At 65.8% G+C, this 53714-nt stretch carries 56 protein-coding genes and 7 tRNA genes; 45 read left to right on the top strand and 18 right to left on the bottom strand.

The features are described 5' to 3' along the window. From E0702_RS12465 to E0702_RS12430, 8 genes are all read left to right on the top strand, one after another. Window positions 1-77: transfer RNA gene (locus E0702_RS12465), tRNA-Asp, on the top strand. Window positions 78-106: 29 nt separating this feature from the next. Continuing rightward, window positions 107-183: transfer RNA gene (locus E0702_RS12460), tRNA-Asp, on the top strand. Window positions 184-232: 49 nt separating this feature from the next. Then, window positions 233-309 (top strand) — tRNA-Val (locus E0702_RS12455). Window positions 310-312: 3 nt separating this feature from the next. Beyond that, window positions 313-389 (top strand) — tRNA-Asp (locus E0702_RS12450). 225 nt (window positions 390-614) lie between these two features. Next, window positions 615-2657 (top strand): NADPH-dependent 2,4-dienoyl-CoA reductase, encoded by a 2043-nt coding sequence (locus E0702_RS12445; protein ID WP_132044353.1) that lies wholly within the window; start codon window positions 615-617, stop codon window positions 2655-2657. Between the two features lie 233 nt (window positions 2658-2890). Next, window positions 2891-4813 (top strand): PrkA family serine protein kinase, encoded by a 1923-nt coding sequence (locus tag E0702_RS12440; protein WP_132044308.1) that lies wholly within the window; start codon window positions 2891-2893, stop codon window positions 4811-4813. 50 nt (window positions 4814-4863) lie between these two features. Beyond that, complete coding sequence (locus E0702_RS12435) at window positions 4864-6150, top strand: YeaH/YhbH family protein (protein WP_132044306.1); 1287 nt, start codon at window positions 4864-4866, stop codon at window positions 6148-6150. A gap of 9 nt (window positions 6151-6159) precedes the next feature. Continuing rightward, a complete protein-coding gene (locus tag E0702_RS12430; RefSeq protein WP_132044304.1) occupies window positions 6160-7719 on the top strand; it encodes a SpoVR family protein in 1560 nt (519 codons plus the stop codon). A 145-nt stretch (window positions 7720-7864) separates the two neighbouring features. On the opposite strand, the gene E0702_RS12425 is transcribed toward E0702_RS12430, so the two are convergent. Next, window positions 7865-8179, bottom strand: coding sequence for a high-potential iron-sulfur protein (locus E0702_RS12425; RefSeq protein WP_132044302.1), 315 nt, complete (start codon window positions 8177-8179; stop codon window positions 7865-7867). Between the two features lie 302 nt (window positions 8180-8481). Between E0702_RS12425 and E0702_RS12420 the strand changes: the two genes are divergently transcribed. Together E0702_RS12420 and E0702_RS12415 are read left to right on the top strand one after the other, a co-directional pair. Further along, entirely contained in the window at window positions 8482-8757 is a 276-nt protein-coding gene (locus tag E0702_RS12420; protein ID WP_132044351.1) for an Lrp/AsnC family transcriptional regulator, read from the top strand. Between the two features lie 72 nt (window positions 8758-8829). After that, window positions 8830-9687: a DNA/RNA non-specific endonuclease gene (locus tag E0702_RS12415; RefSeq protein ID WP_202597224.1), complete on the top strand. Its 858-nt coding sequence runs from the start codon at window positions 8830-8832 to the stop codon at window positions 9685-9687. Between the two features lie 88 nt (window positions 9688-9775). Here the strand turns inward: E0702_RS12415 and E0702_RS12410 are convergent. From E0702_RS12410 to E0702_RS12400, 3 genes are all read right to left on the bottom strand, one after another. Then, a tRNA-Leu gene (locus E0702_RS12410) sits at window positions 9776-9862 on the bottom strand. Window positions 9863-9900: 38 nt separating this feature from the next. Then, window positions 9901-9987: transfer RNA gene (locus E0702_RS12405), tRNA-Leu, on the bottom strand. A 33-nt stretch (window positions 9988-10020) separates the two neighbouring features. Next, window positions 10021-10107: transfer RNA gene (locus E0702_RS12400), tRNA-Leu, on the bottom strand. A 223-nt stretch (window positions 10108-10330) separates the two neighbouring features. Between E0702_RS12400 and rnr the strand changes: the two genes are divergently transcribed. From rnr to E0702_RS12355, 9 genes are all read left to right on the top strand, one after another. Beyond that, window positions 10331-12781: a ribonuclease R gene (gene rnr / locus E0702_RS12395; RefSeq protein WP_132044300.1), complete on the top strand. Its 2451-nt coding sequence runs from the start codon at window positions 10331-10333 to the stop codon at window positions 12779-12781. Between the two features lie 53 nt (window positions 12782-12834). Further along, window positions 12835-13659: a 23S rRNA (guanosine(2251)-2'-O)-methyltransferase RlmB gene (rlmB, locus tag E0702_RS12390; RefSeq protein ID WP_132044298.1), complete on the top strand. Its 825-nt coding sequence runs from the start codon at window positions 12835-12837 to the stop codon at window positions 13657-13659. A gap of 195 nt (window positions 13660-13854) precedes the next feature. Next, window positions 13855-14238: a 30S ribosomal protein S6 gene (rpsF, locus tag E0702_RS12385; protein ID WP_132044296.1), complete on the top strand. Its 384-nt coding sequence runs from the start codon at window positions 13855-13857 to the stop codon at window positions 14236-14238. Window positions 14239-14271: 33 nt separating this feature from the next. Next, a complete protein-coding gene (gene rpsR / locus E0702_RS12380) occupies window positions 14272-14499 on the top strand; it encodes a 30S ribosomal protein S18 (RefSeq protein ID WP_027960188.1) in 228 nt (75 codons plus the stop codon). 12 nt (window positions 14500-14511) lie between these two features. Next, window positions 14512-15363, top strand: coding sequence for a hypothetical protein (locus tag E0702_RS12375; protein ID WP_132044294.1), 852 nt, complete (start codon window positions 14512-14514; stop codon window positions 15361-15363). A gap of 15 nt (window positions 15364-15378) precedes the next feature. Continuing rightward, a complete protein-coding gene (rplI, locus tag E0702_RS12370; RefSeq protein WP_132044292.1) occupies window positions 15379-15825 on the top strand; it encodes a 50S ribosomal protein L9 in 447 nt (148 codons plus the stop codon). Between the two features lie 137 nt (window positions 15826-15962). Then, window positions 15963-17351, top strand: coding sequence for a replicative DNA helicase (gene dnaB / locus E0702_RS12365; protein WP_132044290.1), 1389 nt, complete (start codon window positions 15963-15965; stop codon window positions 17349-17351). A 78-nt stretch (window positions 17352-17429) separates the two neighbouring features. Beyond that, window positions 17430-17723, top strand: coding sequence for a hypothetical protein (locus E0702_RS12360; RefSeq protein WP_132044288.1), 294 nt, complete (start codon window positions 17430-17432; stop codon window positions 17721-17723). Between the two features lie 118 nt (window positions 17724-17841). Then, window positions 17842-18144, top strand: a complete 303-nt coding sequence (locus tag E0702_RS12355) for a DUF6482 family protein (RefSeq protein WP_132044286.1) — start codon at window positions 17842-17844, stop codon at window positions 18142-18144. 26 nt (window positions 18145-18170) lie between these two features. On the opposite strand, the gene E0702_RS12350 is transcribed toward E0702_RS12355, so the two are convergent. Together E0702_RS12350 and E0702_RS12345 are read right to left on the bottom strand one after the other, a co-directional pair. Then, window positions 18171-18566: a thiol-disulfide oxidoreductase DCC family protein gene (locus tag E0702_RS12350; protein WP_132044284.1), complete on the bottom strand. Its 396-nt coding sequence runs from the start codon at window positions 18564-18566 to the stop codon at window positions 18171-18173. Next, a complete protein-coding gene (locus E0702_RS12345) occupies window positions 18563-20161 on the bottom strand; it encodes a cryptochrome/photolyase family protein (protein WP_132044282.1) in 1599 nt (532 codons plus the stop codon). Before E0702_RS12345 ends, E0702_RS12350 begins: the two co-directional genes overlap by 4 nt. 121 nt (window positions 20162-20282) lie before the next feature. On the opposite strand from E0702_RS12345, the gene hemH reads away from it, so the two are divergent. After that, entirely contained in the window at window positions 20283-21371 is a 1089-nt protein-coding gene (hemH, locus tag E0702_RS12340) for a ferrochelatase (protein ID WP_240721732.1), read from the top strand. 29 nt (window positions 21372-21400) lie between these two features. Here hemH and E0702_RS12335 read toward each other — a convergent pair whose 3' ends face one another. From E0702_RS12335 to E0702_RS12310, 6 genes are read right to left on the bottom strand one after another with little or no spacing between them, the layout of a single operon-like run. Then, window positions 21401-21793, bottom strand: a complete 393-nt coding sequence (locus tag E0702_RS12335; protein ID WP_202597223.1) for a Na+/H+ antiporter subunit G — start codon at window positions 21791-21793, stop codon at window positions 21401-21403. Between the two features lie 9 nt (window positions 21794-21802). Then, complete coding sequence (locus E0702_RS12330) at window positions 21803-22072, bottom strand: K+/H+ antiporter subunit F (RefSeq protein WP_132044280.1); 270 nt, start codon at window positions 22070-22072, stop codon at window positions 21803-21805. Beyond that, window positions 22069-22563: a Na+/H+ antiporter subunit E gene (locus E0702_RS12325; RefSeq protein ID WP_132044278.1), complete on the bottom strand. Its 495-nt coding sequence runs from the start codon at window positions 22561-22563 to the stop codon at window positions 22069-22071. Before E0702_RS12325 ends, E0702_RS12330 begins: the two co-directional genes overlap by 4 nt. Continuing rightward, window positions 22560-24068 (bottom strand): monovalent cation/H+ antiporter subunit D, encoded by a 1509-nt coding sequence (locus E0702_RS12320; protein WP_132044276.1) that lies wholly within the window; start codon window positions 24066-24068, stop codon window positions 22560-22562. The genes E0702_RS12325 and E0702_RS12320 overlap by 4 nt, the downstream gene beginning before the upstream one ends. Continuing rightward, window positions 24065-24409, bottom strand: coding sequence for a Na+/H+ antiporter subunit C (locus E0702_RS12315; protein WP_132044274.1), 345 nt, complete (start codon window positions 24407-24409; stop codon window positions 24065-24067). Before E0702_RS12315 ends, E0702_RS12320 begins: the two co-directional genes overlap by 4 nt. Continuing rightward, complete coding sequence (locus E0702_RS12310) at window positions 24409-27240, bottom strand: monovalent cation/H+ antiporter subunit A (RefSeq protein WP_132044272.1); 2832 nt, start codon at window positions 27238-27240, stop codon at window positions 24409-24411. Before E0702_RS12310 ends, E0702_RS12315 begins: the two co-directional genes overlap by 1 nt. Before the next feature lie 217 nt (window positions 27241-27457). On the opposite strand from E0702_RS12310, the gene E0702_RS12305 reads away from it, so the two are divergent. From E0702_RS12305 to rloA3, 11 genes are all read left to right on the top strand, one after another. Continuing rightward, window positions 27458-29788, top strand: a complete 2331-nt coding sequence (locus E0702_RS12305; RefSeq protein ID WP_132044270.1) for a putative monovalent cation/H+ antiporter subunit A — start codon at window positions 27458-27460, stop codon at window positions 29786-29788. Continuing rightward, window positions 29781-30215: a Na+/H+ antiporter subunit B gene (locus tag E0702_RS12300; RefSeq protein ID WP_132044268.1), complete on the top strand. Its 435-nt coding sequence runs from the start codon at window positions 29781-29783 to the stop codon at window positions 30213-30215. Before E0702_RS12305 ends, E0702_RS12300 begins: the two co-directional genes overlap by 8 nt. A 9-nt stretch (window positions 30216-30224) precedes the next feature. Further along, complete coding sequence (locus tag E0702_RS12295) at window positions 30225-30572, top strand: Na+/H+ antiporter subunit C (RefSeq protein ID WP_132044266.1); 348 nt, start codon at window positions 30225-30227, stop codon at window positions 30570-30572. Further along, window positions 30569-32086: a Na+/H+ antiporter subunit D gene (locus tag E0702_RS12290; protein ID WP_132044264.1), complete on the top strand. Its 1518-nt coding sequence runs from the start codon at window positions 30569-30571 to the stop codon at window positions 32084-32086. Before E0702_RS12295 ends, E0702_RS12290 begins: the two co-directional genes overlap by 4 nt. Then, window positions 32083-32556, top strand: coding sequence for a Na+/H+ antiporter subunit E (locus tag E0702_RS12285; protein WP_132044262.1), 474 nt, complete (start codon window positions 32083-32085; stop codon window positions 32554-32556). The genes E0702_RS12290 and E0702_RS12285 overlap by 4 nt, the downstream gene beginning before the upstream one ends. Window positions 32557-32594: 38 nt before the next feature. After that, the gene (locus tag E0702_RS12280; protein WP_132044260.1) at window positions 32595-32864 is read left to right on the top strand and encodes a monovalent cation/H+ antiporter complex subunit F; all 270 of its coding nucleotides are present in this window, start codon (window positions 32595-32597) and stop codon (window positions 32862-32864) included. Continuing rightward, a complete protein-coding gene (mnhG, locus tag E0702_RS12275; RefSeq protein WP_132044258.1) occupies window positions 32857-33249 on the top strand; it encodes a monovalent cation/H(+) antiporter subunit G in 393 nt (130 codons plus the stop codon). Before E0702_RS12280 ends, mnhG begins: the two co-directional genes overlap by 8 nt. 128 nt (window positions 33250-33377) lie before the next feature. Further along, entirely contained in the window at window positions 33378-33530 is a 153-nt protein-coding gene (locus E0702_RS12270; RefSeq protein WP_132044256.1) for a DUF2256 domain-containing protein, read from the top strand. Continuing rightward, window positions 33527-34792 carry a DASH family cryptochrome gene (locus E0702_RS12265; protein WP_132044254.1) on the top strand — a complete coding sequence of 422 codons (1266 nt, stop codon included), beginning with the start codon at window positions 33527-33529 and terminating at the stop codon, window positions 34790-34792. Before E0702_RS12270 ends, E0702_RS12265 begins: the two co-directional genes overlap by 4 nt. 149 nt (window positions 34793-34941) lie before the next feature. After that, the gene (locus E0702_RS12260) at window positions 34942-36219 is read left to right on the top strand and encodes a lytic murein transglycosylase (protein ID WP_132044252.1); all 1278 of its coding nucleotides are present in this window, start codon (window positions 34942-34944) and stop codon (window positions 36217-36219) included. A 36-nt stretch (window positions 36220-36255) separates the two neighbouring features. Beyond that, the gene (rloA3, locus tag E0702_RS12255) at window positions 36256-36798 is read left to right on the top strand and encodes a retropepsin-like aspartic peptidase RloA3 (RefSeq protein ID WP_132044250.1); all 543 of its coding nucleotides are present in this window, start codon (window positions 36256-36258) and stop codon (window positions 36796-36798) included. Between the two features lie 13 nt (window positions 36799-36811). Here the strand turns inward: rloA3 and E0702_RS12250 are convergent, their stop codons facing one another. Then, the gene (locus E0702_RS12250; RefSeq protein WP_132044248.1) at window positions 36812-37525 is read right to left on the bottom strand and encodes a 16S rRNA (uracil(1498)-N(3))-methyltransferase; all 714 of its coding nucleotides are present in this window, start codon (window positions 37523-37525) and stop codon (window positions 36812-36814) included. Window positions 37526-37627: 102 nt separating this feature from the next. On the opposite strand from E0702_RS12250, the gene phaR reads away from it, so the two are divergent. From phaR to E0702_RS12225, 5 genes are all read left to right on the top strand, one after another. Further along, the gene (phaR, locus tag E0702_RS12245; protein WP_132044246.1) at window positions 37628-38098 is read left to right on the top strand and encodes a polyhydroxyalkanoate synthesis repressor PhaR; all 471 of its coding nucleotides are present in this window, start codon (window positions 37628-37630) and stop codon (window positions 38096-38098) included. A gap of 95 nt (window positions 38099-38193) precedes the next feature. Beyond that, window positions 38194-39486 (top strand): phosphoribosylamine--glycine ligase, encoded by a 1293-nt coding sequence (purD, locus tag E0702_RS12240; protein WP_132044244.1) that lies wholly within the window; start codon window positions 38194-38196, stop codon window positions 39484-39486. A gap of 45 nt (window positions 39487-39531) precedes the next feature. Further along, window positions 39532-39972 (top strand): acyl-CoA thioesterase, encoded by a 441-nt coding sequence (locus E0702_RS12235; protein ID WP_132044242.1) that lies wholly within the window; start codon window positions 39532-39534, stop codon window positions 39970-39972. Continuing rightward, window positions 39972-40841 (top strand): phosphoribulokinase, encoded by an 870-nt coding sequence (locus E0702_RS12230; RefSeq protein ID WP_132044240.1) that lies wholly within the window; start codon window positions 39972-39974, stop codon window positions 40839-40841. The genes E0702_RS12235 and E0702_RS12230 overlap by 1 nt, the downstream gene beginning before the upstream one ends. Window positions 40842-40870: 29 nt before the next feature. Next, entirely contained in the window at window positions 40871-41212 is a 342-nt protein-coding gene (locus E0702_RS12225; protein WP_132044238.1) for a histidine triad nucleotide-binding protein, read from the top strand. 73 nt (window positions 41213-41285) lie between these two features. Here the strand turns inward: E0702_RS12225 and E0702_RS12220 are convergent, their stop codons facing one another. The 3 genes from E0702_RS12220 to E0702_RS12210 all read right to left on the bottom strand — a co-directional run bounded on the left by E0702_RS12220 (window position 41286) and on the right by E0702_RS12210 (window position 43702). Beyond that, complete coding sequence (locus E0702_RS12220) at window positions 41286-41723, bottom strand: OsmC family protein (protein WP_132044236.1); 438 nt, start codon at window positions 41721-41723, stop codon at window positions 41286-41288. A gap of 279 nt (window positions 41724-42002) precedes the next feature. Beyond that, window positions 42003-42683: an N-acetylmuramate alpha-1-phosphate uridylyltransferase MurU gene (murU, locus tag E0702_RS12215; protein ID WP_132044235.1), complete on the bottom strand. Its 681-nt coding sequence runs from the start codon at window positions 42681-42683 to the stop codon at window positions 42003-42005. Next, a complete protein-coding gene (locus E0702_RS12210) occupies window positions 42680-43702 on the bottom strand; it encodes an aminoglycoside phosphotransferase family protein (protein WP_132044233.1) in 1023 nt (340 codons plus the stop codon). Before E0702_RS12210 ends, murU begins: the two co-directional genes overlap by 4 nt. Before the next feature lie 140 nt (window positions 43703-43842). On the opposite strand from E0702_RS12210, the gene E0702_RS12205 reads away from it, so the two are divergent. From E0702_RS12205 to E0702_RS12170, 8 genes are all read left to right on the top strand, one after another. After that, window positions 43843-46287 (top strand): LPS-assembly protein LptD, encoded by a 2445-nt coding sequence (locus tag E0702_RS12205; RefSeq protein ID WP_132044231.1) that lies wholly within the window; start codon window positions 43843-43845, stop codon window positions 46285-46287. 45 nt (window positions 46288-46332) lie between these two features. Continuing rightward, window positions 46333-46989: a SurA N-terminal domain-containing protein gene (locus E0702_RS12200; RefSeq protein WP_132044229.1), complete on the top strand. Its 657-nt coding sequence runs from the start codon at window positions 46333-46335 to the stop codon at window positions 46987-46989. Further along, a complete protein-coding gene (gene pdxA, locus E0702_RS12195; RefSeq protein WP_132044227.1) occupies window positions 46989-48032 on the top strand; it encodes a 4-hydroxythreonine-4-phosphate dehydrogenase PdxA in 1044 nt (347 codons plus the stop codon). Before E0702_RS12200 ends, pdxA begins: the two co-directional genes overlap by 1 nt. A gap of 192 nt (window positions 48033-48224) precedes the next feature. After that, window positions 48225-49043, top strand: a complete 819-nt coding sequence (gene rsmA / locus E0702_RS12190) for a 16S rRNA (adenine(1518)-N(6)/adenine(1519)-N(6))-dimethyltransferase RsmA (protein ID WP_132044225.1) — start codon at window positions 48225-48227, stop codon at window positions 49041-49043. Then, a complete protein-coding gene (gene apaG, locus E0702_RS12185; protein ID WP_439952333.1) occupies window positions 49040-49453 on the top strand; it encodes a Co2+/Mg2+ efflux protein ApaG in 414 nt (137 codons plus the stop codon). The genes rsmA and apaG overlap by 4 nt, the downstream gene beginning before the upstream one ends. Window positions 49454-49506: 53 nt before the next feature. After that, on the top strand, window positions 49507-50328 hold the full coding sequence (locus tag E0702_RS12180) for a symmetrical bis(5'-nucleosyl)-tetraphosphatase (RefSeq protein WP_132044223.1): 822 nt from the start codon (window positions 49507-49509) through the stop codon (window positions 50326-50328). A gap of 80 nt (window positions 50329-50408) precedes the next feature. Continuing rightward, on the top strand, window positions 50409-50729 hold the full coding sequence (gene glpE / locus E0702_RS12175) for a thiosulfate sulfurtransferase GlpE (RefSeq protein ID WP_132044221.1): 321 nt from the start codon (window positions 50409-50411) through the stop codon (window positions 50727-50729). 62 nt (window positions 50730-50791) lie between these two features. Further along, window positions 50792-51880 (top strand): polynucleotide adenylyltransferase, encoded by a 1089-nt coding sequence (locus tag E0702_RS12170; RefSeq protein WP_439952332.1) that lies wholly within the window; start codon window positions 50792-50794, stop codon window positions 51878-51880. Between the two features lie 20 nt (window positions 51881-51900). Here the strand turns inward: E0702_RS12170 and folK are convergent, their stop codons facing one another. Further along, window positions 51901-52431 carry a 2-amino-4-hydroxy-6-hydroxymethyldihydropteridine diphosphokinase gene (gene folK, locus E0702_RS12165; RefSeq protein WP_132044217.1) on the bottom strand — a complete coding sequence of 177 codons (531 nt, stop codon included), beginning with the start codon at window positions 52429-52431 and terminating at the stop codon, window positions 51901-51903. Then, a complete protein-coding gene (gene folB, locus E0702_RS12160; RefSeq protein ID WP_132044215.1) occupies window positions 52431-52796 on the bottom strand; it encodes a dihydroneopterin aldolase in 366 nt (121 codons plus the stop codon). Before folB ends, folK begins: the two co-directional genes overlap by 1 nt. A gap of 135 nt (window positions 52797-52931) precedes the next feature. Between folB and E0702_RS12155 the strand changes: the two genes are divergently transcribed. Beyond that, window positions 52932-53519, top strand: coding sequence for a glycerol-3-phosphate acyltransferase (locus E0702_RS12155; RefSeq protein WP_439952331.1), 588 nt, complete (start codon window positions 52932-52934; stop codon window positions 53517-53519). Window positions 53520-53714: the final 195 nt, after the last annotated feature.

Raw genomic sequence — 53714 nt, 5'->3', positions numbered from 1 at the left:
GGACCGGTAGTTCAGTTGGTTAGAATGCCGGCCTGTCACGCCGGAGGTCGCGGGTTCGAGTCCCGTCCGGTCCGCCAACGTGTTTCCAGTCAGTCAGTCCTGTTGCGGACCGGTAGTTCAGTTGGTTAGAATGCCGGCCTGTCACGCCGGAGGTCGCGGGTTCGAGTCCCGTCCGGTCCGCCATCAAGGCCCGACAGTTTCAAGCAAGTGCAGTATATAGTGCGATTTACGTGGGTGATTAGCTCAGTTGGTTAGAGCACCAGCCTCACATGCTGGGGGTCACTGGTTCGAATCCGGTATCACCCACCACGCGGACCGGTAGTTCAGTTGGTTAGAATGCCGGCCTGTCACGCCGGAGGTCGCGGGTTCGAGTCCCGTCCGGTCCGCCATTATCGCCACGAATTCAGAAGCCCCGAGCCCAGCGCCCGGGGCTTCGTCGTTCCAGCCTACTATAACGTCACTTCAGTAGCTTCACTTCGGCCCGCCATCTGTAGCTCCCCTGTCCGCGTCTTCCTCTCGAGCCTCAACTGTCATACAGTTGTTTGAATTCGACCGCTGCGCTCGAGCCCTGCTTGTCGTGGGTGCTCCCGATGCAGTGTCATGCCAACAACAAGATGTTATGCCAACAACAGAGGAGAGTCGCCGTGGCCGCTTACCCCCACCTCTTTCGGCCCCTGCGGCTGGGTCACCTGACCCTGCCGAATAGGGTGCTGATGGGTTCCATGCACACCAATCTGGAGGAGAGGCCGAACGGCTTCGAGCGCCTGGCGACCTTCTATGCCGAGCGCGCCCGAGAGGGTGTCGGGCTGATCGTGACCGGAGGCATCGCCCCCAACTCGGAGGGCGCCGTCTTTCAGGGGGCGGCGACCCTCGAGCATGAGGCGCAGCTGGAGGATCACCGTCGGGTAATAGAGGCGGTGCATGGTGAGGGGGGGCGGATCTGCATGCAGATCCTGCATGCCGGCCGCTATGCCTATACCCCGGAGCTGGTGGCGCCTTCGGCGATTCAGGCGCCCATCAACCCCTTTGCCCCTCGGGCGCTGGGCAGCGATGAGGTGGAGCGCCAGATCGACGACTATGTCCGCTGTGCCACCCTCGCCAGACAGGCGGGTTACGATGGTGTGGAGGTGATGGGCTCGGAAGGCTACCTGATCAATCAGTTTATCTGCCGGCGAACCAATCATCGCGACGATGAGTGGGGGGGGGGCTTCGAGAACCGGATTCGCTTCCCGCTGGAGATCATGCGGCGCATTCGCGCGGCGGTGGGGGCGGATTTCGCGGTCATCTTCCGGCTCTCCATGATCGACCTGGTCGAGGAGGGCAGCACCCATGACGAGGTGGTGGCCCTGGCCAGGGCGCTCGAGGCCGCCGGCGCCGACGCCCTCAATACCGGCATCGGCTGGCATGAGGCCAGGGTGCCGACCATCGTCACCAGCGTGCCCCGGGCGGCGTTCACCGAGGTGACCCGACGACTGAGGGGCGCGGTCTCCCTGCCCTTGATCACCACCAACCGCATCAATATGCCGGAGGTCGCCGAACGGGTGTTGGCCGAAGACCATGCCGACATGGTCAGCATGGCGCGACCCTTTCTCGCCGATCCGGCCTGGGTCAGCAAGGCCGCGGCGGGGCGCAGCGACGAGATCAACACCTGCATCGCCTGCAATCAGGCCTGCCTGGATCATACCTTCGAGGGCAAGCCGACCTCCTGCCTGGTCAATCCGCGGGCCGGCCATGAAACCGAACTGGTCATCGAGCCGGCGACCACGCCGCGGCGCATCGGCGTGGCCGGCGGCGGGCCGGCGGGCCTGGCAGCGGCGCTGACCGCGGCCCAGCGTGGCCATCGGGTGACGCTCTTCGAGCGAAGCCCCGAGCTGGGCGGTCAGTTCCACTATGCCCGCCAGATTCCCGGCAAGGAGGAGTTCGACGAGACCCTGCGCTACTTTCGGGTGATGCTGGACAAGCACGGCGTGCAGCTGCGGCTCAACTGCGAGGCGGATGTGGCAGCGCTGCGCGACTTCGATGCGGTGGTGATGGCCAGCGGTGTGCGCCCTCGTCGGCTCGAGCTGCCGGGCAGCGAGCACCCCAAGGTGATGGGTTACCCTGAGGCGATCCTGCACCCCGAGCGGGTGGGGGCGCGAGTCGCGATCATCGGTGCGGGGGGGATCGGCTTCGACGTGGCGGAGCTGTTGACTCATGTCGGACAGCCCTCCCTGGATCGTGACGCCTGGTGCAGGGAGTGGGGCGTGGACCTCTCCGTTTCGACGCCGGGTGGGCTCAGGTCGCCAGAGCGCCCCGACGTGCCGCGCCAGGTCTTCCTGCTCCAGCGCAAGCGCTCCAAGCCGGGCAAGGGGCTCGGCAAGACCACCGGCTGGGTGCATCGGGCATCGCTGCGGCAGCGAGGCGTGGAGAGCCTGGCTGGTTGCGAGTATCTGCGCATCGATGATGCCGGACTGCATATCCGGCATGAGGGCCAGTCGCGCCTGCTGGCGGTCGATACGGTGGTGGTCTGCGCCGGCCAGGAGCCGGTGCGTGATCTCTACGCGCCGCTGCGCGATGCCGGAGTGGCGGTGCATCTGGTCGGTGGTGCCTTCGAGCCCGGCGAGCTCGATGCCAAGCGTGCCATCGACCAGGGCACGCGAGTGGCCGCCGAACTCTGAGAGCCGCCTGGTCGACCCTCCGCGGGCCTGTCGCCATCGAGGCGACAGGCCCGCTGCGTTGAATGACTGGACGCCATGCCATCGAACCCTCTGCACTCCCTAGCGTTCATAAGAGTAAGCGGAACGTTGACTCACTATCCGTTGTGTCGAAACCCGCCTGTCTACGCTGTGAGTGACCCAGTTCTCGAGCGCCAAAGAGTCGGCGCCGAGCCATCGGGCTTAAGGAGGCATCGATGAGCATCTTTGACCATGTCCAGAATCGTTTCGCCCGCGTCCAGCAGGAAGAGATGAACCTGCAGGAGTATCTGGAGCTATGCCGCGATGACCCGCTGGCCTATGCCTCGTCCGCCGAGCGCATGCTTCAGGCGATCGGCGAGCCGGAGGTCATCGACACGGCGAAGGATCCGCGGTTGTCTCGCATCTTCTCCAACAAGGTGATTCGCCGCTACCCGGCCTTTGCAGAGTTCTACGGCATGGAGGAGGCCATCGAGCAGATCGTCGCCTACTTTCGTCATGCCGCCCAGGGGTTGGAGGAGCGCAAGCAGATCCTCTACCTGCTGGGTCCGGTAGGTGGGGGCAAGTCATCGCTGGCCGAGCGACTCAAGCTGTTGATGGAGAAGGTGCCCTTCTATGCCATCAAGGACTCGCCGGTCTACGAGTCGCCGCTGGGGCTGTTCTCGCCGGAGGAGGATGGCGAGCTGCTGGAGAAGGAGTATGGTGTTCCCCGTCGCTATCTTAAGAGCGTGATGTCGCCCTGGGCGGCCAAGCGGCTCAGGGAGTACGGCGGTGATATCAGCCAGTTCAGGGTGGTGCGACTCTACCCGTCGCGACTCAATCAGATCGCCATCTCCAAGACCGAGCCCGGTGACGAGAACAACCAGGACATCTCTTCGCTGGTGGGCAAGGTGGACATCCGCCAGCTCGAGCTCTATTCCCAGGATGATCCCGATGCCTACAGCTTCTCCGGGGGGCTCTGTCGAGCCAACCAGGGGCTGATGGAGTTCGTCGAGATGTTCAAGGCGCCGATCAAGGTGCTGCATCCGCTGCTGACCGCCACCCAGGAGAGCAACTACAATCCGACCGAAGGCATGGGGGCGATCCCCTTCGAGGGGGTGGTGCTGGCCCACTCCAACGAGAGCGAGTGGCAGACCTTTCGCAATAACCGCAACAACGAGGCCTTCCTGGATCGCGTCTATATCGTCAAGGTTCCCTACTGTCTGCGGGTCTCCGAGGAGATCAGCATCTACAGGAAGCTGCTGGAGCACTCGTCACTGGCAGAGGCGCCCTGTGCACCGGACACCCTGCGGATGCTGGCGCAGTTCTCGGTGCTGTCGCGGCTCAAGGAGCCGGAAAACTCCAGCATCTACTCCAAGATGCGGGTCTACGATGGCGAGAACCTCAAGGACACCGACCCCAAGGCCAAGTCGATCCAGGAGTATCGCGATGCCGCCGGGGTCGACGAGGGGATGGATGGACTCTCGACCCGTTTCGCCTTCAAGATCCTCTCCAAGGTGTTCAACTTCGATACTCTGGAGGTGGCTGCCAACCCGGTGCATCTGCTCTACGTGCTGGAGCAGCGCCTGGAGCAGGAGCAGCTGCCGAGCGAGACCTTCCAGCGCTATCTGCGCTTTATCAAGGAGTTCCTGGCGCCTCGCTACGTGGACTTCATCGGCAAGGAGATCCAGACCGCCTACCTCGAGTCCTACTCCGAGTATGGTCAGAACATCTTCGACCGCTATGTGACCTACGCCGACTTCTGGATCCAGGATCAGGAGTACCGCGACCCCGAGACCGGTGAGTTCCTCGATCGCCAGGCCCTCAACGAGGAGCTGGAGAAGATCGAGAAGCCGGCGGGGATCTCCAATCCCAAGGACTTCCGTCACGAGGTGGTCAACTTCGTGCTGCGGGCACGTGCCCAGAACAATGGCATGAACCCCAGCTGGCAGTCCTACGAGAAGCTGCGCGGGGTGATCGAGCACAAGATGTTCGCCAATACCGAAGAGCTGCTGCCGGTGATCTCCTTCAACGCCAAGGCCTCAAGCGCCGACCAGAAGAAGCATGAGGACTTCGTGGCGCGCATGGTGGAGCGTGGCTATACCGAAAAGCAGGTGCGCCTGCTGTCAGAGTGGTATCTGCGGGTGCGCAAGTCCCAGTAGCCCGACGCCGCGTCGTGGGGCGAGTCCCCGCGGCGCGCAGGAGAGTTGCCATGAGCTACTTCATCGACCGGCGGGCGAATGCCAAGCACAAGAGTGCGGTCAATCGGCAGCGCTTTCTCGACCGTTATCGCACGCACATCAAGCGCTCGGTGGAGGAGGCGGTCAATCGGCGCTCGATCACCGACATGGAGCGCGGAGAGAAGGTCTCGATTCCCGCGCGTGATATCTCGGAGCCGGTATTCCAGCACGGCTCCGGTGGCAAGCGGCGCATCATCGCCCCCGGCAACAAGGAGTTTGTGGAGGGGGATCGTCTGCAGCGCCCGGGTGGCGGCGGTGGCGGTGATGGGGCCGGTGAGGGTGGTGCCTCGAACCATGGTGAGGGCGTGGACGAGTTCGCCTTTACCCTCTCCCGGGATGAGTTCCTCGACTTCGTCTTCGATGGCCTGGAACTGCCCCACCTGGAGCGCAAGGCGCTGGTGGACCTCGACGAGGTGCGCCCGGTGCGCGCGGGGGTCTCCAGGGAGGGTGTGCCCGCACGGATCAATATCGTGCGCTCCATGCGCGAGGCCCACGCTCGGCGCATCGCCATGCGCGCACCGATTCGTCGTGCCCTGCGTGAGGCCCGTGAGGCGCTGGAGATCGAGGAGCGCAAGGATCCGGTGATGCGCAATCCGGTGCGCATCGCCGAGCTGAAGGAGGAGGTGGAGCGTCTCGAGAAGCGCCTCGAGTCGGTACCCTTCATCGACACCTATGACCTTCGCTACAACCACCTGGTCAACCAGCCCCAGCCCTCCAGCAAGGCCGTCATGTTCTGCGTCATGGATGTCTCCGGCTCCATGACCCAATCCCACAAGGATATTGCCAAGCGCTTCTTCCTGCTGCTCTATCTGTTTCTCGAGCGCAACTACGAGAAGGTCGAGCTGGTCTTCGTGCGCCACCACACCGCCGCTAGGGAGGTCGACGAGGAGGAGTTCTTCTACTCGCGGGAGACCGGCGGCACCATCGTCTCCAGTGCGCTGACGCTGGTGGACGAGATCATTGCCGAGCGTTACCCGCCGGGGCAGTGGAACCTCTACGTGGCCCAGGCCTCGGACGGTGATAACTGGGACGATGACTCGGTGGCCTGCCGTGATCTGCTGGTCAAGAAGTTGATGCCGCGCCTGCAGTACTTCACCTATGTGGAGATCACCCCTCACGCGCACCAGGCGCTGTGGGAGGAGTACGAGAGCGTGGCGGCCGAGTTCCCGGCGCGTTTCGCCATGCGCCAGATCGTCGAGGCCGGAGATATCTATCCGGTGTTTCGCGAGCTTTTCAAGCGCCGCGTCGCCGGCGGCTGAGGAGGCAAGATGACCCGACGCAAGCCCATCGCCACGGGGTCCGACTGGAACTTCGAGGTACTCGCCGAATTCGAGCGAGAGATCGCGCGGCTGGCGGACGAGTATCGTCTCGACACCTATCCCAACCAGATCGAGGTCATCACCTCCGAGCAGATGATGGATGCCTACGCCAGTGTGGGCATGCCGGTGGGCTATCACCACTGGTCCTTCGGCAAGCAGTTCCTGGCCGTGGAGCAGGCCTACCGCCGTGGCCAGATGGGCCTTGCCTATGAGCTGGTGATCAATTCCGACCCCTGTATCGCCTATCTGATGGAAGAGAACACCCTGATGATGCAGGTACTGGTGATGGCCCACGCCTGCTATGGCCACAACTCCTTCTTCAAGGGCAACTACCTGTTTCGTACCTGGACCGACGCCGCCTCGATCATCGACTACCTGGTGTTCGCTCGAAAGTATGTCGCCGAGTGCGAGGAGCGCCACGGCGTGGCGGCGGTGGAGCAGCTGCTGGACGCCTGCCACGCCCTGCAGAACTATGGGGTCGATCGCTACAAGCGGCCGTCGCCGATCTCCGCCGAGGAGGAGGTGCGTCGCCAGAAGGAGCGCGAGGAGCTTCTGCAGGCTCAGGTCAACACCCTGTGGCGCACCATCCCCGGGCGCGCCCAGGAGGATCGCCTGCCGGGGATGATGGATGACGAGGAGGATCCACTCGGTCTGCATGCCGGCGGTCGCTATCCATCCGAGCCTCAGGAGAATCTGCTCTACTTCATCGAGAAGAACGCGCCGCTGCTGGCGCCGTGGCAGCGGGAAGTGGTGCGTATCGTGCGCAAGCTGGCGCAGTACTTCTATCCCCAGCGCCAGACCCAGGTAATGAACGAGGGCTGGGCCACCTTCTGGCACTACACCCTGATGAACCGACTCTTTGACGAAGGCGCGGTGGATGAGGGGTTGATGCTCGAGTTTCTGCAGTCGCATACGGCGGTGGTTCAGCAGCCCTCCTTCGATGCCCCCTGGTACAGCGGCATCAACCCCTATGCCCTGGGCTTTGCCATGTTCAGCGATCTTCGGCGCCTCTGCGAGGATCCCACCGAGGAGGATCGTCGCTGGTTCCCCGATATCGCCGGCAGCGACTGGCGGGAAACCCTGGAGTTCGCCATGCAGAACTTCAAGGACGAGTCCTTTATCCAGCAGTTCCTGTCGCCCAAGGTAATTCGCGATCTCAAGCTGTTCATGGTGGTCGACGACGATCAGGAGGAGATGCTGGAGGTGGCGGCGATCCACGACGAGCGTGGTTATCAGCGCATCCGCGACGCGCTGGCGGCCCACTACGCATTGGCCGTACGCGAGCCCAATATCCAGGTCTACTCCGCGGATATTCGTGGCGACCGTTCGCTGACCCTGCATCATGTCCAGGATGATCGCCGACCGCTGGCGCGCAGCGTCTATCCGGTGATCCGTCATCTGCATCAGCTGTGGGGCTTCCCGGTGCGTCTCGAGTCGGTTCAGGATGAGCGGGTGGTGCGGCGTTACCAGTGGCCACTGGCGGATGAGGAGGGCGGCAACGGGGGCTGATGGCCGGTCATGGTGCTGGCATGTGGCACGCTGATGGGAGACAGGTAGCCCGCGTAGACAGGCTATATACAGCTTATATATAACAGAACCCGCGCCGTGGCGCGGGTCCTCGCTGTGGCGGGTGGCGGCGGATGCCGCTCGGACATCAGCTCTGGGCGGTCCAGGACTGGCACCAGCCCGCCGGCTCGACGCTGTTCTGGGGGAACAGCTGGCAACCTTGGCTGTCAGCCTGGAAGAACATGCAGTTGCTGCACTTTTCGCCTTCCTCATAGGCCGGATGGTCGGCAGCTTCGCTGGCGTCCTTGACGTAGTTGAGCGCCTGGGCCTGCTCGTTGGAGGGGTCCAGCGGCGGCAGGTCCTGGGCAAAGGCGCGGCTGGAGAGGATGCCGGCTCCCAGGGGGAGGGCAGCCATGCCCATCAGGCTATGGCGCATGAAGTCACGACGGCTGTGGTTAGCCATGGAATCTCCTTGTATCACGTTGCCAGACACGGACGGGCCAGGGCCCGCTATTCTCGGGTGGTGTTCCACCTCTAGGAATCCGACAGTCGCCTGTCGGCAGGGTTCGCCTCGTCATCATAGTCAAGGCGACCCCGGTATGCGAACGGTGCGCTGCGACGACTTGTCGCGTCGCCAGGGGCGCCAATCAGAGGGTGATGCTTCGCGCTCACCGGCGCTGGTATACTCGATCCGAGAACCCGGGCAGTTTCGATGGCTGCCCGCCGCCCATCTCCGCCCGCGTGGCGACATCCGGAGAGAGCCCGATGCAGAATGCCGTGATCCTGATCAATACCGAGAAGGGGCAGGTCAAGTCGGTGGCCGAGCGCCTGGCCGACGTCGAAGGGGTCAGTGAGGTCTACTCCACCTGTGGCCGCTATGACCTGGTGGCCATCGCGCGCACGCGTGACTTCGAGAGCCTGGCCGAGCTGGTGACCGGGCGCCTCAATGCCGTGGAGGGCATCCGGGAGACGGAGACGCTCAACGCCATGCAGGTGCACTCCCGCCACGACCTGGAGACCATGTTCTCGCTGGGCTGGTAGTCGCGCCGGCCAGGCGCCGTTATGGAGGGCGCCACCCGTCACTCACTTCATCAACAGGAAAGCCTTTCACGGATGAGTCGTTCCTCTCTGTTGCGCCGCCGTCCGCTGCGGCGTTTCGCCGTCAGTCTGCTGTTCGTGGTCGTGGGGGGCGGCCTCTGGCATCTCCAGGAGCGTGAGCTGCGCGACTCGTTGGTGTGGATGGGGGTGCCCGAGTGGCAGGAGCCATCACTCACCGGCTTTCATCGCGTGCTGCGCAATGATGGCTTCCTGGTCGGCTGGTCCGACCTGCGGGTCAATCCGCTGTGGGCCAGCTATCGACTTCAGGCGGTCGAAAGCCCCGAGTCGGGACCGCGCCCGGCATTTCGCCGAGACTGGCGTACCCTGTGGCCGATCGGCACCAACCACTACGCCGGCAGCGGCTTCGATCGTGGGCACCTGGCACCCAACTACGCCATTGCCGCGGTGCATGGTCGCGACGCCCAGCACGACACCTTCTACATGAGCAACATGACGCCCCAGCGGCCCGATCTCAATCGACGCCTCTGGCAGCGCCTCGAAGAGGTGGTGATGGATCATTTCGTGCCACGCTTTGGTGCGGTGCAAGTCATTACCGGGCCGATTTTCCCCGAACGCTTCCTCGATAACGTGCTCAATCGGGTCGGTTTCGTGGAGATCCCCGAGGCCTTCTACAAGATTATCGTGGTGCCCGGCGAAAGGCCCCGCGCCCTGGCCTTCGTGATGCCCCAGGGGGTGCGCGGCGACGAGTCATTGGGCGACTATCTGGTAAGCATCGACGCCATCGAGGCGCGTACCGGACTCGACTTCTTTCCCAGGCTTCCCGAGTCGGCTGCGAAAGTGCTGGAGGGGAGGGTCGATACCCGTGGCTGGGGGCTGGAGGAGGTGGCAAACCGCCCCGGGCGCTTCGAATAGCGTGTTATATAGATACAAAAAAACCGCGATTCAGTGTCGCGGTTCCTCGATGATCTTGCCTGCTCTAACCTGCATGACGCGATATGAATGGTGCCCAGGAGAGGACTTGAACCTCCACATCCGTAAGGATACTAGCACCTGAAGCTAGCGCGTCTACCAATTCCGCCACCTGGGCGCATCATGCATCTCGTCGTGTTCGGGCTTCCCGAAGGATGGTGCCCAGGAGAGGACTTGAACCTCCACGTCCGTAAGGACACTAGCACCTGAAGCTAGCGCGTCTACCAATTCCGCCACCTGGGCGAACACGAGCGAGTCGTACTGTATAAAGAGCAATGGTGCCCAGAAGAGGACTTGAACCTCCACGTCCGTAAGGACACTAGCACCTGAAGCTAGCGCGTCTACCAATTCCGCCATCTGGGCAGGCGACGCGTATACTACCCGAATTGTGCCGGTTTGCAAGAGGGAATAGGGGAGCTGCGGCAATTTTTTCCCACACAGCCCGGTTCATCGAGGTTGGGTGACCGCGCCTGCGGCGCTATACTGCGGCCATGATCAATGAACCCCTAAGCAGTACCCCGTTCCCGTGGCGCCCGAGCGCCAGCTTACTCATGTCGTCCCCGACCCTGCCAAGGATGCACCGCGCATGACTCATTGGACGCTCAGCGACGATCCGCACGCGGAACGTGAAGCCCACAAGTATGACAAGCCAGCTCCCAGCCGCGAATATCTGCTCGCCCGCCTGGAGGAGGCTGGCAAGCCGCTTACCCACGAAAAGATGAGCCAGCTGCTCGGCCTTGAGGATGAGGATCTGCAGGAGGCGGTGCGCCGCCGGCTGGCGGCCATGGAGCGCGATGGTCAGGTGCTGCGCAATCGTGCGCGAGCCTATGCACTGATCGACAAGCTCGACCTGATCAAGGGCAAGGTGCTGGGTCACCGCGACGGCTTCGGCTTCGTGCTACGTGACGACGGCAAGAAGCCCGACCTGATGCTGCCGCCGCGGCAGATGCGGCGGGTTTTCCACGGCGATCAGGTGCTGGTGCGCGTCAGCGGACGCGATCGCCGCGGTCGCGACGAGGCCACCATCGCCGAGGTGCTGGCTCGCAATACCCAGTCCATCGTTGGTGTCTACCGCGAGAATACTCCCGAGTTCGGCGTGTTGATCCCCGAGAATCCGCGCATCACCCAGGAGGTGATCATCCCACACAGCGCCTGCGGCGGAGCGAAGGATGGCCAGGTGGTGTCGGCGCATATCGTCAAGCAGCCCGAGACGCGGGTGCAGCCGGTCGGCGAGGTGGTAGAGGTGCTGGGTGAGCGCATGGATCCCGGCATGGAGATCGATATCGCCATTCGCAGCTACGAGATTCCCGCCGAGTTTCCGCCTGAGGTCCACGACCAGATCGCCAGCATGTCCGCAGAGGTTGCCGAGGTGGACAAGCAGAGCCGTATCGATCTGCGTGACGTGCCGCTGGTGACCATCGATGACGAGACCGCCAAGGACTTCGATGACGCCGTCTGCGCCTGGAAGACCAAGTCCGGCAGCTGGAAGCTGCTGGTGGCCATCGCCGACGTCTCCCACTATGTGCGCCCAGGCAGTGCCCTGGACCAGGAGGCGATCCGCCGCGGCAACTCGGTCTACTTCCCGGGGCAGGTCGTGCCGATGCTGCCGGAGCTGCTCTCCAACGGGCTCTGTTCGCTCAATCCCGCGGTCGACCGCCTCGCCCTGGTCTGCGAGATGAATATCTCCCAGAGCGGCGCCATCAGCCGTTACCGCTTCTACGAGGCGGTGTTCCAGTCCCATGCACGCCTGACCTACAACAAGGTGGCGGCGATCCTCGACGATGAGGGGCAGGAGGGGGAGGCCCTGCGCGAGGAGTACCGCGAGCTCGTGCCTTCGCTGAAGAACCTGCATGCCCTCTACCGGCTGCTGCGCGAGGCGCGGGTGGAGCGAGGAGCCATCGACTTCGAGACCACCGAGACGGCCATCGTCTTCAACGACGAGCGCAAGATCGAGAAGATCGTGCCGCGCTCGCGCAACGATGCCCACAAGATCATCGAGGAGTGCATGCTGGCGGCTAACGTGGCCACGGCGCGCTTCCTCGACAAGCATGATCTGCCGGCCCTCTATCGTATCCACGAGCAGCCCTCGCCGGAGCGTCTCGACAAGCTGCGCCTGTTTCTCAGCGAGCTTGGCCTGACCCTGGGCGGCGGCGATGATCCGAGCCCCCAGGACTACCGCGACCTGGCCGAGGCCATCAAGGGGCGCCCCGACACCGATGTCATCCAGACGGTGATGCTGCGCTCCATGAGTCGGGCGATTTACTCACCCCAGAACGATGGGCACTTCGGCCTGGCTTACCCGGCCTATGCCCACTTCACCTCGCCGATCCGTCGCTATCCGGACCTGATCGTGCACCGTGCCATTCGCTCGGTGATTCGCGGACCGCGCCAGACCAACACCGTGCTGAGAGCCGAGGGGGCCCCGGTGGAGCCGCCCAGCAAGTGGGCGCCCTATACCTTCGAGCAGATGCTCGAGCTCGGCGAGCACTGCTCGATGACCGAGCGTCGCGCCGATGACGCCACACGCGACGTCGAGGACTGGCTCAAGTGCGAGTTCATGTCCGACAAGCTCGGCGAGATCTTCGACGGCACCATCGCGTCGGTGACCCAGTTCGGCATCTTCGTGCGGCTCGATGAGGTCTATGTCGAGGGGCTGGTGCATGTCACGTCGCTGCCCTCGGACTACTACCACTACGAGCCTGAGAAGCACCGCCTCAAGGGCGAGCGCAGTGGCATGAGCTACCGTCTCGGCGACGGTGTCACCGTGCAGGTGGCTCGCGTCGACCTGGATGATCGCAAGATCGATTTCGCCCTGGCCGATGAGCAGCCGCGTCCCAAGCGGGCGCCGCGCCGTCGCCGTGCGGTAGATGATGCCCCCGCCAAGGGGCGCGCCAGCGCCGGCGGCAAGCCACCCAAGGCCGAGGCCTCGTCTGGCGAGACCTCCGGCAAGGGGGGCGAATCCGCCAAAAACGACAAGTCCGACAAGGGCGATGGCCGCAAGCGCAGCGGCAACCGTCGGCGCCGTTCGCGGCGCTGAATTCCGTGGCGGACCCTCGGGTCCGCCGTGTGACCCGCAATGAAGCGAGAGACATGAAGCAGAAGCGATCACAGCGGCCCGCCGCTGGCAAGCCGGCGACGCCCGGTGGCCTGGAGGCGGTATTCGGTGTGCATGCCGTGCGTGCGCTGATCGAGCGTGGTGAAATACCTCGCGAGCTATGGGTGCAGCAGGGCGGCGCGGAGGCGCGCCTCGCCGAGCTGGTAGAGACCGCCCGAGGTGGCGGTGCCCGCATCCAGTCACGTCCGCGTGACGAGCTGGACCGCCTGGCCCAGGGGGCCGCCCACCAGGGCGTCGTTGCCTTCACCAAGCCGTTGGCGTTCGAGGCCGAGAATGCGCTGTGGTTCCGCCTGGAAGCGTGGCCCCATGCGACGCCCCCGCTGCTGCTGGTGCTCGATGGCATCACCGATGTGCACAACTTTGGCGCCTGCCTGCGCAGCGCCGATGCCGCCGGGGTGCATGGGGTGATCGTGCCGAAGGACAAGGCCGCACCGCTCAATGCCACGGTACGCAAGGTGGCCTGTGGTGCCGCCGAGAGCGTGCCGGTCTACCAGGTCACCAATCTTGCCCGCGCCCTGGCCAGGCTCAAGTCGCTGGGCGTCTGGGTGACCGGTACTGCCGGTGAGGCGGAGTCGCTGGTATTCGAGGTCGACCTGACCGGGGCCACGGCACTGGTCATGGGGGCCGAGGGCAAGGGCATGCGCCGCCTGACACGTGAGGCCTGTGATCAGTTGGTCAAGCTGCCCATGGCCGGTACGGTATCCAGTCTCAATGTCTCGGTTGCCACCGGGATCAGCCTCTTCGAGGTGGTGCGCCAGCGCCGCCAGGCTTCGCCTGGAGCCATAAGCCATAAGCCATAATTGCTAAGAACCCCGGTACCGACTCGAGTGCCGGGAGCGGCAAGCCGATTCCCCGCTTGCGCGCGAGGCGCGTACTCTTTAGAATGCCTGCGCCCGTTCGTCCATCGAGCGGGCATTCGTGTTTTTTTCTATCACCTCCTTGCTTCCCCGGAGCCAAGACCTCCCGAGGAAGCTGCCAAACCGCAAGGAGATCCCATGCGTCATTATGAAATCGTGTTCATGGTCCATCCGGACCAGAGCGAGCAGGTTCCGGCCATGGTCGAGCGCTATACCGGCCTCGTTACCGAGAACGGCGGCACCGTGCATCGCCTGGAGGATTGGGGCCGTCGTCACCTGGCCTACCCGATCAACAAGATCCACAAGGCTCACTACGTGCTGATGAACGTCGAGTGCAGCGGCGAGACCCTCGACGAGATCGAGAACATCTTCCGCTTCAACGACGCCATCATCCGTAGCCTGGTGGTGCGCTGCAACGAAGCCATCACCGAGGCCTCGCCGATGATGAAGCCGGTGGAAGAGAAGCGTGCACGTCGCGACGAGAAGCCTCGCGACGAGAAGCCTCGCGCCGAGTCCGCCTGATACCCCCCATCGCACGTCTGAAGGAGTCTTTACATGGCACGCTTTTTCCGTCGCCGCAAGTTCTGCCGTTTCACCGCCGAGGGCGTGAAGCAGATCGACTACAAGGATCTGGACACCCTCAAGGCCTACATCACCGAGACCGGCAAGATCGTTCCCAGCCGTATCACCGGTACCAAGGCCCGCTACCAGCGTCAGCTGGCGACCGCCGTCAAGCGCTCGCGCTACCTGGCGCTGCTGCCCTACTCCGATAGCCACCAGTAAGCCAGCGGCAAGATGCTGACGATCGCCCGCTGGGTGATGCGCGGCACGCCCCACGCCATCGGCGGGGCTGTCGTGGCCACCCTGATTCCCTGGCTGTTCTGGCTGGGGGCCGCCATCGCGGCCCTGGTCACCCTGCGTCGAGGCCTCTCCCCGGCGCTACCGGTGATCGTGGCTGCCGCCGTGCCTTCGGGCTGGTGGTGGGTGCAGGGGGATGTCATCCCCCTGGCCAGCGTGCTGCTGGTGACCCTGATGGCGGTGGTGCTGCGCTCTCGCCTGCGCTGGAGCGAGGCGCTGATCGCCGGTGCCCTGGCTGGCGCGGCGATGATCCAGCTGGGGATCTTCCTGCCGCCCGGAGGCACCGGAGAGCTGCTCGACCAGCTGCGTCAGGCCTCTCCCGAGGTGGGGCGCCTGCTCAACGAGCTGGGCAGTCAGGGGCTCGATACCGAGCAGCTGGCGGGATTGCTGATCGGTGGCGTCACCGGGCTTATCGTGCTGATCGCCGCCGTCGGCTGCCTGGCCCTGGCGCGTAGCTGGCAGGCGGGGCTCTATAACCCCGGTGGATTCCGCGAGGAGTTCCACGCCCTGCGCCTGAGGCCTGCCGAACTGGCCATGCTGGTGGCGCTCGGCGTGATCGGTGCCGTGCTGGGGCTGCCCGGCCTGGGCATGCTGCTGTGGGTACCGCTGCTGGTCGCCGGCATCGCCCTGGTGCATGGATTTATCGGATTTAAAGGGATGAACGGGCTGTGGCTGGTCGTCTTCTACCTGCTGCTGATCACTACATGGCCCATGATTCTGATCGTGCTGCTGCTGGCCGCTATCGACGTCTTCGCGGACATTCGCGGGCGCCTGGCCAGCCGTAACTGACAAGAGGTTTACGAGATGGAAGTCATTCTGCTCGACAACATTGGCAAGCTGGGTGGCCTGGGTGACCAGGTGACCGTCAAGCCCGGCTACGGCCGCAACTACCTGGTGCCTTACGGTCTTGCCGTGCCGGCCACCAAGGACAACATCGAGGCCTTCGAGGCCCAGCGTGCCGAGCTCGAGGCCCAGGCCGCCGAGCGCAAGGCCGAGGCCGAGGAGCGCGCCGCACAGCTCAACGAGATCGAACTCTCCCTGGTCGCCAAGTCCGGCGATGAAGGCAAGCTGTTCGGCTCCATTGGCCCCCGCGACCTGGCCGACGCCATCGCGTCTGCCGGCATCGATGTGGCCAAGAGCGAAGTGCGCATGCCGGAAGGTCCGATCCGTGCCGTCGGCGAGTACGACATTCAGCTGCGCCTGCATGCCGAAGTCGAAGCCACCGTGCGCGTGGTGGTAGTGGCCGAATAAGTTCAGGCGGCCGCCACCGACGAGGGGCGCGAGGAGAGATCCTCGCGCCCCTCGTCGCGTTGGGGGGAAGAGTCATGGGGCGCGTCGCCTGACTGGGGTAGAATGGCGACCCCGCAATGCCCAGGGTGAAGACCGCCATGTCAGAGATGCTCGAGCACGACCAGGAAACCGCCGCCCTCAAGGTGCCGCCCCACTCGCTGGAGGCGGAGCAGTCGGTGCTGGGCGGACTGATGCTCGATAACCAGGCCTGGGACAATGTCGCCGACCGCCTGGTGGCCGACGACTTCTACCGTTACGAACATCGGATGATCTTCAATGTCATGGCCGAACTGGCCGAGTCGGCGCGGCCGCTGGACGTGGTGACGCTCTCCGAGGCGCTGGAGGGGCGCGACCAGCTCGATACCGTGGGCGGCCTGGCGACGCTGGCGGAGCTGGCCCGCAACACGCCTTCGGCCAGCAATATCCGCGCCTATGCCGATATCGTTCGTGAGCGGGCCACGCTGCGCAAGTTGATCCGTGCCGCCAGCCAGATCGCCGATGGCGCCTTCAGCCCCCAGGGGAGACCGGCGAATGAGCTGGTCGACGAGGCAGAGCGACTGGTCTTCCAGATCAGCGAGGAGCGGCCCAAGTCGGGTGGTCCCATCGGCATGAGCGAGCTGCTCGCCAAAGCGGTGGACCGCATCGACGAACTGTTCAACATGCAGGGCGAGATGACCGGTCTCTCCACCGGTTTCCGAGACCTGGATGAGATGACCTCGGGCCTGCAACCCTCGGATCTGGTGATCATTGCCGGGCGCCCCTCCATGGGCAAGACGACCTTCGCCATGAATCTGGTGGAGCATGCGGTCATCTCCAGCGAAAAGCCGGTGATGGTGTTCTCCATGGAGATGCCCGCCGATGCCCTGATGCTGCGCATGCTCTCTTCGCTGGGGCGCATCGACCAGACACGGGTGCGGACGGGCCAGCTGGAGGATGAGGACTGGCCGCGCCTGACCTCGGCGGTCAACCTGCTCAAGGACAAGCAGCTGTTCATCGATGATACCGCGGCGCTGTCACCCAACGAGATGCGTTCGCGTATTCGGCGCGTGGTCCGGGAGCATGGCAATGTCGGGCTGGTGATGATCGACTATCTGCAGCTGATGCAGATCCCCGGCTTCTCCGAGAACCGCACCGGCGAGATCTCAGAGATATCCCGCTCGCTCAAGGGGCTGGCCAAGGAGTTTGGCTGTCCAGTGGTGGCTCTCTCCCAGCTCAACCGCTCCCTTGAGCAGCGACCCAACAAGCGTCCGGTGATGTCGGACCTGCGCGAGAGTGGCGCCATCGAGCAGGATGCCGACGTGATCGCCTTCGTCTATCGCGACGAGGTCTATAATCCTGACAACCCCGACAATCAGGGGCTCGCCGAGCTGATCATCGGCAAGCAGCGTAATGGTCCCATCGGCACGGTACATATGGCATTTATCGGCCGCTATACCCGCTTCGAGGACCTGGCGCCGGACAGCTATGGCGATGGCTTCGGCGAATAGGCTCGGCCTCTCGGCTTGAGCCGTGACGAGGGGCCCGTATAATGCCCACCCTTTCAGTTAGCATAGCCAGGAGGCAGCATGGCAGGTGGATTTCGGCGCGGTAATCGACAGCGTGCACCCAAGCTGGAGGCGCGCGGCGAGCTTCAGTCCGTGGAGCGCGAAGGCCCGTTCAAGGAGTGGCTGGGCATGCCCGACCTCTACCGCTACCAGCTGGTAGTGGAGGGCGAGACCTACAGCTACCAGACCGAGGATGCCGAGCTTCCGGTGGTCGTCGGTGATAGAGTGGTATTTCGCTACAAGGAGACCAAGGCCGGCAAGTGGGTCGACCGAAACTCCCTGGGAAAGGCGATTGATCCCTCAGATTATCAATAGCTTGCGGAACTCGCCAGGGATGCCGGTGTCATATCCTTGACATGCGGTCGTCACCCCGGTGTCATCCGTGGGTGTCAGGCTGCCAGGAACTTCAACGATAAAATACCTGGAGGGATCCATGGAATTTCACGAGTTAAAGGCCTTCGCGGCCCATCACGACAACTACGAGATTCGCGTCATCGGCCATGCCGGCAGCCGCTTCTATCAAGTGGAGCTGGAAGATATCGAGGGGCAGCGTCATATGCTGACCCGTAAGGGCAAGCCGGTGCTCTTCCGTTCGCTGGAAGATGTCTACGTGGAGCTCAAGCGTGCCGGTATCCACCGTGCCTACCTGGTGCAGCAGGTGCCCCACGATGAAGTGATCGGTCGCGAGACTCACTATCAGGAGCCGCTGACCTCACGCATGCCGCTGGTGTTCTGAGCCGCCCTCGCGAACAGGGCCCCGCGTCACTCCTTCTCCCGCCGTTCCAGCCAGCGTCCCAGACGCAGACGACGGCGGGCAAACCAGCGGTACCCCGCATCCATCAGCCCGCCGATCCCTGGCAGGGTGCTCATCCAGACCAGCCGTCGATAGCCCAGCACCGCGTAGAGGGCACGGCTGGCGTCCATCCCCACGAACCAGCGCCCCGCCGCGTCGCGCACGTGCAGCCGGCCCATCATCGCCGCAACGCTGCGGCCGAGCGGCACGGCATCGAAATTCGCGGCCTGGATATCCACCAATGTGACACGCTCTCGGCGCGGGTGACGTGTCAGCCAGGCGACCTCCCGCTGGCATAGCGGGCAGTGACCATCGTGGAAGAGGGTCACCGGGGCGCGGGCAGCGAGGGTGGCGCGTCGGGTCATTTCGGCGTCTCCTCGACGCCAGCATAGCCCGCCCGGTGTTCGCCCTGACCACGGGCGTGTGAATAGGCGGGCGCAGCATCGAGCCGCTCGAGAAAGGCGCCGGCCTGGTCGCGCATGGCGTTGCGTTTCTCCTCGCTCATGCGCGACAGGCTGCCGTAGATCAGCTTCATGCGCGGATTGGTGCTCAGGGTCTCGGCGTGGCGCTCCAGAAAGTCCCAGTAGAGGCTGTTGAACGGGCAGGCGTCGGGACCCGTCACCCGCTTGGGGTCAAAACGACAGTGCCGGCAGTGATCCGACATGCGATCGATATACTTTCCCGAGGCGCAGTAGGGCTTCGAGCCCATCAGTCCACCATCGGCGTGCAGCACCATGCCCAGGGTGTTGGGCAGCTCCACCCACTCGCAGGCGTCGGCGTAGACCGCGAGATACCAGTCGCAGAGCGCCTCGGGTGCCACATCGCAGAGCAGGGCGAAGTTGCCCGTCACCATCAGCCGCTGGATATGGTGGGCATAGGCGTTATCGCGGGTCATCTCGATGGCACGGCGCAGGCAGCGCATCTCGGTCTCGCCGTCCCAGAAGAAGTTCGGCAGGCCACGCCGGGCGCCCAGGGCGTTGCCGCGCTTGTAGTCGGGCATGCGGGTCCAGTAGACCCCGCGGACATATTCGCGCCAGCCCAGCACCTGGCGGATGAAGCCTTCTACCGAATTGAGTGGCGCTCGCCCCTCGTGGTATTCGCGCTCGGCGGCTTCGCACACCTCCCGGGGCGAGAGCAGCCCCAGATTGAGCGCCGCCGCGAGCCGCGAATGGAACAGAAAAGGCTCACTGTCGCTGATGGCATCCTGGTAGCGACCGAAGGCGGGCAGCAGGTGTTCGATGAAATGGCGCAGGTCGACCAGCGCCTGGCGTCGTGTCACCGGCCAGTGGAAGCCCTCGAGGCTGCCGAAGTGGTCGCCGAAGTGTTCTGCCACCAGGGCGATCACGGCGCGAGTGGTGGTGTCATGGCGATGATGGGGGGGCGCGGGCACCGGGGTCCCGGTCGGTAACGGCTCGCGGTTGTCGTGATCGAGATTCCAGCGGCCGCCTGCGGGTTCCTCGCCCTCCATCAGCAGGCCGCTGCGGCGCCGCTGCTCCCGGTAGAAGTACTCCATGCGCAGCGACCTGCGGCCGCTTGCCCAGGCCGCGAAGTCGTCCGGCGTGGTATAGAAGCGGTCGTCCTCGAGGAGTCGCCAGGGCAGGGTGGCGTGCTCACGCTCGCGCATCGCCTGCCACAGCCGCCACTCCCCGGGGCGCACGACCCGAATCTCGTCGCAGGCGTGGAGTCTGGCCAGGCGCTGTGCCTCTGTCACCAGCGCCTGGGTGTTGTCGGGGTCATCCAGGGCGCTGTAGTGCACCCGGTAGCCGCGCTTGCGCAGTGCCTCGGCGAAGTGACGCATGGCGGCGAGGATGAGCGCGATCTTCTGGGGGTGGTGTGGCACATAGCGCCCCTCGGCGGAGACCTCACAGAGCGCCACCACCGCGTTGGCGGGCAGGTCGCGGAGGCTGGGAAGCATCAGGCTGAGCTGGTCGCCGAGCACGAGCACCAGGGGGCGAGGCATAAGGTTTATCCAAAGGTGTACAGGAAAATATTATAGTACAACCTTGTCGCCGCCGCCGCGAGGGGCCTGATACACTAGTCCCATCTTCATCAACCGTGCGTATCGACCAAGGAGTCAGCCCATGACCACCACGACCCAGGATTCGGCCAATCCCGGCATGGACCACCCCGGCGGCGGGCGCCTGGCCCATGCGCCGGAGGATCATCCGCCGATTCCGCATGCCCGGGTCGGGGTGGTGCTGGTCAACCTGGGCACCCCGGATGCCACCGACTACTGGTCCATGCGTCGCTACCTCAACGAGTTTCTCTCCGACAAGCGAGTGGTGGACTACCCCCGCTGGAAGTGGCAGCCGCTGCTGCAGCTGATCATCCTCTCGCGCCGTCCCTTCAAGTCCGGTGAGGCCTATCGCGGTATCTGGAACACCGAGAAGGATGAGAGCCCGCTGCTGACCATTACCAGGGAGCAGACCCGCAAGGTGGCCGAAGGGCTCGAGGCGAGCCATGGCGACCGGGTGATGGTCGACTTCGCCATGCGCTACGGCAACCCCTCCACTGACAGCGTACTCAAGCGCCTGCAGGCGGCGGGCTGCGAGCGGATTCTGTTCTTTCCACTCTATCCACAGTACGCCTCGCCGACCACCGCTACCGCCAATGATCATGCCTTCCGTACCCTGATGAAGCTCAAGTGGCAACCGGCGATTCGCACCGTGCCGGCCTACTTCGAGCACCCGCAGTATGTCGAGGCCCTGGCCAACAGCGTGCGCGAGGCCTATGCCGCCGCCGAGACGACACCCGAGGTGCTGGTGGCCTCCTATCATGGCGTGCCCAAGCGCTTCCTGATGGAGGGGGATCCCTACCACTGCCAGTGCCAGAAGACCACGCGGCTGCTGCGCGAGGCGCTAGGCTGGGAAGAGGGGGCCATCCAGACCGCCTTCCAATCGCAGTTCGGCCCCGAGGAGTGGGTGGGGCCGGCGACCGTGGAGCATGTCGCCGAGCTGGCGCGCCAGGGCAGGAAGCATATTGCCGTGGTGTCGCCGGCCTTCTCCGCCGACTGTGTCGAGACCCTGGAGGAGATCGAGGAGGAGATTCGCGATGCGTTCCTCGAGGCCGGTGGCGAGACCTTCACCTATGTGCCCTGCCTCAACGAACGTGACGACCATATCGCTGCCCTGCTGTCGATCATCGACAACGAGCTGGGGGGCTGGGTCTAGGCACGCCACTGGCGGGCCGGAGTAAGGCGTCAGTCGTAGCCGCGGTCCGGATGGGGTACCGGCTTCTCGCCCACCTCCTCGCGGCGCAGTTCTGCCGGCCGGCCAGTGGTCTTTTCCACGTGCTTGAGCTTCAGGTGAAGCCCGGTCTTGGCCAGCAGGTGAGCGCTGACCGGCGCGGTGATAAACAGGAAGATGGTGATCAGCACCTCCTGAATATCCGGCTTCCCTTCGCTCGCCCAGAAGTAGATCATCGAGGCGCCCAGCATGCAGCCGATCCCCAGGGTCGTGGCCTTGGTGGGGCCGTGCAGGCGCATATAGAAGTCGCGCAGATGGGTCATGCCCAGCGAACCGATAAAGATGAAGGCGCCGCCGGCCACCAGCAGCAGGGAGGCGACTCCCTCGATGAGAAAGTGCAGCGTCATGATGACCTCCTATTCGATGATGTCGCCACGCAGCAGGTACTTGCACACCGCCACGGTACTGATGAAGCCAAGCATGGCGATCAGCAGCGCCGCCTCGAAGTAGGTCTTGGTATCCAGCCACAGCCCCAGCAGCACGATCAGCGCGATGGAGTTGATGTACATGGTGTCCAGCGCCAGCAGCCGGTCGGGCATGTCCGGGCCGATGGTCAGTCGATAGACATTCAGCGCCATGGCCGCCACGACCAGCGCCAGACTGGTCCAGAGTGCAACCTCAATCATTCGTAGATCTCCTTAAGCGGCCGCTCATAGCGCTCGCGAATGGTCTCGATCAATGCATCATCATCCTCCACGTCGAGGGCATGAATCAGCAGCGACTTGCCATCCAGGCGAAGGTTGGCCGAGACCGTGCCCGGTGTCAGGCTGATGGTGTTGGCGAGCAGGGTAATGGTGAAGCGGTTCTCCAGCATCAATGGGTACTCGATGAAGTGAGGCCGCATGCGCCGCCAGGGGTTGATGATCAGCCAGGCGACCTGAAGGTTGGCGATCACGATGTCGCCGAGTACACGTAGCGCAAAGCGCAGCAGCAGGGCCGGCTTCTTGACATGGGGCTGCGTGTCCCAGAAGCGGTGAGTTGCCAGAGGGATCGCTACCGCCAGGGTACCGCCCAGCAGGATATGGCCGAAAGCAACGCTGCGTACCATCAGCAGCCAGACGATCAGCAGCAGAATCGACAGCAGCGGTGTCGGCAGCCAGGAGCGAGGCTGAATCATGGGGCATCTCCCTCGTTGTTCAGCAGGGCGCGTGTCAGGGCTTCGGGGCGGGCCAGCTGTTCGGCGGTGGCCTCGGTGTAGTCGGTCAGCGGGCCGGCCAGGGCCACCAGCAGCGGGGCGGCACCGATCAACCAGGCGACGCCGAACCACTGACGGCGGGGCAGGTGCTGACCATCGGCCGAGCCGGTGCTGCGCCAGAACAGCGTGGAGCCCGCCCGCGATAGGGCAATGATGGCGGCGAGGCCGCTGAGCAACAGGATCGGCCATAGCCAGACACGCTGGGCGCCCTCGGCGGTGGCCATCAGCAGTGCCTTGCCGATTGCCCCCGAGAGCGGTGGCATACCGGCCACGGCGATGGCGCCGGCGAAGAACAGGGCGGCGAGCCACCCTCCCTGGCGCAGGGGTTGGCCCTTGACCAGACGAGTACCCGCCTTGCCGCGTTGGGCCCCGATCATTTCGGCGAGCAGGAAGAGGCCGCCGGTGACCAGGGTGGTATGGATCAGGTAGTAGAGCAGGGCGGAGACCGCCGCAGGAGTGCCGATACCGATCCCCGCCAGCAAGGTACCCACCGAGACCAGCACCAGATAGGCCACCAGCAGGCGCAGGTCCCGAGCGGCCAGTGCGCCGATGGTGGCCACCACCAGGGTACCCAGCGACAGCCACCATACCCAGCCCTGCTCCAGATCGGCCAGGGGGCCGGCGGCCTCACCGAAGACCAGCGAGTAGACCCGCAGGATGGCGTAGATCCCCACCTTGGTCATGATGGCGAACAGTGCCGCGACCGGTGCGGGGGCCGCGGCATACGCCTTGGGTAGCCAGAAGTAGAGCGGCAGGATAGCCGCCTTGAGGCCGAACACGACCAGTAGCATCAGGGCGCCCGCTACTACCAGTCCCTCATGCTCGGCTGGCAGTTCGCTCAGACGAACGGCCATGTCGGCCATGTTGAGGGTGCCGGTGGCCCCATAGAGGATGCCGACGCTGATCAGGAACAGCGAGGATCCGGCCAGGTTGAGCACCACGTAGTGAACTCCGGACATGATCCTCTCCTTGCCGCCACCGTGCAGCAGCAGTGCATAGGAGGCGAGCAGCAGGACCTCGAAGAACACGAACAGGTTGAATAGATCGCCGGTCAGGAAGGCGCCATTGATCCCCATCAGCTGCCACTGGAAGAGGCCGTGAAAGTTGCTGCCGCGCTCGTCGTCGCCGGCACAGGCGAACACCACGGCGCCCAGCGCGAGGATGGCGGTGAGCAGCACCATCATGGCCGATAGCCGGTCGAGTACCAGCACGATGCCGAACGGAGGCTGCCAGTCTCCCAGGGCGTAGTAGGTCACCTCGCCGCCGGCGGCTCGGGCCACCAGGGCGATGCCTACCAGCAACAGGCCCAGAGTGGCGCCGACCCCGATCAGGCGCTTCAGGCGCACGTTGCCCTGGCGCTGGAAGAGCAGCAGGATGCCCACTACCAGTGGCAGTACCACCGGCAGCACGATCAGATGAGTGCTCATCGACGCCCCTCCCCGGCTTCATGCTTGCGGCCATCCACATGGTCGTTGCCCGCCTCGCTGCGTGCGCGCATCGCCAGGATCACCACGAAAGCGGTCATGGCGAAGCCGATCACGATGGCGGTCAATACCAGCGCCTGGGGCAGTGGGTCGGCGTACTCCTTGGCGCCGTTGATCAGTGCGGCGCCATCGGTGGTCAGGCCGCCCATGGAGAACAGAAACAGGTTCACCGCGTAGGAGAGCAGGGTCAGGCCCACCACGACGGGGAAGGTACGTGAACGTAGGACCAGGTAGAGTCCGCAGGCGGTAAGTACGCCGGTGGTGATGGCGTAAAGGCTTTCCATCAGGTGGTCTCCTTGCGGGGGCGCTGGGGTGATGCATCGACCTCGGGCGTGGGCTCCTTGGCCGGGCGATGGACCGTGGTCACCTTGCCCAGGTTGGCCAGGATCATCAGGGTGGCGCCGACCACGGCGAGATAGACTCCGAGGTCGAACAGCATCGCGGTGGCCAGCTCGAACTCGCCGATCAGCGGCAGATGAAAATGACCGAATGACGAGGTCAGGAAGGGATAGCCGAACAGCCAGCTGCCCAGTCCCGTGAGGGTGGCGATGCCGACCCCGGCCACGGCCACCGGCTGGTAGGGGAAGTCGAGGCGCTCCTGGCTCCACTCCACGCCGCGCGCCATATAGAGCAGAATCAGTGCCACGGCGGTGACCAGGCCGGCAATGAACCCGCCTCCCGGCTCGTTGTGACCGCGCAGAAAGATGAAGGCTGAGACGAGCAGGGCCAGCGGCAGCAGCGCCATGGAGATGGAGGTGAGAACCGCCGGATAGCGATCCGGCGCCCAGAGGCGTCCCTCGCTGTCGCTATGGGGCATGAACAGCCGCAGGCGATTGAGCAGCTTGAAGATCGCCAGGCCGGCCAGGGCCAGCACGGTGATTTCACCCAGGGTGTCGAAGCCGCGGAAGTCCACCAGGATGACGTTGACCACATTGTGGCCGCCCCCTCCAGGGATGCTGTTCTCCAGGAAGAAGCCGGAGATGGGCGAGTTGTCGCGCGTCAGCACCGCATAGTTGAGGCTGGCGACCACCAGTCCCAGGCTGCTGGCCAGCACCACATCGCGCAGGTTGCGGCGGTTGGAGGACTCGGTGGGGGTCTTCTGGGGCAGGAAGAACAGCGCCAACATCAGCAGGATCATGGTGACCACCTCGACCGAAAGCTGGGTCAGGGCGAGATCCGGCGCCGAGAAGCGGGCGAAGGTCAGGGCGACGACCAGCCCCACCACCGACAGCATGATCAACGAGATCAGTCGGAAACGGTGAGTCACCGCGGTGGCGATGCCGCCGAACACCAGCAGGGCGGCGCCGAGCAGCACGACACCATCGATGGGCTGGTTGCCCTGGGGGCCGGTCAGGCCGCTGATGCGTGCCAGCCCCAGGCTTCCCATCAGCAGCGAGGCGAACAGCAGCCAGCTCATGTAGCGCTGCAGGGAGCCTCCCTCGAAGCGCTTCAGGCCGTGTTCGGACCAGCGGCCCAGGCACTGCAGCGCGGCCTCGAACACCAGGCGCGCATCCACCGGGCTGAAACCGCGGTGGAAGTGGCGCAGGTCGGCGTGACGCCGGTAGGCCGTGATTCCGGCCACCAGGGCCAGCGCACTCATCGCTAGCGGCAGATTCAGGCCGTGCCAGATCGCCAGGTGGAAGTCGAGAGGTGCGCCAAGCACCGCCTCCACGGCCAGGCCCAGCAGCCCCTCGGCCAGTACCGGCACCAGGCCGACGATCACGCATAATGCCACCAGCAGCGCCACCGGCGCACGCATCAGCCACGGCGGCTCGTGGGGCGTATGAGGTGGGTCCTCCTTGGCGGGCTTGAAGAAGACCGCGTGCACCAGTCGTAGCGAATAGGCGACCGAGAGGATGCCGCCCAGGGCGGCGAGTACCGGCAGCAACCAGCTCAGTCCGGCCAGCACCGGCGTCTCCAGGGTCTCGGTGAAGAACATCTCCTTGGAGATAAAGCCGTTGAGCAGTGGCACCCCGGCCATGGCGGCCCCCGCCACGCTGGTCAGCAGGGCGGTGACCGGCATCGCCTTGCGCAGGCCGCCCAGGCGGGCGAGTTCGCGGGTGCCGGCCTCGTGGTCGATAATCCCGGCGCTCATGAACAGCGCCGCCTTGAAGCTGGCGTGGTTGAGGATGTGGAACAGTGCAGCCAGCACCGCCATGGGGCTGCCGATGCCCAGCAGGACCGTGATAAGCCCCAGATGGCTGACCGTGGAGAAGGCCAGAATGCCCTTGAGGTCGGTCTTGAGCAGCGCAAACCAGGCCCCGTAGAGCATGGTCGCCATGCCGATCAGGGAGACGACCACCGACCACAGCTCACTGCCGGCGATGGCGGGATGCAGCCGCGCCATCAGGAAGATGCCCGCCTTGACCATGGTGGCCGAGTGCAGATAGGCCGAGACCGGCGTGGGCGCGGCCATGGCGTGAGGCAGCCAGAACTGGAAGGGGAACTGGGCCGACTTGGTGAAGGCCCCCAGCAGTACCAGTGCCAGCATGACCGGGTAGCGCGGGTCGGCCAGTATCGCCTCACCACCGGCCAGCACATCGTCCATGGCGTAGCTGCCGACCATGTCGCCCAGCAGCAGCAGGCCGGCGAGCAGTGCCAGGCCACCTGCGCCGGTCACGGTAAGCGCCATGCGTGCGCCCTTGCGGGCATCGCTGCGGTGTGACCAGAAGCCGATCAGCAGGAAGGAGGAGAGGCTGGTCAGTTCCCAGTAGAGCCATAGCAGGATCAGGTTGTCGGCCATCACGATGCCGACCATCGAGGCCATGAACAGGATCAGGTAGGCGTAGAAGCGTCCGAAGGGCTCCTCCGCCGAAAGATAAAAATGGGCGTAGAGCAGGATCAGCAGGCCGATACCCAGGATCAGCAGGTTGAAGAGCACCGATAGTCCATCCAGGCGGAAGGCCAGCTCGAGCCCCAGGCTGGGTATCCAGCCGACCGTTGCGCGCAGGGCCTCGCCGCTGGAGAGGGCCGGCAACTGTGCCAGCATCAGCAGCAAAGCCAGGGTCGGGAGGACGGCAGTAGCGAGAGAGCATATACGCCGTCCGTGGCTGGCGGTGACCATTGGTACCAGCATGCCCGCCAGCGGCAGCAGGGCTATCCACATCAATGTCATCGGTCGCTCATCCTGCAAATATGAAGTGTGGGGAAGAGGCATAGGCTACCCGCAGGGCAAGGTGATGCACCAGCGTGGGTCGCATCACTCCCCTGGGGCGGCCTGACGAGACGATATATCGAGCATCCTAACGCAAAGCGTTCCTGTGCGTCCCCGGCTTGTGTTTCAACACCTTGTATGACTAATGTGGTGAAATCGACCGACGGGAGAGCATCTGATGCAACTCGCCGTGCTGGGAGGATTCGTGGTGGCGAGCCTGGTGCCGCTGCTGCACCGATGGTTCGGAGCGGGCACCGCGCGGGTGCTGGCGCTGCTGCCGGCGGCTATCGCCGCCTGGCTGCTGGCCCAGTGGCCGGTCATCGCCGCGGGTGAGACCCTGTGGCTCGAGTGGGCCTGGGTGCCGGGCCTCGATATCACCCTGACCTTCCTGATCGATGGTCTGGCGTGGCTCTTCGCCATGCTGATCTCGATGATCGGCACCTTGGTGCTGCTCTACGCCGGCGACTATCTCCACGGCCACCGCGACCTGCCGCGATTCCTGGTGGTGATCACCGCCTTCATGATGTCGATGCTGGGCCTGGTGCTGGCCGACAACCTGGTCACTCTGTTCGTGTTCTGGGAGCTGACCAGCATCACCTCCTATCTGCTGATCGGCTTCAACCACACCGATCCGGCGGCGCGCAAGTCGGCCCAGCAGGGGCTCTTCGTCACCGTGGGTGGTGGCCTGGCGCTGCTCGCCGGCTTCGTCATGCTGGCCCTGGCCGGCGATAGCTGGTCGCTGGCCGAGCTCAACACCCGCGGTGAGCAGCTCAAGGCGCATGTACTCTATCTGCCGCTGTTGATCTGCGTGCTGCTGGGTGCCTTCACCAAGTCGGCTCAGTTCCCCTTTCACTTCTGGCTGCCCAATGCCATGGCGGCGCCCACCCCGGTCTCGGCTTATCTGCACTCGGCCACCATGGTCAAGGCGGGGGTCTATCTGCTGGCGCGGCTGCATCCGGCGCTGGGCGGCACCGAGCCCTGGGTGATCACGCTCTCCCTGGTGGGGGCGCTGACCATGGCCAGTGGCGCCTTCCTGGCGATCCAGCACACCAACGTCAAGACGCTGCTGGCCTACTCCACGGTGATGGCGCTGGGCACCCTGACGATGCTGCTGGGCATCGGCACCGAGGCCGCGCTCACCGCCTTCGTGGTCTTCCTGCTCGCCCACTCCCTTTACAAGGGGGCGCTGTTCATGGTGGCCGGGATCCTCGACCACGAGACCGGTACCCGGGACGTCACCGCCATGGGCGGATTGCGTCACGCCATGCCGTGTACCGCCCTGGTGGCGGTGGTGGCGGCGCTGTCGCTGGCGGGGTTGCCGCCGCTGCTGGGCTTTATCGGCAAGGAGCTGATGCTGGAGTCGCTGCTGGCCGCGGCAGCCTATCGGGCGGTGATCCTGCCGCTGGCCTTCCTGGCCGCCTTCCTGACCCTGGCGGTGGCGGCGGTCGTCGCCATTCGCCCCTTCTTCGGCCCGCTGCGGCAGACACCGAGCGCCCCCCGAGAGGCCTCCTTCGGCATGCTCGCCGGCCCCGCGCTGCTGGCCGCACTGTCACTGCTGTTTGGCCTGGCGCCCGGGCTCCTCGACTCCCTGGTCGGGGCCACCGTGGCGGGCATCGGGGCGGGGTCGGCCGAGGTGCATCTGGCGCTCTGGCACGGCATCAACCTGCCGCTGCTGCTCTCCCTGGCGAGCCTGGGGCTGGGGGCCCTGGTGTTCCGCCGCTGGGATCGCCTGCGCGCCTGGCTGGCACGCCTCGAGCCACTGATGGCGCGCGGTCCCGAGGCCGGCTATGAGGCCCTGATGAGGGGCATGGTGGATCTCGCCGAGTGGCAGACCCGCTTCCTGCAGAGCGGCTATCTTCGTAACTACCTGGTGATCACCCTGCTGGTGTTGCTGGGGCTTGTGGGGCATGCGTTGCTGCTGCGGCATACGCCCAGCATCACCTTCACGTTGGATATCTACTTCCATGAGGCGGTGGCGGCGGGGCTGATGGTGGCCGGAGCGGTCGCCGCCTGCGTGATGCGCTCGCGGCTGGCGGCGGTGGCCGCGGTGGGGGTGATGGGCTTCTCCATTGCCCTGACCTTCGTGCTGTTCAGTGCACCGGACCTGGCCATCACCCAGCTGCTGGTGGAGACCCTGACGGTGATCCTGCTGGTGCTGGTTCTGTTCCGGCTGCCGCGCTTCGCGACCCTCTCGACCCCCGCCGAGCGACTGCGCGACCTGGCGGTGGCGGGGCTCTCCGGCGGGCTGGTGACGCTGCTGATGCTCGCCGTGCTCTCCGGCGAGCGGCTGCCGCGCATCTCCGACTACATGGTCGCCAACAGCCAGCCGCTGGGGCGCGGCCACAATATCGTCAACGTCATCCTGGTGGACTTCCGTGCCCTCGACACCCTGGGCGAGATGTTCGTGCTGGCGCTGGCGGCCAGCGGCGTCTATGCGATGCTGCGCTTCCACGCCGAGGAGTACGCGGCCAGGGATGCCGGCCACACCCCGAGGAGCGACGATGGTTAGATCCGGCACGCTGATCCTCAACGTGGCGGCACGACTGCTGCTGCCGCTGCAGCTGATGTTCTCGCTGTTCCTGCTGCTGCGTGGCCACGACGAGCCGGGTGGCGGCTTCATCGCCGGACTGGTCGCCGCGGGGGGCTTCGCCCTTTACCTGTTCGCCTATGGGCGGCGCGCCCTGGGCGCGATGATCAAGGTCTCGCCGCGGGACCTCGTGGGGGGCGGCCTGCTGCTGGGAGTCGCCTCCACGCTGCCCGCCTGGTGGCATGGCCAGCCCTTCTTTACCGCTCAGTGGTGGGCCCTGCCGGTGATCGACTTCAAGGCCTCGACGCCGCTGATCTTCGATATCGGGGTCTACCTGGTGGTGCTTGGCTCGGTGCTGACCGCCATCACCGCTCTGGTCAAGACCGATCAGGCAGACGACGAACGCTGAGGAGGTCCCATGGAACCCTTGCTGGCCGTCGCCATCGGCATCCTGTTCGCCGCCGCGATCTACATGATGCTGCGCCGCTCCATCGTCAAGCTGGTGATCGGACTGATGCTGCTCTCCAACGCCGCCAACCTGCTGATCTTCGCCACCGCCGGCATGAACCGCGGGGCACCACCGCTGGTGCCGCAGGGGCTCACCGCACCCGAGGGGGCCGTCGCCGACCCGTTGCCCCAGGCGCTGGTGCTTACCGCCATCGTTATCGCCTTCGGTGTGCTGTCGTTCGCCGTGGTGCTGGTGCGTCGCGCCTGGGAGGTCGTGCGTGCCGATGACCTGGACAAGATGAAGGATACCGACACGTGAACCCCGAGATCGCGCTGCCTATCCTGATTCCGCTGATGTCGGGCGCCGTGTCGCTGCTCTTCTGGCGTTCGCGCCCGATGCAACGGCTGGTCGCCGTGGGCGGCACCGTGGCATTGCTGCTGACCAGCGTCTGGCTGCTCGCCTCGGTGAGCCGTGAGGGCATCCTGGTGATGCACATGGGGGGCTGGGCGGCGCCCTTCGGCATCAGCCTGGTGGCCGACCTGCTGGGCGCCATCATGGTGGTGCTCACCGGTAGCATCGGCTTCGCGGTGGCCCTCTACTCGCTGGCCACCGCCGGGCGCGGCCACGAGGCCTACGGCTACTTCCCGCTGATGCATCTGCTGCTGGCCGGAGTGGCCGGCGCCTTCCTCACCGGCGACATCTTCAACCTCTACGTGTGGTTCGAGGTGATGCTGGTGGCCTCCTTCGCGCTGCTGATCCTCGGCAGCGAGAAGCCGCAGATGGAGGGGGCGATCAAGTACGTGACTCTCAATCTGCTCTCCTCGGTGATCTTCCTGATCGCCGTGGGGCTGCTCTACGGCATGGTGGGGACCCTCAACATGGCCGATATCGCCCGGCGCCTGGTCATGGTCGAGGAGCAGGGCATGGTGGATGCCCTGGCGATGATGTTCATGGTCGCCTTTGGTATCAAGGCGGCGGCCTTCCCGCTGTTCTTCTGGCTGCCGGCCTCCTATCACACCCCTCCGGTCGCGGTATCGGCACTCTTCGCGGGGCTGCTCACCAAGGTGGGGGTCTATGCGCTGTTCCGGGTCTTTACCCTGATCTTTCATCATAGCCCGGGCTACACCCACGAGATCCTGTTGTGGGGCGCGGGGCTGACCATGCTCTCAGGGGTGCTGGGCGCGGCGGCCCAGTTCGAGTTCCGACGCATCCTGTCGTTTCATATCGTCAGCCAGATCGGCTACATGATCCTCGGCCTGGCGCTCTTCACGCCTCTGGCGATCGTCGGCGGGGTCTTCTATATCATCCATCATATCATCGTGAAGACGAACCTCTTCCTGGTCAGCGGCATCGTCCACCGGCTGCGTGGCAGCTACCAGCTCAAGCACCTGGGTGGCTTCTATCGCAGCCATCCGTGGCTGGCGCTGTTGTTCCTGATTCCCGCCCTGTCGCTGGCTGGTATTCCGCCGCTGTCGGGGTTCTTCGCCAAGTTCATCGTGATCCGTGCCAGCATCGAGGCCGAGGCCTACGGGGTCACCACCATCGCCCTGCTGGTGGGGCTGCTCACGCTCTACTCCATGATCAAGATCTGGGCCGAGGTGTTCTGGAAGTCGGTGCCGCCGGAGGGGGACGTCGATCCCTATCCTGAGGTGCGCCAGCGCGAGCTGTGGCTGATGGTGGCGCCGGTGGCGGGGCTGGCGCTGTGTACTCTGTTCATCGGCCTCTACCCGGCGCCGATCCACGCCCTGGCCGAGGCCTCGGCGGCCCAGCTGCTGGACCCTCAGAGCTACATCCGGGCGGTGCTGGGGGCGCAGGTGGAGGGAGGGCCATGATCGGTGCGGCCTGGAACCTGCTGCTGGGGGGCGCCTGGGTAGTGCTCACTGGCCACTTCAGCGGCCTCAACCTGCTCGCCGGCCTGGTCTTCGGCTACCTGGTGCTGGCGCTGATCCAGCCCCAGGTACCGGCGCTGGCCGGCTATGCTCAGCGTCTGCCTCGGCTGGTGGGCTTCATCGGCTTCTTCGTCAAGGAGTTGGTGATGGCCAACCTCAAGGTGGCCTTCGATATCGTCACCCCACCCTGGTACATGAAGCCCGGGGTGATCGCCATGCCGCTCCAGGCACGCAGCGAGTTCGAGATCGCCTTCGTCGCCAACCTCATCTCGCTGACCCCGGGCACCCTGAGCCTGGACGTCTCCGACGATCGCCGAGTGCTCTATATCCACGCCATGTTCCTGGACGAAGAGGAGGAGCTGCGGCGCGATCTGGCGGAGCTGGAGCGCCGTGCCCTGATGCTGTTTCGCTGATAGCCATTAGCCATGCCGAGCCGTGAAGGAGGCTACCGATGTCGCCCATCATTCTGTTGAGCCTGGCGCTGATGTCGCTGGCACTTTGCCTCGCCTTCGTGCGCCTGTTCCGGGGGCCGACCCTGCCCGATCGGGTGGTGGCCCTGGAGCTCTTCTCGTCGATTCTGGTCGGTATCATCGGAGTGATGGCCATCGCCACCGACGTGGCCAGTCTGCTCGACGTCGCCATCGTCATGGCGCTGATGGCCTTTATGGCTGCCATCGGCTTTGCCCGCTTTCTGGAGCGAGGAGGGCCGCGGGATGACTGATATCGTCGGCGAAGGACTGGTTCTGGTCGGGGCGCTGTTTATGCTGTTGGCGGCGCTGGGGGTGGTACGCCTGCCCGACCTGCTCACCCGCATGCACGCCACCACCAAGGCCGCCACCCTGGGCGTCACCCTGATCATGTTGGCGGTGGCCATCCACTTCGCCCAGGCGGCGGTGGTGGCGCGGGCCTTCGGCGTGATCCTGTTTATCCTGATGACGGCACCTGTGGCTGCTCACGTGATTGGCCGTGCTGGTTACTTCGTCGGCTCGCGGCTGTGGGAGGGCACGGTCAAGGACGAGCTCAAGCCCCACTACGACCCCTTGACCCACGAGCTCAAGAGCGGCCGCGAGGGCGAGCGGCGCCCCGGGGAGTCCGACGTCCCCTGATTGGCTACCTAGACAACGCATGAGGCCGCCCGCGGGCGGGCTCATGCGTTGTGGGCAGATGATCAGTTTTATTTGTACATAAATTGTACTAATGTTGAAGCCGTGTTCATGATTGCCGAGGCCTCGCCATGCATCGCAAACCTCATTTGCCGCAGAAGTCCTGCCGGCACTGCGCCAGGCCCTTTACCTGGCGACGCAAGTGGGAGCGCTGCTGGCACGATGTGCGTTACTGCAGCGAACGTTGCCGCCGCGAAGCACGCCGTGGTGCGACCACCTTATGAGCCGGGTACTTGTGTGGCTGCGCGGCGACCTGCGCCTGGCCGATAATCCGCTGTTGCACTTCGAGCACCCGCCGGAGTCGTTGCTGTGTGTTTACGTGCTGGACCGCGATTGGCTGCGGGCGTTCGATGGCGGCGTCACGCGCATGGGACCCGCGCGGCTGCGTTTCCTGTGGGAAAGCCTGATCGCCCTGCGCGGTGAGCTATTGAGCCGTGGCAGCGACCTGCTGGTGCGCCTGGGCGATCCGGTGGCGGAGGTTGCGCGGCTGGTCGAGCGGCATCGCATCGATCAGGTGTCGGTGCGTCGCGATGCCGGCTGGGAAGAGTCGCAAGCGGTGTCGCGACTGGCCAGATGTCTCGACCCGGAGGTCAGGCTCTGGTGCCCAGACGGTGGCACGCTGTTCGATGAGACCCGGCTACCGATCGCTGTCGAGGCCCTGCCCCCAAGCTTCTCGGCCTTCCGCCGGCGGGCCGAGCGCCACTGGGTCGTGCCTTCCGCCATGCCGGCGCCGATTTCCCTGCCGCCCTGGCCCGAGACGGCGTCGCGCGGGCTGCCACCGCTGACCAGTGTATGCACCGAGGCTGCCGGCTGGCGCCCCGACCGCCGTGGCGAGTTCGACTTCGTCGGAGGCGAGGCGGCGGGGCGAGAGCGGCTCGCTCACTATCTGGCCCTTGGCGGCCCGGGCCGCTACAAGCAGACCCGCAACGGCCTTTGCGGGCCCGACTTCTCGACCCGGCTATCGCCCTGGCTAGCCCACGGCTGCCTTTCGGCGCGCCAGGTCCACGATGCGGTGCGCGCCTGGGAGAACCATCACGGCGCCAGCGACTCCAGTTACTGGATAGTGTTTGAGCTGCTGTGGCGCGACTATTTTCACTGGGCCGCCCATCAGGAGGGGGCGGCGCTGTATGGCCCACGGCCGTTGCCGGCGGTCAATGAGGCCCTCGAGACCTGGCGCCGTGGGCGCACCGGCATGCCCCTGGTGGATGCCGCCATGCGCGAGCTGGCCGCGACCGGCTGGTTGTCCAACCGGGCGCGTCAGAACGCGGCGAGCTACCTGGTGCATGAGCTGGGGGGCGACTGGCGCCTCGGCGCGGCCTGGTTCGAGCGCTGCCTGATCGACTACGATGCCGCCAGCAACTGGGGCAACTGGCGTTATGTGGCCGGCGTCGGACGCGACCGTCGTGGCCAGCGTTTCGATGTGTCATGGCAGGCCGAGCGCTACGACCCTCGGGGCCACTACGTGACCCGCTGGCTGTCGACCTGACGCCACTGCCTTCTTCATCGGCTGACCGCAGTGGTGACGGACTGTTATCTTGTGGTGCTCTGGCGGCTAGGCATCGCCCGAAGGTACTGGCGCGCAGGGCGCCATCTGCGCGATGATTCTCGCCTTCCGCCCACGCCAAGGAGAGCTTCATGCGACGGATAACAGTGACCAGCTGCCTGGCCCTTGCCCTGCTGGCCGGTTGCCAGAGTGGCCCGGCCCACGAGGCGCGAGCCGCCAACGATGCCGCCGAACCTTCCTCCGGCGGGGCCCACGAAGTGACCACCTCCCGGGATAAGGCGTCGGCGGTCGCCGAGAGCTTCGACAACTGGCTGGCTCGTTTCCGTCGCGAGGCCCGCGCCGAGGGCATCTCCGAGACAACCCTGGAGCGAGCCCTCGCCTCGCTGCGCTATCGCCCCAGGGTGATCGAGCTCGACCGTTCCCAGCCGGAGTTCGTACGCCCCATCTGGCAATATCTGGATACCGCGGTCTCCGCCCAGCGGGTCACCACCGGGCGTGCCCGCCTGGCCGAGCACCGCGACACCGCACGCCGCATGGAGCAGCGTTACGGGGTGCCGGCCGAGGTGATCGTGGCGATCTGGGGCATCGAGAGCAACTATGGCGGGAACTTCGGTGACTTCTCGACCCTGGAGGCGCTGGCAACCCTGGCCTATGACGGTCGGCGCCGGGACTTTGCGCGTGGCGAGCTGCTCGCCGCCCTGCGCATAATCGACGCCGGGGATATCGCCCCCGGGCGCATGCTGGGCTCCTGGGCCGGGGCCATGGGGCATACCCAGTTCATTCCCTCGAGCTTCGAGGCCTACGCTCGGGATGGTGACGGCGACGGGCGTCGCGATATCTGGGGCAGCATCCCCGACGTCATGGCTTCTACTGCCTACTATCTGGCGCGCGCCGGCTGGCGCGAGGGGGAGCCCTGGGGTGTCGAGGTGGTCCTGCCGGAGGGGTTCGACTATGCCCAGGCCGAGTCGTCCAACCGCCGTTCCTCCGCGGCCTGGTCCGCCCAGGGCGTGCGCCCCGCGGGGAAAGGCGCCTTGCCCACCTTTGATGAGGCCGCGGTGATCGTGCCCGCGGGGGCGAGAGGCCCCGCCTTCCTGGTGGGCCCCAACTTCCGTGTCATCCTGCGCTACAACAACGCCACCAGTTATGCGTTGGCCGTCGGTAATCTCGCCGACGAGATCGCGGGGCGTGACGGGGTCATCGGTGGCTGGCCACGCGACGAACAGCCTCTGGCACGCGCCGAGATCCGCGAGATGCAGCAGGCCCTCAATGCGCGCGGCTTCTCCGTGGGGGTGCCCGATGGCATTCTGGGGCCCAATACTCGACGTGGCCTGCGTGAGTACCAGGCGTCCATCGGTGAGATACCGGATGGCTTCGCGACCCGGCGACTGCTGGAGCGCCTGGCCCGCTGACTCGGCCATGCCCCTACCCACCAGAGGAGAAATAGGATGCGCATCAAGCCAATGCTGACGGCTGCCCTGGGGGCGGCCCTGCTGGTCACTTCGGTTCAGGCCGACGACAAGGTGTTCGGCTGGGTCGAGAAGGCCACCGTCGAGCCGTGGGGAGTGGAGGTAAAGGCCAAGCTCGACAGCGGCGCCCTGACCTCATCGCTGGATGCTCGCGAGATAGAGAACTTCGACAAGGATGGTGAGCCGTGGGTGCGCTTTCGCCTCAAGCTGGAGGATGAGGAGAGTGGTGAGCTGTTCAGCGAGCGCCTGGAGCTACCCCTCTTCCGTGACCTCAAGGTGCGCGGCGCCGGGGGGCGTGACGAGCGCCCGGTGGTGCTGATGAAGGTCTGTCTGGATGATACGATCTATGAGGAGCAGTTTGGCCTGCGCGATCGCGGTGAAATGCACTATCCGCTGCTGCTGGGGCGGCGCACCATCAGCCACCTGGGCCTGCTCGACGTGCGCGATACCTTTGTTACCGAGCCGCGCTGTGACCATGACTCCCGGGTCGTGGCGCATGACCCGGAAGAGAATGACGACTAGAGGCGGCGACTGACTAGAAGAGGCGTGCCAACAAGGCCGTTACCGCGGTCTCCACGCGCAGGATACGCTGCCCCAGGTGGATGCCCTCGCAGCCCGCCTCGAGCAGCCTTTCCACCTCCCAGGGGATGAAGCCGCCCTCCGGGCCCACCAGCAGCAGGGTGGGAGCCTCGACCCCCCGCGGGCAGGCACTGGGCATGCCGGGGTGGGCCAGCAGGCCGCGTCGGCCCTCCAGAAGGGCGGGCAGGCGACCCTCCACGAAAGGGCGAAAGCCCCTCTCCAGGGTGACCTCGGGCAGCAGGGTGTCCCGGGCCTGTTCCAGGCCCAGCACCAGATGATGGTGAATCTTCTCCGGGGTGAGTTCGGGCGACATCCAGTAGCTCTTCTCCACGCGGCGGGTGTGCAGCAGGGTGATCTGCTTGACCCCGAGTGCGGTGACATGCTCCAGGGTGCGCGCCAGCATGCGAGGGCGTGGCAGTGCCAGCACCAGGTGGACCGGAAGCGGTGGTGGTGGCGCCTGATCGAGAGGCGACAGGGCAAAGGTCGCCTCCTGGCCGCAGAGGGTGAGCAGTTCGCCCTGGCCGATATGACCACCAACCACGCCGAGGGTGAGGCGATCCCCCGGTGCGGCGCGATGCACCTCGCGCAGGTGCCGCAGCCGTCGCGGATCCCTCACCCGAGCCAGGCGGTCGTTCTCGATATCGTCGTGGGTCAGCAGGATCAGGTTCATGGGGCCTCGCGTTGGCGTCTTTGTCTTGCATGGTGGGTGTCGCGGTGCACAATGGTCCTGCAGGGGCAGTCGCCCCACCCATGCCGAATGAGGAGTAGCGCCGTGCGCGTGATTCGCAAGTATGCCAACCGCAGGCTCTATGATACCGAACAGAGCCGCTATGTGACCCTCGAGGATCTGCGAGGGCTGATCCTCGATGAGGTGCCGTTCCGCGTCGAGGACGCCAGGAGCGGTGAGGACCTGACTCGGACCATCCTGCTCTCGATCATCATCGAGCAGGAACAGGCCGATGGCGATGCCCAGGTGTTCTCCAATGACCTGCTGGCTCAGTTCATTCGTGTCTACGACATGGCCCAGCCGCTGCCGCTGTCACGCTATCTGGAACAGGGTACCAAGTTGATGCTGGAGCAGCAGCAGCGCATGCAGGATCAGTGGCAGCAAGCCATGCGTCACTCGCCCATGGACCTGATGCGTGACATGGCCGAGGAGAACATGCGCTTCTGGCAGAAGACCATCGGTCAGGCCACGGGCAACGGTAACAAGGGTGGCAAGGGCGACGATAACGAATCCTAGTCGCGTATCGCCACGCAGACTTCTCGACTTTCTGACATAATGCCGCCTCGATTTCCCATGCCGCATAGTCGGCCAGCAGCATGAAGGTGGATAGGATGAAGGTGCTGATCATCGGCGGCGGTGGCCGCGAACACGCCCTGGCCTGGAAGGTCGCTCAGTCACCCAAGGTGACAATGACCTATGTGGCACCGGGCAATGCCGGCAGCGCCCGGGAGCCGGGGCTGACCAATGTGGCCATCGCTGCGGATGACCTGGAGGGACTGCTGCTCTTCGCCCGGGATGCCGGCATTGATCTGACCATCGTTGGACCCGAGGCGCCGCTGGTGGCCGGCGTGGTGGACCGCTTCCGCGAGGCGGGCCTGGCGATCTTCGGTCCCACCGCCGGTGCCGCCCAGCTCGAGGGCTCCAAGGCCTTCACCAAGGACTTCCTGGCGCGCCACGCCATTCCCACCGCCGAGTACCGCACCTTCACCGCGGTGGCGCCGGCGCTGAACTATCTGCGTGAACAGGGCGCCCCCATCGTGATCAAGGCCGACGGGCTGGCGGCGGGCAAGGGCGTCATCGTCGCCATGAGCCTCGAGGAGGCCGAGGCGGCGGTGCGTGACATGCTCGAGGACAATGCCTTCGGTGATGCCGGCGCCCGTGTGGTGATCGAGGAGTTCCTCGACGGCGAAGAGGCCAGCTTTATCGTCATGGTCGATGGCGAAACCGTACTGCCCATGGCCACCAGCCAGGACCACAAGCGGGTCGGCGAAGGCGATAGCGGGCCCAACACCGGCGGCATGGGGGCCTATTCGCCGGCTCCGGTGGTCACCGCCGAGGTGCATGACCGGATCATGGAACGGGTGGTGCTACCGACGGTGCGTGGCATGGCCGAAGAGGGTCACTCCTACACCGGCTTCCTCTACGCCGGCCTGATGATCGATGCCGCGGGCAACCCCAAGGTGATCGAGTACAACTGCCGCTTCGGCGACCCCGAAACCCAGCCGATCATGCTGCGTCTGCGCTCCGACCTCGCCGAGCTCTGCCTGGCGGGTGCGCGGGGCGAGCTCTCCGGAATGGCCTGCGAGTGGGACGCGCGCGCCTCGGTAGGCGTGGTGCTCGCCGCCGGCGGCTACCCGGGCAGCTATCGCAAGGGTGATGTCATCGCAGGGCTCGAGGCCGCCGAGGCCACCGGCTGCAAGGTGTTTCATGCCGGCACCGCCGAACGAGATGGCCATACGGTGACCTCCGGCGGGCGAGTGCTCTGTGTCACCGCCCTGGGCGAGGGCGTGGCGGCCGCCGCCGAGAATGCCTATCAGGGGGTCGATGCCATCCGCTGGGAGGGGGCCTTCTGTCGCCGTGATATCGCCCACCGGGCCATTGCCCGGGAGCGTGGCGAGCGCTGAGTCGTCTGGCCGTTTCATAACAAGATCAACAGTGAGGAGGCGAGCATGGAGCGCGTCAGGCTTGAGTTTCCCGAGGCCGCCATCATCCATCGTCAGCCGCTGACGGTGCGAGTGACCGACATGAACTATGGCCGCCACCTGGGGCATGATGCCCTGGTGTCGCTGCTCCACGAGGCACGCATCCAGGCGCTGGCCTCACGGGGGCTGACCGAGTGGGATCTGGGCGGCTACCCGAGCGTGGTGGCCGACCTCGCCGTGCAGTACCAGTCCGAGGCGCGCTGGCCCGACGCCCTGGTGGTGGAGACGGCGATCCCCACCCCGCGCGGCAAGGCGCTCACCGTCTTTCAGCGGGTGTGTCATGCCGAGGGGGGGCGGCCGGTGGCCACGGCGCGCCTCAACCTGCTGCTGGTGGACCCCGAGGCCGGCCGCCCGGTGACGGTGCCCGAGGCGGTGAAGGCGGCTTTCGCCGGGACAGGAGGGTCCTGATGTCCCGTGAATACCCGATCATCGCCGTGACCGGCTCCTCGGGGGCCGGCACCACCACCGTCAGGCGCACCTTCGAGCGCATGTTCGCCCGGGAGGATGTGCATGCCGCCTTCGTCGATGGCGATGCCTTTCACCGCTATACCCGTGAAGAGCTGGCGCGAACCTTCCGCGAGGCGCCCGACAAGGGGGAGCTGTCCCACTTCGCCGTGGAGGCCAATCTGCTCGAGGAGCTCGAGACGCTGTTCCAGGAGTATGGCGATAGCGGGAGTGGTACCTATCGTCAGTACATTCACGCCGAAGACAAGCAGATGATCGAGGCGGGGTACCAGATCGGCACCTTCACCGAGTGGCAACCCCTGGCCTGTGGTACCGATCTGCTGTTCTACGAGGGGCTGCATGGCGGCCTGGTCACGCCCGAGCACGATATCGCTCGCCACGTCGATCTGCTGGTGGGCGTGGCGCCGACCATGAACCTGGAGTGGATCCAGAAGATCGATCGCGACACCAGGCTGCGCGGCTACTCGCAGGAGGCGGTGATCGACACCATCCTGGGGCGCATGGACGACTATGTGCGCTATATCCAGCCGCAGTTCTCGCGTACCCATATCAACTTCCAGCGGGTGCCGACGGTGGATACCTCCAACCCCTTCGAGGTGCAGGATATCCCCTCGGATGCCGAGTCCTTCGCGGTGATTCGTTTCCGCGAACCGTCCACGGTGGACTTTCCCTATCTGCTGGCGATGATTCCGGATGCCTTCATGAGCCGCCCGCATACCTTGGTGGTGCCCGGAGCGCGGGTCTCCCTGGCCATGGAGCTGATCCTGGGGCCGCTGGTGCGCCACCTGCTGGCCCAGCGGCGCTTCCGCTGACCGCGACCATCCTCACGAGGAGAGCCGAGATGGAGTGCCTGTTCTGCAAGATCGTGGCGGGCGAGATCCCCGTCGAGATCGTCTATGAAGATGACCAGGTGGTGGCCTTCGAGGATATCAATCCCCAGGCACCGACCCACCTGCTGATCATTCCCAGGAAGCATATCGCGACCCTCAACGATATCGAGGAGGGCGATCTGGCGCTGGTGGGGCGCCTGCAGTTCACCGCCGCCCGTCTGGCGCAGGCGCGCGGCTTCGCCGAGGAGGGCTATCGAGTGGTGATGAACTGCAATGACCAGGGCGGCCAGACGGTCTATCATATTCACATGCACCTGATGGGCGGCCGACGCTTTACCTGGCCGGCTGGGTAGTCGGCGTTCCTGCGGGCAACCGCGCGATCTACGGTGTTCGGCGCATCAGGTGCATTCCGGGTGTTTCAGCCCTCTAGGTCGTCTTGGTTACGTCGTCTTCGATGATGGTATAGGAGTGGGACATCTCGACCCCGCCCCTGGCCAGCATGATCGAGGCGCTGCAGTACTTCTCGGCGGAGAGCTCCACGGCTCGTGCTACCTGCTTCTCCTTAAGTCCCTTGCCGGACACGGTAAAGTGGACGTGAATCGACGTGAACACGCTGGGCGTGGCGTCGGCGCGTTCGGCCTCGATGCTGGCCACGCAGTCACTGACATCGGCGCGGGCCTTCTCGAGGATATTGAGTACATCGAAGGAGGCGCAGGCGCCCATGCCCATCAGCAGCATCTCCATGGGGCGTGGGCCGGTGTTGCGGCCACCATGGTCGGGCGGCCCGTCGATGACCACACTATGGCCGCTTCCCGATTCGGCGACGAACTGACGACCGTCGGTCCATTTCACTGTGGCTTTCATGTCTCGAGTTTCCTTGTGTGTCTCTTGCAGCCTAATCGTGGCTGTTCCGAGGAGTCGCCCCGGCGCCCCTGGCTTTGGGCTTGTTGTAGCTGCGGTGGAAAGGATGATCAGCATACCAGCTGTATCGAGTGGGCTCAGCTTCACCCATGCGAAGCTATCCGCTCGAGGCTGTTCCGGTGGCTAGCCTGCGAGGGGGCGCTGTGAATACGTCCCTGTACGCTACCTCGGCCTTCCATGGTCCTCGGACCCCCTCTTAGGCCAGCCCCCGGCGCCTCTCGCTTAGTTTCGTGGGAGGTTTGATGCCAGTTCCTTGTCCAGCTTTGTCAGCCTCTCCGGCGTGCCCACATCGACCCATTGGCCGCGGTGGTGGTGACCGGCCACGCGGCCTGCGGCCATGGCGCGTCGCAGCAGCGGCGCCAGGGCGAAGGCGCCAGGAGGCTCGTCGGCCACCAGCGCCGGGTCGAGCAGGCTAATGCCCGAGAAGGTCAGCCGCGGCTCACCCTGGGAGTGCACCCGGCCATCGGCGTCGAGGTGGAAATCGCCGTTTGGGTGATGCTCGGGATTGTCCACCAGTACCAGCCGCGCCAGTTCATCGTCGCCGAGCGCGGGCAGTGTGGTTGGGTCGAGGTCGCACCAGATATCCCCGTTGACCAGCAGGAAGGGCTGAGTGCCAAGCAGCGGCAGCGCCCGCTGGATGCCGCCGCCGGTTTCCAGGGGCGTCTCCTCCCGGCTCCAGGCGATGGAAACCCCGTAAGTGCTGCCATCCCCGAGCGCCTCGATGATCTGTTCGGCGCGATAGCTGACGTTGATCACGACCTCATGGATGCCCGCCGCGCGCAGTCGCTCGAGGTGATGAACGATTAGTGGCTTGTTGCCCACCCGCAGCAGCGGTTTGGGGCAGTGGTCGGTGAGCGGTCGCATGCGGGTGCCGAGGCCGGCGGCCAGGATCATCGCCTTCATGCGCTCGCCTCCAGCCGGGTGACCAGGGCCGGCCGGAAGGTGTCGGACAGCCAGGTCTTGAAGGCGTCGTGTCCCTCCAGGCCCGCCAGGCTGTCCTCGAGGTGATCGAGGAAGTGGGGCAGGCGCTCGAGATAGCCCGGCTTCCGATCGCGCAGGGTCAGGCGGCAGAAGATGCCCAGGACCTTGAGCGAGCGCTGGGCGGCCATGGCGTTGGCCTGGGCCAAGAAGTCGGCCTGCGTGGTGCGGGAGGGGAGGCGGCCGTCGGCGATCGCGCGGCACCGGAAGGCCTCGACCCAGGCGGCGAAGCGCGGCGCGTCGAAGCGGCAGTAGCGGCCGCGCAGCAGCGACACCAGATCGTAGTTGAGCGGGCCGGCGACGGCGTCCTGGAAATCGATCAACACCAGGGCGTCATCGCGAACCATCAGGTTCATGGCATCGAAGTCGCGGTGCACGGTGACCACCGGTTGGGTCAGCGCCTGCGCCACCAGGGCCTGGCGTAACGCCGACCAGCCTACCGGTGTTTCCAGCCCAAGCCATTCGCCCAGGCACCATTCGGGGAAGAGCTCCAGCTCACGCTCGAGCAGGGCGGCATCGAAGCGTGGCAGGGTCCCGGGCCCGGCGTGATTCTGTAGATCATGGAGCAGCGCCATGGCGCGCTCGTGCCAGGTCAGCGTCTCGGCGGCGTCGTCGAAGCAGTGCTGCAGTGGCGTATTCCCGAGGTCCTCCAGTTCGATAAATCCCGCCTCCAGGTCGACCGAGTAGAGGTGCGGCACCGGGAGCCCGGCGGCTTCCCAGCGACGAGCGATGGCCACGAAGGGACTGCTATCCTCCTGGTCGGGTGGAGCATCCATCAGAATGCGGGTGGTGCCATCGGGCAGGGTAAGCCGGTAGTAGTCGCGGAAGCTGGCGTCACCGGCGGCCAGGCGCAGCTCGAAGGCATCGGGCGCCAGGGCGTGGCACTCGGCGGCCCAGCGGATGAGCCGTTCGTGGCGCGATGCGTCAGAGGCGGCGTCGATCATTGATGAGGCTCCAGTCGGTATGTCCGGTTGACGGTCGTGGGCAGGCACCGCATGCTGGGCGCTGCGTCGTCACCGCCGGCAGGACAGGCCGACGGCGGCCTGTATAATAGCGTTTCACCCCGCCAAGGACATCGACCAACATGGGCAAGCGACTCTCATGGACAGCCCTCGCGGGCCTGGTGACCGCGGCGTTTGCCGGAGGTCCGCTGCAGGCGGCTCCCCCGGAGTCGCTGCCTGCCGAACAGCTGGACTTTCAAGCCTGGGGCGACGAGCGCCCCGCGGATGCCCGATGTCGCGGGCGGTATGTGATGCCCGGCTATCGCCTGCCGCCGCCGGAGCCCGGCAAAGTGGCCAGCGAGTCGTCCAGCGCCCACTACGGCGAGGATGGTGAGACCCTGCTGCGGGGCGAGGTTGTGCTGCGCCGCGACACCGCCCAGCTCGAGACCCCGGAGGTGCGCGTGCCCCCCAGTCGGGAGCGTGCCTACGCCGAGGGCCCCATGGCATTGCGCGACCAGGGGCTGCTGGTGCGGGGCAGTGCCGCCGAGCTCTCGCTGGTCAACGATGCGGCGAGCATCGACGAGGCCCACTATGTGGTTCACGACCAGCGCCTGCGTGGGGATGCCGAGCGCCTGGCTCGCCTCGAGGATGGCCGCTACCGGCTCTCCTCGGCGAGCTTCACCACCTGCGACCCGGGCGACAATCTATGGCGCCTGGTGGGCGGTGATGTCGTGCTCGACCGGGAGAGCGGATTCGGTACCGCCCGCCATGCCCGGCTGGAGGTGAAGGATGTACCGGTCTTCTACTGGCCTTGGGTACGCTTTCCCATCGATGATCGCCGGCATACCGGTTTCCTGTGGCCCACGGTGGGCTTCTCCAGCGACTCGCTGGACTATGCCCAGCCCTTCTACTGGAATATCGCCCCGGACCAGGACGCCACCATCACGCCGCGCTGGATCAGCGACAGCGGGCTACTGCTGGGTGGCCAGTACCGCTATCTGTTCCCTTCCGCGGCCGGTCAGGTCGAGGGCGCCTGGCTGGGCAGCGACGATGCCGGCAGCAGCGACAACCCCAATGATCCACCGCGGCGCTTCGAGGGCGAGGAGCGCTGGTACCTCGACTATCGCCATGCCGGCACCCTGGACCCCCGCACCCACTATCGGCTGCGCTACGGTGCGGCCAGCGATGGTCGCTACTTCGATGATTTCGGCAGTGACTTCGCCGAGCAGAACACCTCGGCGATGCCACGGCTGGCCCAGATCGATTACCGCGGCGACACCTGGCGCCTCGATGCTCGCGCCCAGGGGTTCCAGAAGCTCGATGACCCGCTGCTGGAGCAGGACAAGCCCTTCTATCGCCTGCCCAGCCTCAGCGCTTCTGCCCGCTGGCGTCAGGAGAGCGGCTTCTATCAGCAGTGGCGAAGCAACTACAGCTACTTCTGGCGCGACATCGACGAGACAGCGTTGCCGAATAATGAGCATTTTGATCGTGAGGCAGCCACCGGCTCCCGGCTGCATCTGTCGCCGGCCCTGGGCTGGCGCTTCGACGCGAGCTGGGGCCACCTGGAGCCGCGACTCGAGTGGCTGGGTACCGCCTATGAGCTGGACTACGGTAACCGTGACGTCGGCGATCGCGATACCAGCCTGACCCGCAGCGTGCCGGTCACCTCCGTGGATGCCGGCCTGGTCTTCGAGCGTGAGCTCGACCTGGGCGGCCGTGGTTATCGCCAGACGCTGGAGCCGAGGGCCAACTACGCCTATGTGCCGGCCCGGGACCAGAGTGACTTCCCCGACTTCGACACCAGCGAGCGCGCCTTCTCCTGGGGCCAGCTGTGGTCGCCCCACCGCTTCTCGGGCAGCGATCGGGTCGGTGACCTCAACCGCCTCTCCCTGGGCGTGGCGTCGCGCCTGCTGGAGGATGGCAGCGGCCGCCAGCGCCTCTCCCTGGGGCTGGGGCAGGCGCTCTACTTCGAGGATCGCACGATCGACATGGCGGGCAACCCCGACGAGCTGCCGGCCAATGGTGCCGATCGCTATCGCGCCACCCGGGATCGCTCGCCGCTGGTGGCGAATGCCGACTGGCAGGTCACCGAACGCTGGCGTACCCGCTGGCAGTGGCTCTATGACGACGACCGGGAGCGTACCGAGCGTACCGGGGTCGACCTGCAGTATCGCTCGCCCCAGGGGCATGCATTGAACCTCGGCTACCACTGGGAGCTCGAAGGCTTCGACCCCTCGCTGGATCGGACCGACGATGACTTCCGTGACTACGATCGCGAGGAGTATGACGTCTCGTTTGCGTGGCAGGCCGGCCGGAGCCTCGACCTGATCGGCCGCCTGCTCTACGACAATACCAACGACCGCTCCCTGGAGCAGCTGGCCGGGGTGCAGTGGAACGACTGCTGCTACGGCGTGCAGCTGGTGTGGCGCGAGTGGATCGATGACAACGACACCGGCGCCGTGACCGATGACTTCACCGACCGCGGGATCTTCCTGCGCTTCGTGTTCAAGGGGCTCGGCGGCGTGGGCCGCGAGGCCGACAGCTACTTCGAGGAGGCCATTCCCGGCTACCGCAGCACCGCCTTCTAGGCCGGGTTGGCCCGTTAGAGAGGAATGATGAAAGGACAGCACACCATGCGTAGTCGCCGCACCCCCCTCCTGGCCGCCGGCCTGGCGATGGCGCTGGGCCTCGCCGTGGTGCCGTTCGGCACCCAGGCCCAGGAATTCACCTCCAGCCAGCGCCAGGCCCTGGATCATATCGTGGCGGTGGTCAACGAGGGGGCGATCATGCATAGCCAGCTCGAGGAGCGTATCGCCCAGGTGCGCAGCCAGATGAGCGCCCAGCAGCAGGAGCTTCCCCCGGAAAGGGTGCTGCGCGAACAGATCCTGGAGCAGATGATCCTCGAGGAGATCCAGTGGCAGATGGCCGAGGAGTCCGGCCTCACGGTGGACGACACCGAGCTCAATCGTCAGGTGCGTGGCATCGCCGAGCGCAATGGCATGAGCCTGGAGCAGTTTGCCGACGCCCTGGAGGCCGATGGCCTGACGCTGGCCAGCGTGCGGGAGGAGATCCGTCGCGAAATCACGCTGCGCCAGCTTCAGCAGCGTCGTGTCGGCAGCCGAGTCACTCTCTCCGAGCGGGAGGTGGAGCGCTTCATGGCGCAGCAGGGCGCCACCCGTGAGCAGGCCCAGCAGGCCCTCTTTCAGCGCAAGGCCAACGCCGAGCTCGAAGCCTGGCTACAGGAGATCCGCTCCCAGGCCTTCGTCGACAATCGCCTCGACGCACGCTGATGACGACGCCAGGCATGCCGCTGTTGGCGCTGACGACCGGCGAGCCGGCCGGTATCGGCCCGGATCTCGTCCTGAGACTGGCCGCCGAGGGGGTTGATGATGCGCGGGTGGTGGCCGTGGGGGATCCCGCGCTGCTTGCCGAGCGCGCCTCCCGGCTGGGCCTTGCCATCGAGCTGCTCCAGGCGGCACCCGGCGAGGAGGTGCCATCGGTGGCCCCCGGCCAGCTTCCGGTATGGCCCGTGACGCTGCGTGAGCCGGCCCGACCGGGAGTGCTGGCGCCACACAACGCGGCCTATGTACTCGAGACCCTGGATGTGGCCATCGATGCCTGTCGGGCGGGGCACGCTCAGGGCATGGTCACCGCGCCGCTGCACAAGGGTGTGATCCTCGATGCGGGGCATGCCGGGTTTACCGGCCACACCGAGTATCTCCGTGATGCCTGCGGTGTCGAGGAGGTGGTGATGATGCTCGCCACCGATGCCGCCCTGCATGCCGAGCGGCCTGACTGGGCGGAGGGGGCATCACTGCGAGTGGCGCTGGCCACCACCCACCTGCCGTTGCGCGACGTGGCCGAGGCCACCACTGCGGAGCGTCTGACACGGGTGCTGCGCATTCTCGACGCCGATCTGAGGCGCTGGTTCGGGGTGGCCACGCCGCGCATCGCGGTGTGCGGGCTCAACCCCCATGCCGGGGAGGGGGGCCACCTGGGGCGCGAGGAGATCGAGGTGATCGAACCGACCCTGGCCGCACTGCGCGACGAGGGGTTGACCCTCGATGGCCCGCTGCCCGCCGATACCCTGTTTACCCCACGGCACCTGGCGGGCGTCGATGCGGTGCTGGCCATGTATCATGACCAGGGCCTGCCGGTACTCAAGTATGCTGGGTTCGGCCGGGCCGCCAATATCACCCTGGGGCTGCCGCTGGTGCGTACCTCGGTGGATCACGGCACCGCCCTGGATCTGGCCGGCACGGGCCGCGCCGACCCGGGTAGCCTGCGGGTCGCCGTGGCCCTGGCCGCGGAGATGGCCGGCCGCGGTGCGTGAAGCTTAACGAAAACGAGTGTCGCTCGAGGGGCGTCGGGGACAGGTCGAAGCGGAGGTCCGATTCCAGGGAAGGAATCGGTAGCGTACAGGGAGGTATTCACAGCGCCTCCGCGAAGGGCCTGTCGCCGGGTCAGCCCCGAGAAAGCGGCACTGCGATATTTGGACTATTTAGTGATAGAAGGACACTCCTGAATGGCATCTCGCCCCCCGGTTCATCAGGCCCGCAAGCGCTTCGGACAGAACTTTCTGCGCGACCGCGGCATCATCTCTCGCATCGTGCGGGCCATCGGGCCGCGCCCCGGCCAGCGCATCGTGGAGATCGGCCCCGGCCAGGGGGCGCTCACCGAGCCGTTGCTGGAGGCCGCCGACGGACGCCTGGAGGTGATCGAGCTCGACCGTGACCTGATTCCCGGCTTGCGCGTTCAGTTCTTCAACTATCCCGACTTCGTGATCCATGAGGGCGACGCCCTCAAGGTCGATTTTCGCGCCCTGCGCGGTGAGGGCGAGCCGCTGCGGGTGGTCGGCAACCTGCCCTACAATATCTCGACCCCGCTGATTGCCCACCTGCTCCAGGCCGGCGATGCCGTCGCCGACATGCACTTCATGCTGCAGAAGGAAGTGGTGGAGCGCCTTGCCGCCGAGCCAGGCGGTGCCGACTGGGGGCGGCTCTCGGTGATGGCCCAGTATCGCTGTCGGGTGGAGTCACTGTTCGTGGTCCCGCCGGAAGCCTTCGTGCCGCGGCCCAAGGTGGATTCCGCCATCGTGCGGTTGACGCCCCATGCCGAGTTGCCCCATCCGGCCCGCGATGAAGCGCTGCTGGCCACGATCGTCAAGGAGGCGTTCGGCCAGCGTCGCAAGACCCTGCGCAACAACCTCAAGGGGCGCATCACCGCCGACGAGCTCGAGGCGCTGGGGATCGACCCCGCGAGGCGCCCTCAGACCCTCAGCGTGGAGGAGTTCGTGTCGATTGCCGATCACCTGACCCAGGCCACCGGGGAGGCGCGCCCATGAGCGACCGAGCCTCAGGCGATGATCCCGTGATGACCGAGGGGGTGGCCGTCAACGTCGAGGTCGAACCGGAGTTTCGCCCCGAGGAGTCCGCTCCCGAGGAGGAGCGTTATGTGTTCAGCTACACCGTGACGGTGCACAACGCCTCGCGTCATAGCATCCAGCTGATGGCACGTCACTGGACCATCACCCAGGGCAGCGGCAAGGTTCAGGACGTGCGAGGCAAGGGGGTGGTGGGGCAGCAGCCGGTGATTGCCCCCGGCCAGCACTTTCGCTATACCAGTCGCGCCATCCTCGATGGACCGGTGGGGGTGATGCAGGGCGAGTACACCTGCGTCGATACCGCCACCCAGCGCCCCTTCGAGGTGCCCATTGCCCCCTTCCGGCTGGCCGGGCCCAACCAGGTCCACTGAATTCGCGGCAGCCGAACCACAAGCTGCGTCCGAACCATCAACAGGGAGCGTCCATGACGACCTATGCCATCGGCGACCTTCAGGGGTGTCACGCAGAGTTCGTCGAGCTGCTCGAGACCCTCGGCTTCGATCCGCGTCGCGACCGGCTGTGGCTGGCCGGCGATCTGGTCAATCGTGGCCCGGGGTCACTGGACTGCCTGCGCGAGGTCGAGGCCCTGGGAGACGCCGCCCTGACGGTGCTCGGCAACCATGACCTCCACCTGCTGGCGGTGGCTCGAGGGGGCGCCACGCTCAATCGCAAGGATACCCTCGATGCCATCCTCGCCGCCCCGGATCGCGAGCGACTGCTCGACTGGCTTCAGTCACGCCCACTGCTGGTGCGTGAGACGCTGGGCGGTGAGGATACCCTGATGACCCATGCCGGACTGCTGCCCCGATGGTCGCCGGACCAGGCCGAGAGGCTCGCCGCCGAGGTGGAGGTGATGCTCACCGGTGAACAGGCCGGGGGCTTTCTCGAGCGCATGTATGGCAATGCGCCGGATTGCTGGCGCGATGACCTCGAGGGCATCGATCGCCTGCGTGCCATCGTCAACGTGCTCACCCGCATGCGCTTCATCGATGCCGAGGGCCGGCTGGACTTCGCCGCCAAGGAGGGGCTCGACAGTGCCCCGGCGGGGTTCGCTCCCTGGTTCCGTTATCCGCGTGGCGACGCTACTCGGCTCGTCTTCGGTCACTGGGCGGCCCTCCAGGGCGAGACGCCGGGCAGCCGTGTCAATGCCTGCGCGCTGGACACCGGCTGTGTATGGGGTGGCTCCCTGACGGCCCTGGACCTCGAACGCGGCGAGCGCATCAGCGTGCCCAGCCGGCGGCGATAAGCGCGGCGGCACCGTTTCTATCCTGATCCCTCACAAGCCGTTTATCCTGAACCGCTTACAACCCCGACATGAGGCGTGCCATGAGCTTCCAGCATCTCGATACCCCCACTCTCAAGGCCTGGCTCGATGAGGGCCGGGAGACGGCGCTGGTGGATATCCGCGACGCCCTGAGCTTCGCCCAGGGCCATATTCCCGGCAGTCGCCGGCTCGACAACGAGTCGGTAGGCGAGTTCGTCGAGGCGACGCCCGCGGAGCGGCCGGTGGTGGTGGTCTGTTACCACGGTCACTCCAGCCAGCAGGCGGCGGCCTGGCTGGCCGGCCAGGGCTTTGCCGAGGTCTACAGTCTCGATGGCGGCTTTACCGACTGGCAGCTGCGCCATCCCGATCGAGTGGAGGCCTGAGCGTGGCGGGGTCGTGTGATCCGGCCGTGGCAGGGCTAAGGGTCTATCGGGTAGGTGGGGCGGTGCGCGATGCACACCTCGGCTGGCCGGTCACCGATACCGACTGGGTGGTGGTCGGGGCCACCCCCGAGGCCCTGCGTCGGCGCGGATTCAGGCCCGTGGGACGTGACTTTCCGGTCTTTCTCCACCCCCGAACCCACGAGGAGTACGCCCTGGCGCGCACCGAGCGCAAGGCCGGCCATGGCTATACCGGCTTCGAGGTGCATGCCAGCCCCGAGGTGACCCTGGAGGAGGATCTGGCGCGCCGTGACCTGACCATCAACGCCATGGCCGAGACCCTGGAGGGCGAGCTGGTGGACCCCTATGCCGGCCTCGCCGACCTGGAGGCGCGGGTGTTGCGCCATGTCTCGCCGGCCTTCGTGGAGGATCCGCTGCGGGTGTTGCGTACCGCGCGTTTCCTGGCCCGCTATGCGGGCCTCGGTTTCACCATCGCCGAGGAGACTCGGGAGCTGATGCGCCAGCTGGTGCAGAGCGGAGAGCTCGCCCATCTGGTGGCCGAGCGAGTGTGGGTCGAGACCGAGAAGGCACTGGCCGAGCCCTGGCCCGAGGTCTACTTTCAGACACTCGATGAGTGCGGCGCCCTGGCGGAGCTGATGCCGGCGCTGGTGGCCGACCGTGAAGCGCTGGACGCGGCCCTGGGCCGACTGCATCGCCTACCCGAGGAGGGGGAGGGCGAGGCGCTGGCCTGTTGGCGCTGGGCGCGCCTGGTGGAGCATCTGGGCGAGGCGGAGCGAGCCGAGTTGGCCGAGCGCCTGCGTCAGCCCAGGGCCTTTGCCGACCTGGCTCGCCAGGTGGCGCAGACTCGGGCGCTGGTCGCGGCGTCGCGTCTGGTGCCTGCGACGGGTGACGAGATCCTCGCCTGGCTGGATCGCATCGATGCCTGGCGACGTGGCGAACGGGTGATGCCGTTGATCAGCCTGGTGAGCCTGGAGGCGCCGGTGCTGGCCGAGGAGCTGGCCCTGGGCTGGCGGCTGGCCGCCCAGGTGCTGCCGAAGGCGCTGGTGGAGGAGGGCTTCAAGGGCCGCGAGCTGGGCCTGGAGCTTGCCCGTCGACGCCGTGAGGTGATCGATGCCGCCCTGGGCAGTGAATAAGCTCGCCGCCGGTCGGCGGGCTAGTCGGTCGCTTGGTCCGGGCTCGATATCCTGCGCCCGGCCCAGATGAAGGATACCGGCCAGAGCCGCTGGTCACCCGCGTCGAAGCGGTGCCAGAGGGAGGCGTAGGTCTCCTGGCTCACGGGATGTCGCGCCTCGGGTAGCAGCTCGGCCAGGGGCTGCAGGACGAAGGCGTGGTGGGTGATCTCGCCGCGTGGCAGGCTGACCCCGCCGTGCTCGCCGCTGAGCTCACCCACGGTGAGCAGGTCCACATCCAGGGTGCGGGGGCTGAACTTGGGGCTCTCTTCGCGCCGGCCATTGGCGAATTCCAGGCGCTTGCACCAGGCCTGCAGCTCTGCAACCGAGGCGTCACTTTCGAAGGCCGCCACCAGGTTGTAGAAGTTGCGTCCATCCTCGAAGCCTACCGGTTCACTCTCGAACACGCGCGAGACACGCAGGTTCTCGAAGGAGGCCGCCAGGGCGTCCAGGCAGACGCGTACATGGTGGTCGCGCTCGATATTGCTGCCGATGCTGACCGTGACCAGCGCCATCACGACACTCCCGGGCGCACGCCGCGCTCGATGCTGACGCCCACCGCGGCAGCGGCCGCCACGGCGCCGGGCTTGCGCACGACCAGGCGCAGCCAGGCGATGCCGAACTCCTCGCGCAGGGTCGCGGCCAGTCGCTCGGCGAAGGTCTCCACCAGGGCGAAGTCGTGGGCGGCAGCGAAGGCCTGGATGCGCTCGCTGATGGCGGCGTAGTCGAGGGTCTGGGCGATATCATCGTCCGCCGCGGCGGGACGAATATCGGTGGCCAGCTCGAGGTCGAGTACCAGGCGCTGGGTGATGTTGCGCTCCCAGTCGTAGACGCCGATCACGGTGTCGACGGCGAGGGACTCTATCAGCACTAGATCCATGGTGGCTTCCGGGCGGGTGCAGGGGGAATGGGGCGAGATTGTACGCGAGCCGCGCCGTGTGGAATACCTCGGTTGCTGGGCAGTCCGAAGCGGGACTGTCAGAATGGCCGAGTTCCCGTTGCAGGAGGGGCGGCCGTGGAGGCGCCACTGATCTCGCTATTGCCGCTGGTGGTGCTGGGTTACCTCAGCGGCAGCTGGCTCGGCGCGCTTACCGTCTGCCGGCTGGCGGGCGTGGGCGACCCGCGCCTGGCGGGCTCCTTCAATCCGGGCTTCTCCAATGTGCTGCGCCTGCATGGGCGCTGGCTGGCGCTGGCGACCCTGCTGGTGGATGCCGTCAAGGGCATGCCGGTACTGGTGGGGGCGATTCTGCTGGGGTTGCCGCCCTGGGCCCAGGGGGTGGTGGGCCTCGCCGTGCTGCTGGGCCACAGCTATCCGGTCTGGCATCGCCTGCGCGGTGGCAAGGCGGTGGCCAGTGCCTTTGGTGTGATGCTGGTGCTGACCCCGGGAGTGGCGCTGGTGTGTGCCACGCTATGGGGGTTGCTCGCCTGGCGGGTACGAACCGCCGCGGTAGCGTCGCTGGCCAGTGCCGCCGCCGCCCCTCTGGCCAGCCTGTGGCTCGCGCCGGATTATGTGGGCGTGGTGATCGCCTTTACCCTGCTGGTGCTGGGCCGCCATATTCTCAATATCCAGCGCCTCGGGCGCGGCGATGAGCCACCCTTGTAAGCCACAAGCTTGAAGAGCGTCGCTTCGCTCCTGGAGGCTTGAAGAGTGACCTTGCCACACGATGTGGCGAATTCAAGCTGTTGTCCAGCTTCCAGCTTCCAGCTTCCAGCTTACGGCTTACGGCTTGTTTAGAGTATCCATCGGCCAGCGCGGCACGGCCTGCATCGCGCCAGGCTCGTCGTGTTCGCCCGCCAG

Origin of the sequence: Halomonas marinisediminis (assembly GCF_004347715.1) — a bacterium.
Taxonomy (GTDB): domain Bacteria; phylum Pseudomonadota; class Gammaproteobacteria; order Pseudomonadales; family Halomonadaceae; genus Halomonas; species Halomonas icarae.
This window is presented reverse-complemented; position numbering and strand designations above follow the sequence as displayed.

What these genes read in the sequence shown, in the direction of transcription:
- E0702_RS12425 (WP_132044302.1), bottom strand. Translation starts at nt 8,179, where the DNA reads ATGGCTAACCACAGCCGTCGTGACTTCATGCGCCATAGCCTGATGGGC.
- E0702_RS12285 (WP_132044262.1), top strand. Translation starts at nt 32,083, where the DNA reads ATGATCGGTGCGGCCTGGAACCTGCTGCTGGGGGGCGCCTGGGTAGTG.
- E0702_RS12310 (WP_132044272.1), bottom strand. Translation starts at nt 27,240, where the DNA reads ATGACATTGATGTGGATAGCCCTGCTGCCGCTGGCGGGCATGCTGGTA.
- E0702_RS12300 (WP_132044268.1), top strand. Translation starts at nt 29,781, where the DNA reads ATGGTTAGATCCGGCACGCTGATCCTCAACGTGGCGGCACGACTGCTG.
- E0702_RS12320 (WP_132044276.1), bottom strand. Translation starts at nt 24,068, where the DNA reads ATGAGCACTCATCTGATCGTGCTGCCGGTGGTACTGCCACTGGTAGTG.
- E0702_RS12180 (WP_132044223.1), top strand. Translation starts at nt 49,507, where the DNA reads ATGACGACCTATGCCATCGGCGACCTTCAGGGGTGTCACGCAGAGTTC.
- E0702_RS12435 (WP_132044306.1), top strand. Translation starts at nt 4,864, where the DNA reads ATGAGCTACTTCATCGACCGGCGGGCGAATGCCAAGCACAAGAGTGCG.
- E0702_RS12205 (WP_132044231.1), top strand. Translation starts at nt 43,843, where the DNA reads ATGGGCAAGCGACTCTCATGGACAGCCCTCGCGGGCCTGGTGACCGCG.
- rlmB (WP_132044298.1), top strand. Translation starts at nt 12,835, where the DNA reads ATGAAGCAGAAGCGATCACAGCGGCCCGCCGCTGGCAAGCCGGCGACG.
- apaG (WP_439952333.1), top strand. Translation starts at nt 49,040, where the DNA reads ATGAGCGACCGAGCCTCAGGCGATGATCCCGTGATGACCGAGGGGGTG.
- E0702_RS12270 (WP_132044256.1), top strand. Translation starts at nt 33,378, where the DNA reads ATGCATCGCAAACCTCATTTGCCGCAGAAGTCCTGCCGGCACTGCGCC.
- purD (WP_132044244.1), top strand. Translation starts at nt 38,194, where the DNA reads ATGAAGGTGCTGATCATCGGCGGCGGTGGCCGCGAACACGCCCTGGCC.
- rsmA (WP_132044225.1), top strand. Translation starts at nt 48,225, where the DNA reads ATGGCATCTCGCCCCCCGGTTCATCAGGCCCGCAAGCGCTTCGGACAG.
- E0702_RS12375 (WP_132044294.1), top strand. Translation starts at nt 14,512, where the DNA reads ATGCTGACGATCGCCCGCTGGGTGATGCGCGGCACGCCCCACGCCATC.
- E0702_RS12305 (WP_132044270.1), top strand. Translation starts at nt 27,458, where the DNA reads ATGCAACTCGCCGTGCTGGGAGGATTCGTGGTGGCGAGCCTGGTGCCG.
- rpsR (WP_027960188.1), top strand. Translation starts at nt 14,272, where the DNA reads ATGGCACGCTTTTTCCGTCGCCGCAAGTTCTGCCGTTTCACCGCCGAG.
- rnr (WP_132044300.1), top strand. Translation starts at nt 10,331, where the DNA reads ATGACTCATTGGACGCTCAGCGACGATCCGCACGCGGAACGTGAAGCC.
- E0702_RS12415 (WP_202597224.1), top strand. Translation starts at nt 8,830, where the DNA reads ATGAGTCGTTCCTCTCTGTTGCGCCGCCGTCCGCTGCGGCGTTTCGCC.
- E0702_RS12325 (WP_132044278.1), bottom strand. Translation starts at nt 22,563, where the DNA reads ATGATTCAGCCTCGCTCCTGGCTGCCGACACCGCTGCTGTCGATTCTG.
- glpE (WP_132044221.1), top strand. Translation starts at nt 50,409, where the DNA reads ATGAGCTTCCAGCATCTCGATACCCCCACTCTCAAGGCCTGGCTCGAT.
- E0702_RS12295 (WP_132044266.1), top strand. Translation starts at nt 30,225, where the DNA reads ATGGAACCCTTGCTGGCCGTCGCCATCGGCATCCTGTTCGCCGCCGCG.
- E0702_RS12440 (WP_132044308.1), top strand. Translation starts at nt 2,891, where the DNA reads ATGAGCATCTTTGACCATGTCCAGAATCGTTTCGCCCGCGTCCAGCAG.
- E0702_RS12330 (WP_132044280.1), bottom strand. Translation starts at nt 22,072, where the DNA reads ATGATTGAGGTTGCACTCTGGACCAGTCTGGCGCTGGTCGTGGCGGCC.
- E0702_RS12420 (WP_132044351.1), top strand. Translation starts at nt 8,482, where the DNA reads ATGCAGAATGCCGTGATCCTGATCAATACCGAGAAGGGGCAGGTCAAG.
- E0702_RS12230 (WP_132044240.1), top strand. Translation starts at nt 39,972, where the DNA reads ATGTCCCGTGAATACCCGATCATCGCCGTGACCGGCTCCTCGGGGGCC.
- E0702_RS12260 (WP_132044252.1), top strand. Translation starts at nt 34,942, where the DNA reads ATGCGACGGATAACAGTGACCAGCTGCCTGGCCCTTGCCCTGCTGGCC.
- rplI (WP_132044292.1), top strand. Translation starts at nt 15,379, where the DNA reads ATGGAAGTCATTCTGCTCGACAACATTGGCAAGCTGGGTGGCCTGGGT.
- E0702_RS12345 (WP_132044282.1), bottom strand. Translation starts at nt 20,161, where the DNA reads ATGCCTCGCCCCCTGGTGCTCGTGCTCGGCGACCAGCTCAGCCTGATG.
- murU (WP_132044235.1), bottom strand. Translation starts at nt 42,683, where the DNA reads ATGAAGGCGATGATCCTGGCCGCCGGCCTCGGCACCCGCATGCGACCG.
- pdxA (WP_132044227.1), top strand. Translation starts at nt 46,989, where the DNA reads ATGACGACGCCAGGCATGCCGCTGTTGGCGCTGACGACCGGCGAGCCG.
- E0702_RS12225 (WP_132044238.1), top strand. Translation starts at nt 40,871, where the DNA reads ATGGAGTGCCTGTTCTGCAAGATCGTGGCGGGCGAGATCCCCGTCGAG.
- folK (WP_132044217.1), bottom strand. Translation starts at nt 52,431, where the DNA reads ATGGCGCTGGTCACGGTCAGCATCGGCAGCAATATCGAGCGCGACCAC.
- rloA3 (WP_132044250.1), top strand. Translation starts at nt 36,256, where the DNA reads ATGCGCATCAAGCCAATGCTGACGGCTGCCCTGGGGGCGGCCCTGCTG.
- E0702_RS12220 (WP_132044236.1), bottom strand. Translation starts at nt 41,723, where the DNA reads ATGAAAGCCACAGTGAAATGGACCGACGGTCGTCAGTTCGTCGCCGAA.
- E0702_RS12360 (WP_132044288.1), top strand. Translation starts at nt 17,430, where the DNA reads ATGGCAGGTGGATTTCGGCGCGGTAATCGACAGCGTGCACCCAAGCTG.
- folB (WP_132044215.1), bottom strand. Translation starts at nt 52,796, where the DNA reads ATGGATCTAGTGCTGATAGAGTCCCTCGCCGTCGACACCGTGATCGGC.
- E0702_RS12250 (WP_132044248.1), bottom strand. Translation starts at nt 37,525, where the DNA reads ATGAACCTGATCCTGCTGACCCACGACGATATCGAGAACGACCGCCTG.
- E0702_RS12200 (WP_132044229.1), top strand. Translation starts at nt 46,333, where the DNA reads ATGCGTAGTCGCCGCACCCCCCTCCTGGCCGCCGGCCTGGCGATGGCG.
- rpsF (WP_132044296.1), top strand. Translation starts at nt 13,855, where the DNA reads ATGCGTCATTATGAAATCGTGTTCATGGTCCATCCGGACCAGAGCGAG.
- E0702_RS12265 (WP_132044254.1), top strand. Translation starts at nt 33,527, where the DNA reads ATGAGCCGGGTACTTGTGTGGCTGCGCGGCGACCTGCGCCTGGCCGAT.
- hemH (WP_240721732.1), top strand. Translation starts at nt 20,283, where the DNA reads ATGACCACCACGACCCAGGATTCGGCCAATCCCGGCATGGACCACCCC.
- E0702_RS12350 (WP_132044284.1), bottom strand. Translation starts at nt 18,566, where the DNA reads ATGACCCGACGCGCCACCCTCGCTGCCCGCGCCCCGGTGACCCTCTTC.
- mnhG (WP_132044258.1), top strand. Translation starts at nt 32,857, where the DNA reads ATGACTGATATCGTCGGCGAAGGACTGGTTCTGGTCGGGGCGCTGTTT.
- E0702_RS12335 (WP_202597223.1), bottom strand. Translation starts at nt 21,793, where the DNA reads ATGACGCTGCACTTTCTCATCGAGGGAGTCGCCTCCCTGCTGCTGGTG.
- E0702_RS12430 (WP_132044304.1), top strand. Translation starts at nt 6,160, where the DNA reads ATGACCCGACGCAAGCCCATCGCCACGGGGTCCGACTGGAACTTCGAG.
- E0702_RS12355 (WP_132044286.1), top strand. Translation starts at nt 17,842, where the DNA reads ATGGAATTTCACGAGTTAAAGGCCTTCGCGGCCCATCACGACAACTAC.
- E0702_RS12280 (WP_132044260.1), top strand. Translation starts at nt 32,595, where the DNA reads ATGTCGCCCATCATTCTGTTGAGCCTGGCGCTGATGTCGCTGGCACTT.
- E0702_RS12315 (WP_132044274.1), bottom strand. Translation starts at nt 24,409, where the DNA reads ATGGAAAGCCTTTACGCCATCACCACCGGCGTACTTACCGCCTGCGGA.
- dnaB (WP_132044290.1), top strand. Translation starts at nt 15,963, where the DNA reads ATGTCAGAGATGCTCGAGCACGACCAGGAAACCGCCGCCCTCAAGGTG.
- E0702_RS12445 (WP_132044353.1), top strand. Translation starts at nt 615, where the DNA reads ATGTTATGCCAACAACAGAGGAGAGTCGCCGTGGCCGCTTACCCCCAC.
- E0702_RS12210 (WP_132044233.1), bottom strand. Translation starts at nt 43,702, where the DNA reads ATGATCGACGCCGCCTCTGACGCATCGCGCCACGAACGGCTCATCCGC.
- E0702_RS12235 (WP_132044242.1), top strand. Translation starts at nt 39,532, where the DNA reads ATGGAGCGCGTCAGGCTTGAGTTTCCCGAGGCCGCCATCATCCATCGT.